48 protein-coding genes and 1 tRNA gene (1 of these 49 running past the window's edge) are annotated in these 57,671 nt (G+C 62.9%); 25 read left to right on the plus strand and 24 right to left on the minus strand.

What is annotated here, in order from left to right:
- A partial coding sequence (locus Q4G32_RS00005) for a hypothetical protein (RefSeq protein ID WP_303348340.1) occupies positions 1 to 189 on the plus strand: 189 nt, incomplete at its 5' end.
- Here Q4G32_RS00005 and Q4G32_RS00010 read toward each other — a convergent pair.
- From Q4G32_RS00010 to Q4G32_RS00020, 3 genes are all read right to left on the minus strand, one after another.
- Positions 168 to 244, minus strand: a tRNA-Met gene (locus tag Q4G32_RS00010). The genes Q4G32_RS00005 and Q4G32_RS00010 overlap by 22 nt on opposite strands.
- A 216-nt stretch (positions 245 to 460) precedes the next feature.
- Positions 461 to 3,544, minus strand: coding sequence for a UPF0182 family membrane protein (locus tag Q4G32_RS00015; protein WP_303348341.1), 3,084 nt, complete (start codon positions 3,542 to 3,544; stop codon positions 461 to 463).
- A gap of 72 nt (positions 3,545 to 3,616) precedes the next feature.
- Positions 3,617 to 4,678 carry a YlbL family protein gene (locus Q4G32_RS00020; protein ID WP_303348342.1) on the minus strand — a complete coding sequence of 354 codons (1,062 nt, stop codon included), beginning with the start codon at positions 4,676 to 4,678 and terminating at the stop codon, positions 3,617 to 3,619.
- Between the two features lie 141 nt (positions 4,679 to 4,819).
- Between Q4G32_RS00020 and Q4G32_RS00025 the strand changes: the two genes are divergently transcribed.
- Positions 4,820 to 6,286, plus strand: a complete 1,467-nt coding sequence (locus Q4G32_RS00025) for a zinc-dependent metalloprotease (protein WP_303348343.1) — start codon at positions 4,820 to 4,822, stop codon at positions 6,284 to 6,286.
- A gap of 2 nt (positions 6,287 to 6,288) precedes the next feature.
- Here the strand turns inward: Q4G32_RS00025 and Q4G32_RS00030 are convergent, their stop codons facing one another.
- Positions 6,289 to 6,855, minus strand: a complete 567-nt coding sequence (locus Q4G32_RS00030; RefSeq protein WP_303348344.1) for a M48 metallopeptidase family protein — start codon at positions 6,853 to 6,855, stop codon at positions 6,289 to 6,291.
- Between the two features lie 148 nt (positions 6,856 to 7,003).
- Between Q4G32_RS00030 and Q4G32_RS00035 the strand changes: the two genes are divergently transcribed.
- Positions 7,004 to 7,846: a hypothetical protein gene (locus tag Q4G32_RS00035; RefSeq protein WP_303348345.1), complete on the plus strand. Its 843-nt coding sequence runs from the start codon at positions 7,004 to 7,006 to the stop codon at positions 7,844 to 7,846.
- A 62-nt stretch (positions 7,847 to 7,908) separates the two neighbouring features.
- Here the strand turns inward: Q4G32_RS00035 and Q4G32_RS00040 are convergent, their stop codons facing one another.
- On the minus strand, positions 7,909 to 9,810 hold the full coding sequence (locus tag Q4G32_RS00040) for an ATP-dependent helicase (RefSeq protein WP_303348346.1): 1,902 nt from the start codon (positions 9,808 to 9,810) through the stop codon (positions 7,909 to 7,911).
- A gap of 3 nt (positions 9,811 to 9,813) precedes the next feature.
- A complete protein-coding gene (nudC, locus tag Q4G32_RS00045; protein ID WP_303348347.1) occupies positions 9,814 to 10,836 on the minus strand; it encodes an NAD(+) diphosphatase in 1,023 nt (340 codons plus the stop codon).
- Positions 10,837 to 10,952: 116 nt separating this feature from the next.
- Here nudC and Q4G32_RS00050 point away from each other — a divergent pair, with 116 nt between their 5' ends.
- Positions 10,953 to 12,038 (plus strand): macrolide 2'-phosphotransferase, encoded by a 1,086-nt coding sequence (locus tag Q4G32_RS00050; RefSeq protein ID WP_303348348.1) that lies wholly within the window; start codon positions 10,953 to 10,955, stop codon positions 12,036 to 12,038.
- Here the strand turns inward: Q4G32_RS00050 and Q4G32_RS00055 are convergent.
- Both Q4G32_RS00055 and Q4G32_RS00060 read right to left on the minus strand, forming a co-directional pair.
- Positions 12,022 to 15,546, minus strand: a complete 3,525-nt coding sequence (locus Q4G32_RS00055) for an ATP-dependent helicase (protein WP_303348349.1) — start codon at positions 15,544 to 15,546, stop codon at positions 12,022 to 12,024. The genes Q4G32_RS00050 and Q4G32_RS00055 overlap by 17 nt on opposite strands.
- A gap of 59 nt (positions 15,547 to 15,605) precedes the next feature.
- On the minus strand, positions 15,606 to 19,010 hold the full coding sequence (locus Q4G32_RS00060) for an ATP-dependent helicase (RefSeq protein WP_303348350.1): 3,405 nt from the start codon (positions 19,008 to 19,010) through the stop codon (positions 15,606 to 15,608).
- A 237-nt stretch (positions 19,011 to 19,247) separates the two neighbouring features.
- Between Q4G32_RS00060 and Q4G32_RS00065 the strand changes: the two genes are divergently transcribed.
- The 7 genes from Q4G32_RS00065 to Q4G32_RS00095 all read left to right on the plus strand — a co-directional run bounded on the left by Q4G32_RS00065 (position 19,248) and on the right by Q4G32_RS00095 (position 25,767).
- Entirely contained in the window at positions 19,248 to 19,532 is a 285-nt protein-coding gene (locus Q4G32_RS00065) for a DUF6507 family protein (RefSeq protein WP_303348351.1), read from the plus strand.
- A 204-nt stretch (positions 19,533 to 19,736) separates the two neighbouring features.
- Positions 19,737 to 21,056 carry a hypothetical protein gene (locus Q4G32_RS00070; RefSeq protein ID WP_303348352.1) on the plus strand — a complete coding sequence of 440 codons (1,320 nt, stop codon included), beginning with the start codon at positions 19,737 to 19,739 and terminating at the stop codon, positions 21,054 to 21,056.
- 12 nt (positions 21,057 to 21,068) lie between these two features.
- Positions 21,069 to 22,082, plus strand: coding sequence for a hypothetical protein (locus tag Q4G32_RS00075; protein WP_303348353.1), 1,014 nt, complete (start codon positions 21,069 to 21,071; stop codon positions 22,080 to 22,082).
- A 2-nt stretch (positions 22,083 to 22,084) separates the two neighbouring features.
- The gene (locus Q4G32_RS00080; protein ID WP_303348354.1) at positions 22,085 to 23,104 is read left to right on the plus strand and encodes a hypothetical protein; all 1,020 of its coding nucleotides are present in this window, start codon (positions 22,085 to 22,087) and stop codon (positions 23,102 to 23,104) included.
- Positions 23,101 to 24,465, plus strand: a complete 1,365-nt coding sequence (locus Q4G32_RS00085; protein ID WP_303348355.1) for a hypothetical protein — start codon at positions 23,101 to 23,103, stop codon at positions 24,463 to 24,465. The genes Q4G32_RS00080 and Q4G32_RS00085 overlap by 4 nt, the downstream gene beginning before the upstream one ends.
- Before the next feature lie 80 nt (positions 24,466 to 24,545).
- Entirely contained in the window at positions 24,546 to 25,457 is a 912-nt protein-coding gene (locus Q4G32_RS00090; protein WP_368660340.1) for an exonuclease domain-containing protein, read from the plus strand.
- A gap of 124 nt (positions 25,458 to 25,581) precedes the next feature.
- Positions 25,582 to 25,767: a CsbD family protein gene (locus Q4G32_RS00095; protein ID WP_303348356.1), complete on the plus strand. Its 186-nt coding sequence runs from the start codon at positions 25,582 to 25,584 to the stop codon at positions 25,765 to 25,767.
- A 135-nt stretch (positions 25,768 to 25,902) separates the two neighbouring features.
- Here Q4G32_RS00095 and hemL read toward each other — a convergent pair whose 3' ends face one another.
- The 8 genes from hemL to hemE form a co-directional block, all read right to left on the minus strand.
- Positions 25,903 to 27,219, minus strand: a complete 1,317-nt coding sequence (gene hemL / locus Q4G32_RS00100) for a glutamate-1-semialdehyde 2,1-aminomutase (RefSeq protein WP_303348357.1) — start codon at positions 27,217 to 27,219, stop codon at positions 25,903 to 25,905.
- 106 nt (positions 27,220 to 27,325) lie between these two features.
- Entirely contained in the window at positions 27,326 to 28,336 is a 1,011-nt protein-coding gene (gene hemB / locus Q4G32_RS00105) for a porphobilinogen synthase (protein ID WP_303348358.1), read from the minus strand.
- Positions 28,333 to 29,430 carry a uroporphyrinogen-III synthase gene (locus Q4G32_RS00110; protein WP_303348359.1) on the minus strand — a complete coding sequence of 366 codons (1,098 nt, stop codon included), beginning with the start codon at positions 29,428 to 29,430 and terminating at the stop codon, positions 28,333 to 28,335. Before Q4G32_RS00110 ends, hemB begins: the two co-directional genes overlap by 4 nt.
- A gap of 139 nt (positions 29,431 to 29,569) precedes the next feature.
- Positions 29,570 to 30,643 (minus strand): hydroxymethylbilane synthase, encoded by a 1,074-nt coding sequence (hemC, locus tag Q4G32_RS00115; RefSeq protein ID WP_303348360.1) that lies wholly within the window; start codon positions 30,641 to 30,643, stop codon positions 29,570 to 29,572.
- Positions 30,640 to 31,899 carry a ferrochelatase gene (locus Q4G32_RS00120; protein WP_441327443.1) on the minus strand — a complete coding sequence of 420 codons (1,260 nt, stop codon included), beginning with the start codon at positions 31,897 to 31,899 and terminating at the stop codon, positions 30,640 to 30,642. The genes hemC and Q4G32_RS00120 overlap by 4 nt, the downstream gene beginning before the upstream one ends.
- An 89-nt stretch (positions 31,900 to 31,988) precedes the next feature.
- Positions 31,989 to 32,717, minus strand: coding sequence for a hydrogen peroxide-dependent heme synthase (gene hemQ, locus Q4G32_RS00125; RefSeq protein WP_303348362.1), 729 nt, complete (start codon positions 32,715 to 32,717; stop codon positions 31,989 to 31,991).
- A gap of 115 nt (positions 32,718 to 32,832) precedes the next feature.
- Positions 32,833 to 34,332: a protoporphyrinogen oxidase gene (hemG, locus tag Q4G32_RS00130; RefSeq protein ID WP_303348363.1), complete on the minus strand. Its 1,500-nt coding sequence runs from the start codon at positions 34,330 to 34,332 to the stop codon at positions 32,833 to 32,835.
- 87 nt (positions 34,333 to 34,419) lie between these two features.
- Positions 34,420 to 35,574, minus strand: coding sequence for a uroporphyrinogen decarboxylase (hemE, locus tag Q4G32_RS00135; protein WP_303348364.1), 1,155 nt, complete (start codon positions 35,572 to 35,574; stop codon positions 34,420 to 34,422).
- A gap of 125 nt (positions 35,575 to 35,699) precedes the next feature.
- Here hemE and Q4G32_RS00140 point away from each other — a divergent pair, with 125 nt between their 5' ends.
- The 4 genes from Q4G32_RS00140 (at position 35,700) to Q4G32_RS00155 (ending at position 40,452) form a co-directional block, all read left to right on the plus strand.
- Positions 35,700 to 37,037, plus strand: a complete 1,338-nt coding sequence (locus Q4G32_RS00140; protein WP_303348365.1) for a glutamyl-tRNA reductase — start codon at positions 35,700 to 35,702, stop codon at positions 37,035 to 37,037.
- A gap of 19 nt (positions 37,038 to 37,056) precedes the next feature.
- Positions 37,057 to 37,728, plus strand: a complete 672-nt coding sequence (locus Q4G32_RS00145) for a TetR/AcrR family transcriptional regulator (protein ID WP_303348366.1) — start codon at positions 37,057 to 37,059, stop codon at positions 37,726 to 37,728.
- Positions 37,729 to 37,837: 109 nt separating this feature from the next.
- On the plus strand, positions 37,838 to 38,074 hold the full coding sequence (locus tag Q4G32_RS00150; RefSeq protein ID WP_303348367.1) for a DUF3107 domain-containing protein: 237 nt from the start codon (positions 37,838 to 37,840) through the stop codon (positions 38,072 to 38,074).
- Positions 38,075 to 38,607: 533 nt separating this feature from the next.
- Positions 38,608 to 40,452 carry a DEAD/DEAH box helicase gene (locus Q4G32_RS00155; protein ID WP_303348368.1) on the plus strand — a complete coding sequence of 615 codons (1,845 nt, stop codon included), beginning with the start codon at positions 38,608 to 38,610 and terminating at the stop codon, positions 40,450 to 40,452.
- Positions 40,453 to 40,586: 134 nt separating this feature from the next.
- On the opposite strand, the gene Q4G32_RS00160 is transcribed toward Q4G32_RS00155, so the two are convergent.
- Positions 40,587 to 41,444, minus strand: a complete 858-nt coding sequence (locus tag Q4G32_RS00160; protein WP_303348369.1) for a PHP domain-containing protein — start codon at positions 41,442 to 41,444, stop codon at positions 40,587 to 40,589.
- 106 nt (positions 41,445 to 41,550) lie between these two features.
- Here Q4G32_RS00160 and Q4G32_RS00165 point away from each other — a divergent pair, with 106 nt between their 5' ends.
- Positions 41,551 to 43,128, plus strand: coding sequence for an aminopeptidase P family protein (locus tag Q4G32_RS00165; RefSeq protein ID WP_303348370.1), 1,578 nt, complete (start codon positions 41,551 to 41,553; stop codon positions 43,126 to 43,128).
- Positions 43,129 to 43,893: 765 nt separating this feature from the next.
- On the opposite strand, the gene Q4G32_RS00175 is transcribed toward Q4G32_RS00165, so the two are convergent.
- Positions 43,894 to 44,748 (minus strand): general stress protein, encoded by an 855-nt coding sequence (locus Q4G32_RS00175; RefSeq protein ID WP_303348371.1) that lies wholly within the window; start codon positions 44,746 to 44,748, stop codon positions 43,894 to 43,896.
- A 97-nt stretch (positions 44,749 to 44,845) separates the two neighbouring features.
- Here Q4G32_RS00175 and Q4G32_RS00180 point away from each other — a divergent pair, with 97 nt between their 5' ends.
- The 3 genes from Q4G32_RS00180 to Q4G32_RS00190 are packed head-to-tail and all read left to right on the plus strand — an operon-like array spanning position 44,846 to position 48,085.
- Entirely contained in the window at positions 44,846 to 46,150 is a 1,305-nt protein-coding gene (locus Q4G32_RS00180) for a magnesium transporter MgtE N-terminal domain-containing protein (RefSeq protein WP_303348372.1), read from the plus strand.
- On the plus strand, positions 46,143 to 46,877 hold the full coding sequence (locus Q4G32_RS00185) for a DUF1003 domain-containing protein (RefSeq protein ID WP_303348373.1): 735 nt from the start codon (positions 46,143 to 46,145) through the stop codon (positions 46,875 to 46,877). The genes Q4G32_RS00180 and Q4G32_RS00185 overlap by 8 nt, the downstream gene beginning before the upstream one ends.
- Positions 46,878 to 46,927: 50 nt before the next feature.
- Positions 46,928 to 48,085 carry a P-loop NTPase gene (locus tag Q4G32_RS00190; RefSeq protein ID WP_303348929.1) on the plus strand — a complete coding sequence of 386 codons (1,158 nt, stop codon included), beginning with the start codon at positions 46,928 to 46,930 and terminating at the stop codon, positions 48,083 to 48,085.
- Positions 48,086 to 48,136: 51 nt separating this feature from the next.
- Here Q4G32_RS00190 and Q4G32_RS00195 read toward each other — a convergent pair whose 3' ends face one another.
- Complete coding sequence (locus Q4G32_RS00195; protein WP_303348374.1) at positions 48,137 to 48,562, minus strand: twin-arginine translocase TatA/TatE family subunit; 426 nt, start codon at positions 48,560 to 48,562, stop codon at positions 48,137 to 48,139.
- Positions 48,563 to 48,605: 43 nt separating this feature from the next.
- A complete protein-coding gene (locus Q4G32_RS00200) occupies positions 48,606 to 49,265 on the minus strand; it encodes a hypothetical protein (RefSeq protein WP_303348375.1) in 660 nt (219 codons plus the stop codon).
- Positions 49,266 to 49,551: 286 nt separating this feature from the next.
- On the opposite strand from Q4G32_RS00200, the gene Q4G32_RS00205 reads away from it, so the two are divergent.
- Positions 49,552 to 50,184 carry an O-methyltransferase gene (locus Q4G32_RS00205; protein ID WP_303348930.1) on the plus strand — a complete coding sequence of 211 codons (633 nt, stop codon included), beginning with the start codon at positions 49,552 to 49,554 and terminating at the stop codon, positions 50,182 to 50,184.
- Between the two features lie 184 nt (positions 50,185 to 50,368).
- Here Q4G32_RS00205 and Q4G32_RS00210 read toward each other — a convergent pair whose 3' ends face one another.
- The 3 genes from Q4G32_RS00210 to Q4G32_RS00220 all read right to left on the minus strand — a co-directional run bounded on the left by Q4G32_RS00210 (position 50,369) and on the right by Q4G32_RS00220 (position 52,775).
- A complete protein-coding gene (locus Q4G32_RS00210) occupies positions 50,369 to 50,536 on the minus strand; it encodes a DUF3117 domain-containing protein (RefSeq protein WP_303348376.1) in 168 nt (55 codons plus the stop codon).
- Positions 50,537 to 50,640: 104 nt separating this feature from the next.
- Positions 50,641 to 51,900: a hypothetical protein gene (locus tag Q4G32_RS00215; RefSeq protein ID WP_303348377.1), complete on the minus strand. Its 1,260-nt coding sequence runs from the start codon at positions 51,898 to 51,900 to the stop codon at positions 50,641 to 50,643.
- Positions 51,897 to 52,775 carry a TIGR00730 family Rossman fold protein gene (locus tag Q4G32_RS00220; protein ID WP_303348378.1) on the minus strand — a complete coding sequence of 293 codons (879 nt, stop codon included), beginning with the start codon at positions 52,773 to 52,775 and terminating at the stop codon, positions 51,897 to 51,899. The genes Q4G32_RS00215 and Q4G32_RS00220 overlap by 4 nt, the downstream gene beginning before the upstream one ends.
- Before the next feature lie 163 nt (positions 52,776 to 52,938).
- Here Q4G32_RS00220 and Q4G32_RS00225 point away from each other — a divergent pair, with 163 nt between their 5' ends.
- The 4 genes from Q4G32_RS00225 (at position 52,939) to Q4G32_RS00240 (ending at position 56,375) form a co-directional block, all read left to right on the plus strand.
- Complete coding sequence (locus Q4G32_RS00225; protein WP_303348379.1) at positions 52,939 to 53,727, plus strand: amino acid ABC transporter ATP-binding protein; 789 nt, start codon at positions 52,939 to 52,941, stop codon at positions 53,725 to 53,727.
- A gap of 51 nt (positions 53,728 to 53,778) precedes the next feature.
- A complete protein-coding gene (locus Q4G32_RS00230; RefSeq protein WP_303348380.1) occupies positions 53,779 to 54,615 on the plus strand; it encodes a glutamate ABC transporter substrate-binding protein in 837 nt (278 codons plus the stop codon).
- A 195-nt stretch (positions 54,616 to 54,810) separates the two neighbouring features.
- The gene (locus tag Q4G32_RS00235; protein WP_303348381.1) at positions 54,811 to 55,497 is read left to right on the plus strand and encodes an amino acid ABC transporter permease; all 687 of its coding nucleotides are present in this window, start codon (positions 54,811 to 54,813) and stop codon (positions 55,495 to 55,497) included.
- Entirely contained in the window at positions 55,497 to 56,375 is an 879-nt protein-coding gene (locus Q4G32_RS00240; RefSeq protein ID WP_303348382.1) for an amino acid ABC transporter permease, read from the plus strand. Before Q4G32_RS00235 ends, Q4G32_RS00240 begins: the two co-directional genes overlap by 1 nt.
- Positions 56,376 to 56,465: 90 nt before the next feature.
- On the opposite strand, the gene dapE is transcribed toward Q4G32_RS00240, so the two are convergent.
- Positions 56,466 to 57,599, minus strand: a complete 1,134-nt coding sequence (gene dapE, locus Q4G32_RS00245; RefSeq protein WP_303348383.1) for a succinyl-diaminopimelate desuccinylase — start codon at positions 57,597 to 57,599, stop codon at positions 56,466 to 56,468.
- Positions 57,600 to 57,638: 39 nt separating this feature from the next.
- Between dapE and dapD the strand changes: the two genes are divergently transcribed.
- Positions 57,639 to 57,671, plus strand: partial view of a 2,3,4,5-tetrahydropyridine-2,6-dicarboxylate N-succinyltransferase gene (dapD, locus tag Q4G32_RS00250; protein ID WP_303348384.1) — the 5' portion only. It continues 933 nt past the right edge of the window; only the first 33 of its 966 coding nucleotides appear in the window; the start codon lies at positions 57,639 to 57,641; the stop codon falls past the right edge of the window.

The raw sequence follows: 57,671 nt of genomic DNA on the forward strand, positions 1-57,671 counted from the left end.
CGAGAAGATCATCAGCTCAGAGGAGATCTGAGCCCACCTGATACAAGCCGTGCGCTGTTTGATACCTCATCAGCGCTGATGAGGTATCAAACTGCGCACGGCTTTCCAGGACTGGCACAAAGCAAGAACCCCTCACCCAGATCAAATCTTGGTGAGGGGTTCTTCTGTGGTTGCGGGGGCAAGATTTGAACTTGCGACCTCTGGGTTATGAGCCCAGCGAGCTACCGAACTGCTCCACCCCGCGGCGACAGATGAATACTCTACGCATCTGGACCCCACGGTGCAAATCGAGGGGCCCTCCCCCGCGGAAACCGCGATGGAGGGCCCCAAGATCATGCACTCACTGGCTCGGTGCCACCGAGCTCACCCCCGCCCGTGGGCCTTCCCATGAGGGAGGGGCTCACTGGCTCGGTGCCGCTGAGCTCACCCCCGCCCGTGGGCCTTCCCATGAGGGAGGGGCTCACTGGCTCGGTGCCACCGCACCCTCTCCAGCTGCGGGAGTTGCGGAGACCCCGTCAGCTTCCAGTGCGCGGTTGAGGGCGTCCTGCAGTCGATCCTGCGCCTCACCGTAGGCAGCCCAGTCCCCGTCCTCCATGGCGGTCTGGGAATCGCGCATGGCAGAGGAGGCATCGTTAAGGGCTTCATCCAGGGAGGTGCCCCCGGTGGCCGTGGGAGACGGCGACGGCGACGCCGTCTCACCCTCCGTGGGCACAGCATCCTGACCCGCGGCCTCCGCCGCCTGGGATTCGCTCACACCGGCACCCTGTACGGTCTGGGCCCCGGAGTCACCACCGAAGACCTGGTCCAGGGACTCCTCCAGCGTGGGAGCAAAGCCCACTTCCTCACCGTAACTGACCAGCACACGCCGCAGCGTGGGATAGCCGGATTCACCGGAGGAACGCACGTAGACCGGCTGGATGTAGAGCACACCGTCATTGACGGGCAGCGCCAACATGTTGCCGTTGATCACTTCCGAACCACCTTGGCGCAGCAAGTTCAACGCGGAGGACACTTCCGTGTCCGAGTTGAAATTGTTTTGCGCCTGGCCAGGCCCCGGAACCACCGAGCTACGGGGCAGTTCCAGAAGCGTCATTTGACCGTAGGTATCGGCCTTGACACCATCCTCACCCGTTCCCGCGTCACCGTTGGCGGAGAGGTAGCCGTACAGCACGTTACGGGTGTTCTCCCCCTGGTTTTGCTGCGGAATGAACGGCGTGGTCAGTGAGAAGCTGGCTTGCTCCTCCCCGGGCATCTGCAGGGACAAGTAGTACGGCGGGATGGCCGTGGAGTTGTCACTGGTGGGATCGTTCGGGATGGACCAGACATCGTCCCCGGCGTAGAAGCTGTTGGCCTGGGTCACGTGGTAGGTGTTCAACAGTTCACGCTGCACCTTGAAGATGTCCTCCGGGTAACGCACGTGATCCATGAGCTCAGCAGACATCTCCGAATACGGCTTGACGGTGTCCGGGAAGATGTTCTGCCACGCCTGCAGCACGGGATCCTGATCATCCCAGGCGTAGAGGTCCACGGAGCCGTCGTAAGCATCCACGGTGGCCTTCACGGAGTTGCGCATGTAATTCACGCGTTCGTTGGGCAACTGTGCGGTGGCACCTTCAGCCGTGGCCGTGTCAGCAGTCGCCTCCTGAAGCTGCATGGGCGTGGAATAGGGGTAGCTGTTGGAGGTGGTGTAGGCATCCACGATCCACTTGACCCGACCGTCAATGATCGCAGGGTACGGGTTGCCGTCCACTGTCAGGTAAGGAGCCACCTGAGACACACGGTCCCGCGGGTTGCGGTCATAGAGGATCTGGGATTCCGGACGCACGGCGTCCGAGAACAACAGATCCGATGACTGGAACCGAATGGCGTAGGAGAGCCGGTTCAGTGGGCTGCCCACGTTGGGACCGCCGTCGCCCTGGAAAGTGGTGTTGACGTCCTGACCTTCATCATCCGTGGTGGACGGACGGTCCAGCTCCAGGTCCTCGTCCCCTTCTGCTCCGCCGACCACCGAGTATTCGGGTGACTGCTGGCCAAAGTAGATCCTCGGCTCATAGTCCTCAGAGATTGCACCCTGGGCCAGAATCCCGCCCTGGATGAAGGAGGGCCGGCCATCCGACTGCACCCGGTCACCGTAAGCGGCAATCAACCCATAACCGTGGGTGTAGACCACGTGCTGGTTGTACCAGGAATCAGAGGTGTTGATATTGAGTTCACGGGCGGCCAGAACGGTGTCCTGCACCTCCCCGTCCAATTCATAGCGGTCCACGTTCAGGGTGGCCGGGAAGTCGTAGTACGGGCGGAACTGCTGCAACTGAGCAAATGCCGGGGAGACCACATTGGGGTCCAGCAAACGAATGTTGCTGGTGGTCTGGGCGTAGTCCGCCAGATCCCCTTCCCCGGCATCCACGGTGGCCGCGTAAGCCTCCGTGGTGATCTCATCCAGCCCAAAGGCTTGGCGGGTGCTGTCAATGTTGCGCTGAATGTAAGGGTTCTCCACGGACTGCTCCGTGGGCGTGACCTGGAACCGCTGCACCAGGGAGGGGTAGATTCCACCGGCGACGACGGCGACCACCACCAACATGGCGGTTCCGATCAGCGGCAACCGCCACCGTCCGATGATGGCGGAAACCACAAAGAGCACGGCCACCAGGACAGCGGCGATGGCCAGGATGGCCCGAACCGGGATCACGGCATTGACGTCCGTGTAGAGCGCACCGGTCCAGGACCCGGAGGTGGACTGGAGGGTGGCGTAGCGGTCCAGCCAGAAGTTCACACCCTGCAGGACCAGGAACAGAGCCGCAGTGACGGCCAGTTGAACCCGAGCCGCGGTGCTGAACTTCAGCCCCTTTTCCGTGATCCGGATGCCTCCGTAGATGTAATGCACCAGCACGGCGCCGATGGCGCACAGCAACATCACGGAGACCAGGAAACCCAACAGCAACCGCAGGAACGGCAGGGTGAAAACCCAGAAGCCAACGTCCATGCCGAACTGCGGATCATCTTGTCCAAAGGGCACCTGGTTGAAGAACAACAGCACGGTTTCCCACTGCCCCGCCATGGTGGAGGCGGTGAACAGGCCGAACAACACCGGGATGGCCAACATGGCCAGCTTGCGCACCGGCTCCAACGCCTGCTGGTACCGGCGCAGGTTGTCATCTGCTGCGGCGGCTGCCGTTACGGGACGATTGCGATGCGCCAGCCAGAGGGACAGCCACAGCAACACGGCAACCACCAGAGCGGCCACCACAAAAATCACCGCGCGGGCAATGTTCTGGGTGACGAACACATTGAGGAAGCCCACCTGACGGAACCAGAGGATCTCCGTGTAGAGCTGAGTGAACGCAACAAAAGCCGCGATCAAGGCCACCACAATGGCCACGGTGATGAACAGGGGGCTGCGGCCCCTGCCGAGTTTACGGTTCGCCGCCCCTGTAGGTCGTGGCGATTTGGGGGGTCGAGGCGGTTCTGCCGCTCCTGCTGTCACGTCGGTCCTGGGCCTTCCCTGGGATCGGTCACGGGCTCGCGCAGACTGCGCGACCTCCATTCTGACCGGCGAAGGGCCTTCTGGGCAAAGTCTCCACCCAGTTTCGCCCCAGGCTTGACCCAGGTTGTGGCGTTATATCCCGCAGGACGGCAGTGCGCTCGGGCTCTCTCCGGAGGCCACAGATTCCAGGGCGCTGACCGCATCATCCAAATTCTCCACGGCCACCACCGTCATGCCATCAGGCTGGTTACCTCTGACTTCCGCGCAGTTCTCCACGGGAGCCAGGAAAATCTCCGCACCGGCTTCCCGTGCCCCCACCATCTTCTGGCGGATGCCACCAATCGGTCCAACATCCCCTCCCACGTCTATGGTCCCCGTTCCCGCAACGTGGGTGTCACCCCCCAGTGAGCCCGGAGTGAGTTCATCAATGACGCCGAGCGACAACATAAGCCCGGCGCTGGGACCGCCCACGTTCTCCAGGGCAAAGTTCACCTCAAACGGGAAATCGAACCCCCGCTCCAGATACACCCCCAGTTGTTGGTTGCCATCCGATTCAACCGTGGCCACCGTCAGTTCTTCCCGCCCACCGTCGCGGTCAACATCCAGGGTGACGGAGGCGTCGTCGTCGTTGTTCAGGGCCTCACGTAAGCCATCCAGGGAGGTGATCGGCTCCCCGTTGACGCTTTTGAGCACATCCCCGGCGCGCAGAGTGCCATCTGCGGGAGACCCGGGGACGACGTCGTACACGGTCAAGGTGGTGTCATACGACTCATCCAGGTGCTCCAAGGCAGAGGCCACCGCCAAATCCTGGGAGGAGTCCATGGCGGCAGTCCCGGAATTGCTGATTTCCTCCCGGGTGGCTGTGGGCGGGTACATGACCTCCTGCGGCAAAACCGCCTGGGTGGGTGCAAACCAGGAGTACATGGTGTCCAGAATGCGTGGACTGGCTCCGGGCCCACCCACCACGTACACGGTGGTGAAATCCAGCTGGGTGTCCGTGGGGTAGGTCTCCACACCCTCCAGCGTCATGACTTGCTTGCCATCTATCTGTCCCGTGGTGTCAAAAGCCGGACCGGGGCGCTCCAACACGTACGGGGTGGGTGACCAGGCGGCCACAATCAGCAGCACACCGGTGGCAATCATGGAACCGGATTCCAACCCCAGCCATCTGGGACGGGTGAAACGAGCAGACACGAAGCGATCCTTAACACGCATGCTTCCAGCGAACTGACGGCCTCCACTGGTGCCCATGCGCGTGCGAGTGGTTAGCCTGGACGCCTCATAGTAGGTCACTAAATCCTCAAGGCGAGGATCTGAAGGCGGGAGCGAGAACCCATGACTTCGCAGCCACCCAATTCCGGTCATGACCCGGAGAAGGATCCGGAGGACTCCGGAGAGAACAACAACCAGGACCCGTTCCAGGCCATGTTCCAGCAGTTCCTGGGCAACTCCGGCATGTCCCAAGAGGATCTGCAGAAAATGGGTATCCCCACGGATCCCGCCGGCATGCAAGCCATGTTTGCCCAAGTCCAGTCCATGTTTTCGGCGGGCCCATCCGATGGCCCCGTGAACTGGACAGCGGCCAAGGATCACGCCCGGCGGGTGGTGGCTTCAGCCGGTGATCCCAGCGTGGATGATGCCCAACGCAAGATTGTGGCCGATGCCGTCCAGCTGGCCCAGCTGTGGGTCGAGGACCACACCGCCTTTGGCTCGCCCGGTGCTGAGCCCAGTGCTTGGTCCCGGGCGGAATGGGTTGAAGCCACGTTTGAAACCTGGCAGCAGATCACAGCCCCCGTGGCCGAGTCCATGAGCAAGGCATTGACAGACTCCATCCAGGGCCAGCTGCCGGAAGAGATGGCAGGCATGTTGGGTGGGGCCTCCGGGATGTTGGCCAATGCCGGTTCCATGATGTTCGCCATGCAGTTGGGCCAGGTTCTGGGTGGGTTGGCCGCAGAAGTGGTGTCTTCCACTGACATCGGCTTCCCCCTGGCCAAAGACCGTGCCGCCATGCTGCCCCGCAATGTTCAGGAGTTCGGCAAGGACCTTGGTCTCCCGCAACAAGAAGTGGTGATTTATCTGGCGGTGCGGGAAGTGGCCTTGGCCAGGCTCTTCCACGCTGCGCCGTGGCTGCGGCAGTACGTAATCGACTTGATCACCACGTTCTCCGAAGAAATCCACATTGACATGGACCGGATTGAAGGTTTGGCCAGCCAGATTGACCCATCCGATCCCGCAGCCGTTCAGGAGGCTCTGGGGTCCGGAATGTTCATGCCCGAACAGACCCCTACGCAGAAAGCCACGCTCAACCGCCTGGAAACCATCCTGGCGCTGATTGAAGGCTGGGTGGATGTGGTGACCGTGCGGGCCACCACCAACCTGCCGGGGTCTGCCGCGCTGGCGGAAACCATGCGACGTCGTCGTGCCTCCGGAGGTCCGGCCGAGCACGCCTTCGGCTCCTTTGTGGGCTTGGAATTGCGCCCCCGCCGCATGCGGGAAGCCGCGGAGTTCTGGCGTTTCGTGGAGCAGCGGCGGGGTCTGGAGGACCGGGACGGGCTGTGGGATGCCCCCGAATTGCTGCCCACAGACGAGGATCTGGATGATCCCGCCGGCTACGAATCACGGCGCGGTCTGCTCACGGCCTCCGATGCCGAGTTCGACGCCGCCCTGGAAGAACTGCTGGGCTCCACCGAAGAATCCGCCCATGATGCTGCCGATGATTCCGACACCGGTGACAGCACAGACAGCTCCGATGGCGACACTCCGCCGGAGGGCACCGACCGTCCGGAGGCCGGTCAGAACTGAGGTCAGTCGCTGGATTCCGGATCACCCAAGGCCCAGGCCGCTCCGTCCAGGAACGCCTGGGCCTTGGCCATTCCCGGAAACCGCTGCTCCAGCTTGCGGAACTGGGGCCCGTGGTTGGCCTCCAGCAAATGGCAGAGTTCGTGGAAAATCACGGCATCCAGCACCCAGGACGGTGCCGTTCTCAATCGGCTGCTGATCCGGATGGTCCCCGTGGCCGGTGTGGCCGATCCCCAGCGGGTGTTCTGCCGGGTGGACCACGTGATACTGGTGGGTTCCGCCTGACCCCCCAGGTGTTGGCGGGACAGTTCACGGGCGCGATCGTGCAGGTGATCGTCCTGGCTGCGCTGCGAGCGCGCTGCGCTGGCCCGGGCGCGTTTGGTCACCAACTTGGCCACCAGTTCCTTCTCCCAGCGGGCCACTTCCCGTGCGGACATCCGGGCTGGTACCTGCAGGACCACCGTCTCCCCTGACCAGTGTGCAGACACAGTTTTCTTACGACGCGCGGAACGCTGCACGTCCACGGGTGGGTAAGCCTCTGATTCCGGGGTTGCTGTGGGTGGGGTGATCACTGTGCTGATGCTAGCCAACACCTCCGACACCACCGAGGACCGGTACTGGATTCCCCCAGAAAGACCTGTGGATAACTCCTTTGGCGGAAGTTTCACGGGCCACACTGGAGAGGCCCGGCCCGGTGGGTGAGGATTCCACGGAGCACCGGTGCCATCAACCCAGGGGGATTTTGTGGCCACTTCCGCCATTCCGGCAGCGCCCACCGCTCGGCACCCGAATTTGCGCGCGCCGCATCTGAGCGGCCAGAGGCTGCAGGAACGCACCCCGGCAGCGCAACTGCATCTGTTGTTCTTGGGATTGAGCCCCGTGACCGCTGCGGCGGCGATCCTCCTGGCCGGTTGTGGGGTGCGCGGCTTCACGGTGATCGACCCGCGTCCTGCCACGTGGTCGGATGCCACGGCCGGGGCTTTTGATCTGCCGGACATCGGCAGGGCGCGGGAGAACGGGGTGCGGCGTCGAATTTTGGCGGCCAACCCGCAAGCCATCGCCAGCGCCAACCCGGCCCGGTTTCCCACCACCGCTGTTGCCGGGGCGCTGGTCATCCGAGCCCGCAGCACCCTGCACAACGACGACGATCCCCGCCTGACCCGGGTGTCCAACCGGCTGATGGATGACCACCGCGTACTGGACGTGGTGAGTTTGGACGGGCATCCACCTGGCAGCACCATCTTGTGGCCACCCCGGCCCTGGTTCGCGCGAGCCTGTGACGAGTGTCTGCGAACGGCAGCGGGGATCAGTCCGCCCGAACCACTGCGTGTGGCACGTCATGAAGCCTGGCCTGCGCATACCGCCCTCACGGCAGCCGTGACGGCCCAACACATTTTGGCAGTCGCCACGTCTGGCACCAGCGGGCCAGCTGATGGACGCTCCACGGGTCAAGAGTCAGCGGAGTCGCAGCAGGTGACGGTCCTGCGGCCCGGGGCTCCGTTGAGTCAGGTGGAGTCCGTGCCAAGCCCGCAGCAGACCTGTGCTCTGTGTGCCTTCCCGTGAAAGCCGTGCGCAGTTTTACCCCATCAGCGCTGATGGGGTAAAACTGCGCACGGCTTGTTGGTTCAGCGTGATCTCCCTGGGCTGGGCAGCAGATCTTTGACAAAACGGGAGGCGCTGCGATTGGGCCGCCCACCCGGTGTGCGGGACAGGGACCAGGACAGCATCAGATGTTCACGGGCGCGGGTGATCCCCACGTAGAGCAGGCGGCGTTCTTCATCCACCTCATCGGCGGTTTCGGCAAAAGCGATGGGCACCAGGCCCTCGGTCAGGCCCACCAAGAACACGGCATCCCATTCCAGGCCCTTGGCCGAATGCAGGGAAGCCAGTGTGACACCTTCCACCGCCGGGGCGTCTTGCTGGGCGGCGCGGCGGCCCAGTTCCTCGGCCACATGCCGCAGCGTGAATTCCCCGGGGTGGGGTTGCCCCGCCACACGTGCGGATTCAACCGCCTCAGCGTGAGCCACAGCCATGCGGTCGGTCATGTCCACCAAGGCCGCCAGGGACTCCCAGGTCTCCCGAATCGCCCCGGTCACCCGTGGCGCCTTGGCTGACCAGCCCAAAGAACTGACCATGTCCCGCACGGTTTGGCCCACGGCATGAGGGTCTGCCCCCTGCCCGTCCACGGAGTGGTCTGGGTCCACCGCATGGGCGGCACTGCGAATCTGCAGAAGTGCCTGCCTGATTTCAGGCCGCCGGAAGAACTGTTCGGTACCGCGCAATTTGAACCCGATGCCGGCATCTGCCAGTGCCGTCTCATAAGCCTGGGCTTGCCCGTTGGTTCTGAACAGGACCGCTATTTCTGAGGCCGCGACCCCGTCATCCAACAAGTCTTGGATTCTGACGGCGACAGCTTGAGCTTCCAGTTGGTCGTCGTCGTATTCATTCCACGACGGCGCCGGGCCCGGCGCCCGCTGGCCCACCAGCTCCAGGGGGGTTGCCCAGGACCCCGGAGTGGAGTCCGCACCCGGGCGGCGGGCAGCCAGCAGACGGTTTGCGGTGTCCACGATCTGCGGGGTGGAGCGGTAATCCCGGACCAACTTCACCACGACTGCCTGGGGGTGACGGGTGCGGAACTCCAGCAGGTGCCGGGAGGTGGCCCCCGTGAAGGAGTAGATGGTCTGAGAAGCATCCCCCACCACACACAAGTCATCGCGTGGGCCCAGCCAGGCATCCAGAAGACGCTGTTGCAAGGGTGAAACGTCCTGGTACTCATCCACCACAAAGTGGCGGTACTGTTCCCGGACTGTGGCGGCGATCCTCTGGTCCTCTTCCAGAATGCCCACGGTCAGCAGCAGGACATCCTCAAAGTCGATCCGGTTGAGGTCCGTTTTGAGGTCTTCGTAGGTTTGCCACAACCGCGCGATGGTGCGGGGATCATGACCGGCAGGTAGCTCCAGATGCGTACCGGGTCCACCGGCGGCAGTTTCCGTGAGGGTTTGCACGTAGGTCTCCGGGGTCAGCATGGAGACCTTGGCTTTTTCAATGGCTCCGGCCAGATCTCGCACGGCTGCACGATCATTGCTCAGCCGCATGAAGCCCGCCGCCTGGGCCACCAGTTTGGCTTTGTGCTCGACCAGATCCGGGATGCTCCCTCCCACGGCCTGCGGCCAGAAATACTGGAGCTGACGCAAGGCTGCGGAGTGGAACGTACGGGCTTGAACGCCCTCGGCACCCAGGACGCGCAGACGGTGGCGCATTTCGTGGGCGGCACGTGCCGTGAAGGTCAGGGCCAAAACCTTCTGCGGGGTGTAAACACCGGTTGCTATCCCGTAGGCAATGCGGTGTGTGATGGCGCGAGTCTTGCCGGTGCCGGCGCCGGCCAAGATGCACACGGGGCCGCGTAAGGCCGTGGCTGCTTGACGCTGTTCCGGGTCCAGCCCGTCCAGGATGCGTTCGGGCAGCGAGCGGTCATCCCCCGCGATGACCGGAAACAGTGCCTGAGCGGCGGGGTCAGAGCTGATCATGGATCACCAGCCGGATTCCGGTAGTTCCTGCCCCAGCCAGTGCTCGATCAGGGCGCGGGCAATCGAGATCCTGCCGGGCAGCGTGATGCTGGATTCTTCGGCGGCCGTTTGCAGTTGGGCCCGGGTGAACCATTGCAGGTCCACGATTTCGTGCCCGTCGGGTTGGGTGTTGCCTTCCTCCAGACGAGCCGTGCAGCCGATCATCAGGGACCGTGGGAAAGGCCACGGCTGGGAGCCCAGGTAACGGACCTGCCCCACCGTGATGCCTGCTTCCTCCTGGACCTCCCGGACCACGGCCTGCTCAATGGACTCCCCCGGCTCCACAAATCCCGCCAACGTGGAGTACCTGTTACCCGTCCATGCAGCGGAGCGTCCCAACAGCAGACGTTCCTCCGGTGACCCCGGTGGACCATCCGTCACGGCCACAATGATGGCGGGGTCCGTACGGGGAAAGTGCAGGGAACCATCCTCCGGGCAGCGCCGCATCCACCCGGACCGCTGCACGGTGGTCACCTGGCCGCACCGGGGGCAGCGGGGGTGATCTTCATGCCACGCCGTGACAGCTTGAGCCGTCACGGCCAGGGCTGCGTGCTCGGGATCGGTGGCACTCAACCTGGTGGCGGCCCCGCGCAGCGTGGAGAACTCCAGGGGTTCTTCACGGTCAGCTGATTCCCGGTGGATGCGCTGAATCAGCTCCACGGCCTGAGCGGATGCAGCATGGGGCGCGGCCGCGGCGTCGTCGTCCCGGTCCTGGGCGAAGGTGCGCACAGTCACACCGCCGCTGCGCACCTCACCCAGGTACACCTCCGGGTGGGCGGCATCACCGTGATACGCGGGCAGGTCAGCGCGCGGGACCAGGACCAGGCGCCCGGCAGCCACCGGCATCCGGCCGTTGAGTATGACCAGGGTGTGCGTTGCGTGGGGGCGTTGATCGGCTTGGTCACGTTCAGCGCTGTGGCGATGCAGCGCTGACGCGGACAGGGGCAAAGATGCGGGGTCAAGTCCGATGGAATCTGGCTGAGACACCGTCTCACTCTAACGGCGCCGGCTCAGCTGCGCTTGCCTGAATCCACAGGCCGCCGTGTGGGCAGCTCCCGGTGACACGACACGTGCCGCTCCACTTGAACTGTAGGGTTATTCGCATGCGCGCAACACTGGAACATCTGGCAGCGGTGGCGGTGGCTGGGGTTCCGGGGATCGTACCGGTGTCCGTGGGGCCCTCCCCGGACGACGACGCCGATTTCCGCTCCGCGGTGGTCACCGATCAGGCGAATAAACGTTGGCGCGTGCGCAGCCCCCTGACCGATGAAGCCGGCATTCGGTTGGCAGCCGAGCACTCTGTTCTGCGAGCCTTCACCCCTCAGCTGCGAGCCAAGCTGCCCTTCCTGATTCCCACGGTGGTGGGGTCTGTGGAGGACCATCAGCGGCGTACCTTCATCTATTCACATCTGCCCGGGCGGCCCGTGCCCATCAGCAAGTTGGACTCTCTGGCAGATGCCGCACCCACGCGTCCTCAACCACCCAGCACTGAACCGGTCCCACCGGTCACCACCCAGATCGGCGCCCTACTGGCGGCCATCCACGATCTCCCCCGGGCCATGGTGATGGATGCAGACCTTCCCGCCTACAGCGCGGATCAGTGCCGGACTCGCATGCTCAATGAGCTCGATCAAGCCGCCACCACGGGGCTCATCCCAGCAGGTTTGCTCCAACGGTGGGAAAACGCCTTGGAGGACCGGACGCTGTGGCGCTTTTCCACCCACGTTGTCCACGGGGACTTGCATGAAGACAATCTGGTGGTGGATGGAAATCGGATCACCGCTGTCACGGGGTGGTCAGATGTTCACGTGGGTGATCCCGCCCTGGATTTCGCATGGCTGATCGGTGCCAATGACCTCAGTCTTGCCGAAGCCGTGGTGGCGGCCTATGCACGCTCCAGCCGTCAAGCACCGGACCCTCACCTGCTACGGAGGGCCCATCTGGAGGCGGAGTTCGCTCTGGCACGGTGGCTGGTGCGCGGCGTTGCCCGTGAACGCCCGGACATGGTGGCGGATGCTCAGCGGATGTTGGCCGTTTTGGAGACGGACGTGGAGGATTACGAAGAAGAACTGGTGGCAGGTGCCCCTGCTCAACCGGAGGATTCGGTGGCTGCCCGGACCGAACACGCCCGTTCGGCCCGGACTCACGCCCAGGACGATTCCCCGGAAGCCGTTACAGAGAACCGGTGATGATCGCCTCCAGACGGGTTTCATCCGCCAGATCATGCGGGCGCACGGTGCGGTCCGAGCCCACAAAGTAAAACGCTGCAGAGATCTGTTTCAGGTCCACGCTCATCAGACGCGACCACGCCAAGCGGTAGACGGCCAGTTGCACGGCCCGTTCGGCCAGATCCTTGGGACCGGGTGCACGCCCGGACTTCCAATCCACCAGTTCCCAGGTTCCATCCGGTTGCTTGAACACGGCATCAATGCGTCCGCGAACCGTCACCCCGGCCAGAGGTGTTTCGATGGGGTATTCCACCGCCCACGGCTGACGGTTGCCCCATTCACTGTTGCGGAACGTCTGGGCCAAAGCAGGTAGGTCATAGCCTTGATCCACAAAATCATCGGCACCGCCGGGTAGTTCATCCAGGTCAAAGATGGCCTGCGAATCAAAGTACTGCTCCACCCAGGCGTGGAAGGTGGTGCCTGCCCGTGCGGAGACGGACGGCTTGCGCGGCATGGGGCGGCGTAATTGAGCGGCAACGGCTGCTGGGTCTTTACCGAGTTCCACAACCGTGGAGGCGGAAACGTGGGTGGGCATGGCCAGCTCCGGCTTGCGCCGCGGATTCTGATGGGCTGCCAGCAGCACGCGAGCTTCCTCAACCCATTGCCGTACTTCTTGTTGCTGCTGCGTGTCCGCCTGCTGCATCAGATCGGTATCCGTGAGGCCTCGGTGTTCGGCAAAGCCACCGCGCCGGACCGCTTGTGCCACCCGCTCCACGTGGATGCGGCGGCCGGCGTGAACAGGTGCATGGATCACGCGGTTTTCCTGCGGGGTTCCGGCCGCGGTGATTTCCGTGACGGTGGGGCCTTCCAATGGGTCATAGGGCCATGCGGCCTCCAGAATCCGTGACCCGGATGGATTCTTCTGGTTGTCCTCTGGTTCTGCCCACTCCTGCTTGTGGATGATGGGGGTGGAACCGGCACTCCCCTCCATGAGGGGGGCCAGATCATCGAAGAACGCTGATGGCTCTCTGCTGCCGTTGGCTGTGCCCGCAAACACCGTGCAGGACAGAGCCAGATGGCTACGAGCCCGGGTAAAGGCCACGTACATCAATCGGCGGTCTTCTCCACGATCATGATGGTCACCGTCCGCCAGAAAAATCTCCATGGATTCATTGAGCGTTTTGACGTTGGTGTTGTCCACCGCCCACTGCGGTAGATGGTGGCGGTCACCGCGTAACGGCCAGGGCACGCTGTCTGGATGCTTTGTCCAAGCCGATGCCTCCCTGCTCTGCTGTTTCTTGTCCTTCTGGTTCAGACCCGGCACATACACGTGGTCCCACTCCAACCCCTTGGAGGCGTGCATGGTCAGAATCTGCACCGCGTGGGGGTCAGGCTCTGACTGAGCCACATCCGGATTCTCCTGAGCCGCTGCCACGTTCAGCCACCCCAGGAACGCAGAAACATCCTGGGAGCCGGTGGCGCCCACATAGGTGACGGCAAGGTCCTGCAGGGCATCCAAGTTGCCCCGGCCCTCAACTCCGGACGATTCGGGGCGGGCGGCCACCTCAATGTCCAAGCCCAGAGTTCGTTCAACCGCAGCCAGCACGCCGGTCAAGTCCTCGGAAAGCCAAGACCGAAGACCGTGCAGCTCCTGAGCGAACTCCTCCATGCGCTGCCGAGCCACGGGGGTCAGACTCCGCCCGGCCTTGGAAATCCAGTCTTCTGGTGGCAAGAACTCCACAGCTTCCACCAAGGACGCCAGATCAACGCTGTCAGCCTCCACCACATTTTCGGCCTTGGCGCCGGCTAGCTCCGGCTCCTGTTCCTCTGACGCAACGTCCTCCAAGGCCACCCCGAGTTGAGCCGCCCGCGTGCGACGTCGTTCCAGGTGAGAAGCCCAATCACCCAAGGCCACCATGTCACGGGCGCCGATTCGCCAGCGGGCACCCGTCAACAAGCGAGCCAGGGCATCGGAGCGGCCCGGGTCCGTGAGCACCTGCAGAGTGGCAATCACATCCGCCACCTCCGGGACTTCCAGGAGACCTCCGACACCAACCACTTGGTAAGCAATGCCGGCCGCCGCCAGCTCCCGGCGAATGGGCTCAAACTGCGAGCGCGAGCGACACAGCACCGCCACGGTGGGGTACGACTGCTGAGGGTCCGCCTCAGCCCGAGTCTCCTGAATGGCGTGAGCGATGGCTTGGGCTTCGTCGTCGTCCGTCAGATACCGGTTGGCCGTGACCTTACCGGCCCCGGCCCCGGGGCGTGCGTCCAACTGCGGAACTTCCTGCAACCCGTCGCCGGTGGTCACAGCCCACGGCGGCGGAGTCCGCAATGGTTTGGCCACTGCATTGGCGGTGTCCAAGATACTGGTGTCATTACGCCATGCCGTGGTGAGGAATCCGGGAATGGATCGTTCGCCCGTGCCGGTGGGGAACCACCGGTCAAAGCTGAAGAGCTGCCCGGCGGAGGCTCCACGGAAGCCGTAGATGGACTGCTGTGGATCACCCACCGCCATGACGGAATGGCCGCCCCCGAAGAGGGAGGCAAAGAGCACCATCTGAGCGTGTGAGGTGTCCTGGAACTCATCCAACAGGACCACTTTGAACCGTTCACGTTCCAGGGCCCGGGCTGCGGGGTCTTCTCTGGCAATCCGAGCGGCGCGGCTGAGGAGGTCCCCAAAGTCCATGGTTTCGTTGTGACGCTTGATGCTGTCAAAACGCTCCACCATCCGCGCCAGGATTCGCAGGCGTTCCAACGTCGCTACGGCCTTCTTCACCCCGTCTCCGAATGAGGTTTGGTCTCGCCCGCCAGGTTCGTCGCTCGTGTACCGGGGAACATCACGCAGCTGGGGCAGGATGTCATCTGCAAATTCCTCCAGCTGGGAGGCCGTCAACAGGTGTTCCGCAGCGCCGGAACTGAGGGTGAGGATTTGTTCGGTCAATGTTGTGGCGTTGAAATTGTCCTTGACCTCCCCGTCCCAGCTTTCCACCAGGCTTCGTACCATCTGCCAAGCCTGGGCCTGGCCAAGTTGAACGGTCTCCGCCTCCACACCAATGCGCAGCCCGTAGGTGCGCACCAGCGTGTTGGCGTAGGAGTGATAAGTCAGCACGGTGGGCTCCGCGGAGGTGGGGTCGTGTGCAGTGGAACCCCCGGTCAAACGGTCACCAGGTGACTCAGCGGCCTCTTGGGCCTGGTCCGCCAAGGGCTCCACCACCAGCCCCTTGGACCGCAGAACACTCAATCGACCGCGCACACGGTCGCGCAGTTCACCGGCAGCTTTTCGGGTGAAGGTCACACCCAGCACTTGGTCCGGGCGGACAATTCCGTTGGCCACCAACCACACCACCCGGTCCACCATGGTGGCGGTCTTGCCCGAACCTGCGCCCGCTACCACCAACTTGGGCGTGAGTGGAGCCGCAATGACCTCCGCCTGTTGTTCAGTGGGTTGATTGCCGCCCAGCGCTTGGGCCAATTCCTGCGGGGAGAAACGCGGTTCAATCCCGCCGTACGGGTGCTGTGAGGGCATGGGCTGTTGCCTTTCCGGCGACGAATGAGAACGTTGGGTTGAGTCATCCCGCTGATGATTCATGACGTCACCTGCCTGCCTGCGCTGCACAACGGGCAGACACCGGGCAGTCGGCACTTGCGGCCGAAGGCACCGGAGTTCTCAGCGGTGTGCCGAGCCACGAATTCATGTCCCGCCACCAACTGTGCAGCGGATGAAATCAGTTCCTGGGCCCAGGTTTCATCCTCTGACATGGGCTGTTGAGTGCGAACGCTCACGCTGACGGATGTGGTGCCCAACTGCACCAGAACGGCACCGCCGGGTACCGCGCTACCGGGCTGGGCGACGTCGATCTCCAAGGGTGCTTGTACCTGGGCCTCACTCTCAGCCTCAGACTCGGCGTTGGCCTGGGCTGCCATCGCTTCCCCGGCGCCGGCTGCCAAAGCCACCTGATACGTGCCCAGCTGCGGATGCTCATTCACCGTGCGGGCAGAGATGTCTGCCGCGCCGGTTTTGAGATCCACCACCACATAACGGCCCTGCTCATCGACTTCCAGGCGATCCACCCGGCCCCGTAACAAAGCATCCCGCGCTCCACCGGTGATCAGGACACTGAAGGAGCCCTCCACCGCCACCAGCTCTCGTTTGTGTTTTGAGCGGGCTTCTATGGCGTACTGGGCAAATTTGCGCAGCATGAGCTCGGCCCGTTGTTTGAGGTGCTCCGACTCCCAGTTCTGGGGCAGTCCCAGTTCAGGCCAGCGCCGGTCCAGTTCACGGACGAGTTCAGAGCTGGGTGCATTCGGCGCCGCCTCCGCAATGGCGTGCACCAAGGTGCCCAAACTCCTGGCGGTGTCCGTGGCAGCTTCGGCACGGGCCACCGAAACCCACCAGTCCAGCGGGGACCGTGTGATGGTCTCCACACGGGACGGTGACACCGGGACTGGTTCCCCAGGGTCCAGGACCGGTTCTTGGGTGGACAGTTCCAGCAGCCCCCACCAATCCTTGGGGTCGGCCCCGGGCACGGGGGTTTGCGAGCGAGCAAAGTGATGCAAAATCCGCGCGGCGGCCTCCGCACGGAGCTCATCGGGGCTCTGCGCCGCTGCCCGCAGCTGAGCGGTCAATGCCGGCAGAGTCAACGGCCTGGGAGCAGTCAGCACCGGCCGGGCCTGGTCACCAGCCTCCGGGTGGAAGGTGAGCTCCCAGGGGTCAATGAGCCCCAGGAACTCGGAAGGTTCGTTGTCCTGGTCGGCCACAGCCGTGACCACCAAGCAGTCCGATGCTCGGGAGACGGCAGTGGAAAAGCTGCGCAGTTCGTCGTATCTCACCACGTTGAGCCGAGTCACGGGTGAGGTGGCAGCTGCCACCTCCGTGCCCAATTCAGCCGCATCCGCCAGCAGATCGGTGCCCAGCAGCTGCCCGCGCAGTGTCGTGTTGGGCCACTGCCCCTCCTGCACTCCTGCCACGTACACCACGGGCCACTGGCGACCGGCAGCGGTGGCCGGGGTCATGATTTCCACGGAGGCCAACGACGGCGCCCTGGCCGCCAAGGTGTCCATGGGCAGTTCTTGCAGTTCCAGAAAGTCCAGGAACTCGGCAGCACCAGCCCCGGGCAGATGGTCCACAAACCGCTCGGCCATTTCAAACAGCCCCACCACCGCGTCCAGATCCCGGTCTGCTCGCCGTCCTGCTTCACCACCCGCCAATGCGGTCTTTTGCCAGGTGGAGGCTACCCCGGCGGCCTCCCACAGAGCCCACAGCACGGTCTCCGCGGTGGCGTTGGGTTGTGTCAGTGCGTGCCGTCCGGCCTGCAGCATCCGAGCCACGCGCGTGGCTGGTGTGGAGCGCACCCCAGCTGTCTCCAAGGCACCGGGTCTGATCAAGGCCTCCACCAGCAGCCGGTCTGAATTGCGTCCCCCGCCATCACGGATCTCGGCGTAGCGCAACCGTTGCCGGAGTCTACGAATGTCCATGGCGGTGGCAGCCCCGATGCGCGAAGTCAGCAATTCCACGGCCTGGGCAGCTTCCAAGACGTCATGTGCACGTTGGGAGGACGGCTCGTCTTGCTCCACGGACTGGCCCGGGTGGTCGGTGGTCTCCGGGAGTTCTCCGCGCGCACCGGCCTCCCCCACCTCTGGGTGCTGTGCTGCGACCCTTTCAGCCAGTTCCGCGGCTACAACCAGACGCAATGCTGCCAGGATGGGCCGTACCGCTGGTTCATCCCTGATGGGAGTCTCTGCAGCCGCGGTTGTCACGGGGATACCCAGACTTTCCAACTGACGCTGAAGTCCACGCAACATGGCACTGTTGCGCACAATCACCGCAACACCTTCCAGGCTTTGCCCCTCCAGCAAATGACGGCGGAGAATATCGGCACCGATCCAGCGCGCCTCATGGGTGGTGGATGCCAACACAGTTGCTTGCACTTGGCACCCGTCCTCCGTCCCATCTGTTGGTGCCACGCGGAGGTTGTGTGCCGTCACGGCGGGGATCCGCTGCGCCACCCGCTGCCAGGCCCGGTGCACGGGGGCACCCATCCGGTGGTTGTGCCTCAGCACCACAGATGCCATGGGCTGCTGATCCCGCCCCAGCGAATGCACTGCGTCACGCAGTGCCTCCGGCCGTGCACCACGGAAGCCTTGGACGACTGTGTCGGGGCAGGCAGTGGCCACCAGGTCTTGACCTGCACACAACACCCGCAACAGCCGATGGATGGATCGTGTGGCCTCCTGAAGGTCATCCACGATCACCAGTTCCAGCCGTTGCTGTTCCTCCGCCAGGAATTCGGGGTGATTCTCCAGCACCCGCGCGGCCTCAGTCACCAGAGCGGCGGGGTCAAAGGTTTCCGGCATGCGCAGCCTTCGGACCGCCTGGTACTCCTCCCGGAATCGCGCGGCCACAGCCCATTCAGGTCGGCCCAACTCCTTACCCAGTTGGCGTAGCTGATCCGGGGAAATGTCGTGTTCAGACATACGGTCAAACAATTCGCGTATTTCTGCCCGGAATCCACGAGTTGCCACGGCCTCACCCAAACTCGGTGGCCAGACGACGGCGGCTCCCAACCCCCGCGCCTGACCATCCATGAGTTCACGAATCAGAACGTCTTGTTCGGGGCCCGACAACAATTTGGGCGGATTCTCCACACCGGGCAGCAAGCCACGCAGGTGCGCCCTGCGGAGGAGGTCAAACGCATACGCCTGCCAGGCCCTCACCGGTGGGGTTGAGATGGTGGCACCGGCAGTTGCCGCCAACTGATCCCTGAAACGAGCGGCGGAGGCACGGCTGGGCGTCAGGACCAGCAGGTTCTCCGACGACATTCCAGCTGCCAGCCGCCGGGCTGCCAGTGCCAACACTGCGGTGGTTCGTCCAGTACCGGGAGCCCCCCAGACCATGACCGGGCCACAGCCGGATTTCAGATCAGCAATGGTGCGCTGTTCGGCGTCAAGGTGGTTCACCATTCCACCTTCTTGGAGCCCTTGTTCGGTCATGGCACCATCCCACCACGGACCCCAGACAACACAAGCGGGGGTTGTTCGGCTCTCACCGGCCAGCTGACGCCGTGCGGTGGTGGTGAATACCGCTACTCAACCGACACAATCCCGACGCGACTAGCCATGTTGTTCAGGAGAAGCTACGTTGAGCCCCACACGGACAAGGAGTTTGAACATGGCATCGTGGGACGTCAGACCCGAACAATGCGAAGATCTTTTCAGAACGGTAGATGTGTGGCGGGGAATCGTGGCCGGCACGTGGACAAAGCCTCTGATGTCATTGACGACATCCGCGCAGCGTGCCAGCACCAGGACCTCAAAACGGCACTTGATGCTTTGAGAGATGACTCCCTGCTCCCCGGTATGACATCCGTGGTCAATCGAATCGCCAGCGCCGCCTACTTTGGTAGCCAAGCAATAACGGCCATTTCCGAAGGAGACCAGGACATGGCTGGACAAGCACAAATGTACGCAGGACACATTGTGGTTCCGGACATGCCGGGTGTGGTGAACAACTGAATGCCTCGCATAGACCTCAGCTCCCTGACCACGTGGGAAGACCCTTTCATCTGGGAGGATCACGGACGCACTCTCAAGGACAAAGCTCAAGAGGCCTATGAGGGCACAGAATCCGCCCACACAACTTGGCAACGTCTCCCCAGCATCTACTCCGGGCCATCGGAGGAGAATCTGTACACCGGTCTGGACCGTGCCTTCGAGGACATGGACATACTCAACGACTTTGCAAAAGACGTAGTCAAAGCCATCCAGGTCTTCAGCGACACACTCCAACCGCTGAAGGCCAGACGAGATGAGGTGGAGACCAACAGTTTACTCTTCAACCAGTATCACGGGGACACCACGTACGACGATCTGGATTTTCAGTTTCAGAATCAGTACGACACCTGGAGTGCTGAAATACCATCTTTGCAGCGCCGCTACGAGGACGCCGTAGAAATTCTTGCGACCGATCTCAGACCAGCCATGTCCTTCTACGACTGGTCAGCTGCCAGCGCAGCCATGGTTTTCGCAGATTCCGCTGTGACAACAGGCGGGAAGTTCCGCCTAGACCTGCAGACCACCCAGTCACGAACCACAACACGCGACCCGTTGTACAACCCACATCACCAGGCTCAAGGTCTACAAAATGGAAAAGGGCCATTCCTACCCTGGGAAACGGCCCTACTTGATCCAGAGGACGCAACCTACCCGGTGCGCGCTGGCGAGCGAGCCGTAATATCAACAGGGACCTCACACGCGCTGATTCTCAGCTACGGCAACAACACCCTTAACACCAAGGAATTTCCCGTTTCCATGAATGATCGCTTGGCGCGTTTTTTGAATCCAGGCGCGGATAAAATGAAACCAGATTTGCAGTCGACCGACAAAACTCCTCCTAGGGTGCGCAGCAAAGCGGGAGATATAGCAGGGCACGCGAACCGGGCACCTGGGGCAGGGAACCCACTGACCGAAACCCACACCACACAGGCTCGCACTTACGTGACTGACGAGTGGTTCTCCACGACCGCCGTGGGTGGTCACATTTTATACAACAGTCGACGCACAAAATCGTCAACGGGGGAAGCGCCAATATCTCGCAAGACTCGCGCGGGATCTAAAATTGGCGGCACGGCTTTAACAGCCCTCAACACAGGTATGACATACCGCGACGAAAAACGGAAAAATGTATATTTGCTCGCACAATCCAGACCAAACTATTCCCCTAAACAAATTCAAGATGAAGCTCATAATCGAGCCGTAACCAACACAACCGCTCAGACCGCCGCAGGGCTGACGATTGGCCTCGCTGCCACAGCTGCCACAGTCACAGCCGGGCCCTATGTTGGTCTAGCGACATCCTTTGGCGCAGGAATAGCAACCGAGACAGTTGAAGTTATTCCAGATGTCGATGGGGATGACAAAAGAGAGAGTATTGTAGGACTAGGAGGAGACCTACTGGAACAGGCGGCATACGACAAGGGAGCTGACGAATTTTCTCTGGAAGTCCCATCTTCTCGTAATACCGGGGAAACAGGGGACTGACCGGTGACAGATATGCAAATTTTCATCCTGGTTGCAGCATTCTTCGGGCTCCTGTCTGCCGCAGGTCTCATAATTTTCACCGCCGCATGGAGAGGTCATGGCCGCGACTGGTGGGATACCCACGGAGACGGGTGGATTCCCTATATTTTTGCCGCTAGCTTTACCATATTCACTCCTCTTTGCACCCTAGCGACTATCTACCTAGTTTTAAATACCGATCTCCCAAGCAGAGAATCACCTCTATTCTACCCTATTCGAATCATTCTTCTTGGGTCCGCACTTTTCGTTACCCCAATATTCCTATGGTTTTCATTTAATAAACCGCCTAAGGTGCTTTTACCAAAGCGCATCTACGAAAGTCGCAAGCAGGGCGATCCGGAAATAGCTCGCCGCACTTTATGGCCCAAAGGCAAAGACCCCACTTGGGGACTACAAGGTCTTACGCCAGCCAATCTCCCGTACACGGCGAACGTAAAATACATTCGGTCCACCTTTGAAGCACTTCTAGCTTTTGCGGGCACTCCTTTGTTTATGTGGCTATTCACCGTCGGACTTCGCGGCGATCTGGGCCGTGGACTGTACTCACGCATGTGGCCGCTGTTCCCTCTGCTCAGCATTGCACTGTTTCTAACGTTCCTCTACTTAGCGCGATGCCTCCTCAACCCCTCACCTGTGACACTCAATGAAGTTGGAGTGCGCACCCGCGAGTGGGGCGTGGATTGGCCTGACGTACGTGGAATTCGCTACCGCAACGGACGCCTGTCCTTCCTGGTGAGCCCAGACCTGGCCTATCATTACCGCGAAAACAATAAATGGTATTCCGGCAGACCCTTTGGCTACGGTGGATGGCACGCAAAAGACGACTACCTCCACTGCAATCCCCGTATCAAAAACGGCCGAAAAACTAGAGACCTAGCTATTTCTCTCATGAACACATACGGGACAACCACACAGGAAGAGTCAGTATCGCACGTCGCACCAACACCTCCTTGGAAAAACAACGCGGATACCAAGAGTCTTGAATAATCATGCTATTAAACGAATCCCAATCCAGCATTTTCTTATTAATATTCCCTGGCATCTTTGCGATGATGGGGGGCTGCATATTTATTGTTGCCTGGAAAGGCAGAGGTCCGGACGTTTGGCACCGACATGGGAGCGGATGGATTCCACTAGGCGCCCTAGGTGCGTGCACATTTTTCTCAAGCTGCTTCCTGCTGATTGCTGCCAATGAATTTCTCAATTACGACTACTTTGAACGCGGAACTTTCCTTCACACGATAGAGTTGGTCGCATTTATCGGGGTAGCGTTTATTATTTCACCCACTCTTGCGTGGTTCGCGTTTCACCAGCCACCCCGGTTCATTGTACCCAGAAATATATACAGAAGTCGCAAACTTCGCGATCCAGAAATTGCTCGCCGTACGCTCTGGCCCAAGGGCAAGGACCCAGTCTGGGGCCAAGATATTCTCAATTCTACCCAGTTACCCTATAGGGCAAACGTTAATTACATTCGTTTCGTCCTTGAAGCGGTCATACACCTGGCAGGCGCCCCCATTTTCATCTGGCTATTCACCCTTGGGCTGCGCGGCTATCTTGGCCGTGGACTGTACTCACGCATGTGGCCGCTGTTCCCTCTGCTCAGCATTGCACTGTTCCTAACGTTCCTCTATCTAACGCGATGCCTCCTCAACCCCTCACCCGTGAGACTCAACAAAGTTGGAGTGCGCACCCGCGAGTGGGGCGTGGATTGGCCTGACGTACGTGAAATCCGCTACCTGAACGGCCAACTATCTTTCCTGGTGAGCCCAGACCTGGCCTACCACTACCGCGAAAACAACAAATGGTATTCCGGCAGACCTCTGAGTTACGGCGGATGGCACGCAAAAGACGACTACCTCCACTGCAACCCGCGCATCAGAAATGGCAAACGAACAAGAGACCTGGCCATCGCCCTTATGAACACCCACGGAATGGGCACCCCACCCAAACATCGACAGCACACGGATTCCTCCACGGTCGGACAAAACGGAAGAGAAACGCTATGACAGAAACTCTCAGGTCGATTTCTGGGGAGTCGCACAGGTACCTAATACCGAAAGGGTGGCGGGTTAGTTCAAGCCCAAATCAGCCACAACAGGTCTTGACACCCAAACCAACAAAGGGATTATTTAAGCGCCGACAGAGGGCCATAGCATCAACCATCGTGCTCAACCCCATTGAGCTTGCTGACTACATCGGCTCAGAGCGGCGCCACATTGATGTCCTGAACACCCAGTCGGTCTTGGGTATGCGCCCCGTTTTGGTGGATGCAAGTCTTACTCACCAACAAGTGCCCACCCGGCGTGTGGTGTTCAGCGGTTTCCACAACGATCATGCATTTGAACAATGGATGTGGCACCTCGATTTCGGATCCGTTGCACTGGAAATTGTGACAACCGCCAGCCCAGGCCACATTGACAGTGCGGTAGAAGCTGCAAAGCAAATTGTCGACTCTATTCAGGTCGACTGGACGACCAGTGCTGGGAACAACGGACCGTCCGTCCACTCTGGGCCGCGCGCACCGCAGTTGAGTGACTCCTTACGGAAGATTGTTGACGCTGATCCATCCATCCAGGTGCTCGAACAACCGCCAGTAATCCCACTCGGTGAATCCAGTGACATGGCGAACAACGATTGGACGTGTGGTTCCGGAATCTCCATGTCCTATGCAGCCTTCAAGCTCGCGCAGGACATGGCGCGCGACATTCAATTCGAAGGACTACCCACGCGATTCGCGGCTGATGCCCTGAAGGAACTCCAGGCAATTGGTCTTGCCGAGGGAAGGGCTTTGACGCATCTCGGCCGGAAGTTGTTGCTGGCCGTGGACGGTGACCCACACGGTGTCGGCTCCTATGAGTCCGCAACGTTCCGCAGCATCCTCAGTGTCTATATCCACGGTCAGGAAGCCACGCTGTGTGACATGAGGGAAGTGCACGCCACGGCTCCAGATGAACAACCCATTCGAACGGCAACCTTGGCAAGCATGCCATCCGCGGCTGTCTGCGTGGCACTGTTGCGGTGGTTCGATCTCACACCCGCGTGGCTGATGGAGCCGGCGTTCGAGGTGGAGTTGCGCGAATTGGACGCCATGGTGAGCGGTCTCCCGGAGCGCATGGCAGAAGTTCGACCACAGATGACTGCCAAAGGGATTCCTGCTGAAATGCTGGCCGGTCCATGGTACGCCCATTCGATGGAGTTTCCAGGGCATGGAGCATCAGCCAAATGGATCAACACTGATCAGCCAGGAGGCTTCTGGGTAGCCGTAGCTGATACACCACATGGGATGACCGTGCTGGCAGGGTCCATATTCGACTTCTACCGTCAATGGGCCGGTGTCATCGAATCCATGGCACGGGAGTCACGCTGAATCGAGACCGTCGGCCGGTGACATCACGGCGCTGTTGATCTTGTAGTTGGGGTGTCAGAGCCGCGACGTACGGTTGGGGCATGCCGCATCAACAACCTGCCGCACCGTCCAGTCATCAGCACACTGAGCCGCATCAGCCCGCGCTGTTCGACTCACCCGGTGACGGAGAGCAGGCAGAACTTCCACTGGAGATACCGGCCCCGCAGGCCATCGCACAGCCGGTGATGACCGCCGCAGACTCGGCTACGGTCACCGGGCCACAGCCAGCTCGCATCGACTGGGCCCAGGTCCCCGCTGACCCCACCGTTTCTTGGACCGAACAGCCCGTGGCCACCTTTGACTTGGAAACCACAGGACGGGACGCTACGAGTTGCCGCATTGTGACCGCCTCCGTCCTGTTGGTGGCAGCGGATGGCACCGTGTTCGGAGAATGGGAATGGTTGGTCAACCCCGGAGTGGAGATACCGGACGGCGCTGCTGCCATTCACGGCATCACCACGGAGCATGCACAAGAGAACGGGGTGGCGGCCACTACCGCCGTAGCTCAGATTCTTGATCTGATGGGCGAACTCTTCAGCCACGGGATACCGGTCTTGGCCTTCAATGCCGCGTACGACTTCACGGTCCTGGAGGCAGAAGCCAGGCGGCACGGACTGCGCTCACCCCAGCCGCGCCCGGTGTTGGACCCGTATGTTCTGCACAAACATGTCCGGGAACGCTGGCGCGGTAAGCGCACCTTGGTGGCGCTCTCAGAGGCTTATGGCATCAGCCTGCTGTCTGCCCACACCTCTGCTGCGGACGCCCTGGCAGCAGTCCAGCTGGCCCAGTTGTTGGCGCGTGAGCACCCCGATTTGGAGGTGCCTGCAGAAAGCCTCCACCAGAGCCAGATCGGTTGGTCGCAGGAACAGGCAGCCAGCTTCCAGGAGCACCTGCGAGGCAAGAAGAACGACCCCACGCTGGTGATCAACGGTGACTGGCCGTTAAGACAGTGACGCACCCATAAAACAGGGACTCACGGTGCCCTTCACGTCTCCTCCCGGCGAACACCCAGGTGGCGCAGCCCTCAATCAGGGTACTGTTAGCCAGGTCACTGTTGATCACACTCAGGAGGTACTCATGGGACTCGGCGACAAGATCAAGAACAAGGCAGAAGAAGTCACCGGCAAGGGCAAGGAAGCAGTCGGGGACGCCACCAACAACGAGCAGCTTCAGGCTGAGGGCGTTGGCGACCAAGCCTCTGCCAAGACCAAGCAGGCTGGCGAAAACATCAAGGATGCGGCCAAGAACATCACCGGCCAGTGATCCAATGATGCACTGAGGTGATGACTCAAGCGCCCGCCGCAGTTCTGGGTGCCACCATCACAAGGAGAGGGCCGCACCGTCACGGTGCGGCCCTCTCCTGCATGAGCCTGCCTCAGCTCTCCCGGAGGCCTGGGCTCAGGCCTCCGGGGTGGCTGCCGCAGCAGCCTGTGCGGCAGCAGGTAGTGCCTGGATGATTCGCTCCATGGCTGAATCATCGTGAGCAGCTGATACAAACCAAGCCTCAAACACCGACGGCGGCAGGTGGACCCCCTGATCCAGCATGGAGTGGAAGAACGGGGCCCAACGGAAGACTTCCTGAGCTTTGGCGTCTGCGTAATTGCGCACCGGATGCTCAGCTGTCCCAAAAGTCACGGAGAACAGAGAACCTGCGTTTTGCACGGAGTGGTTCACTCCGGCCGTGTTCAGGGCCGCCGAGACCTCTCCGCGCAGTTGTTCGGAGCGACGATTGACCGTGCGGTAGCAGTCATCATCGGCCAGCTTCAATGTGGCCAGGCCCGCAGCCATGGCCACGGGATTACCGGAGAGTGTCCCTGCCTGGTACACAGGGCCAGTAGGAGCCAGGTATTCCATGAGTTCACGCCGACCAGCCACAGCGGCAGCCGGCAGGCCACCGCCGATCACCTTGCCAAAGGTGAACAGATCAGGTGCCCAGTCCCCTTCCTCCGGTGCGGACAGCCCCCAATACCCGGCCGCGTGAACACGGAAACCCGTCATCACCTCATCAAAAATCATGAGGGCGCCGTGCTCCCGGGTGATGTCACGCAGTCCGGCGTTGAAGCCTGCATCCGGTGGCACCACACCCATGTTCGCAGGAACGGCCTCCGTGATGACCGCGGCAATCTGGTCCGGGTGAGCCTGGAAGGCGGCGCGAACGGCGTCGAGGTCGTTGTAGGGCAGCACCAGCGTCTGCGCGGCGGTGGCCTCCGTGACTCCCGCGGAACCCGGCAGGGACAGAGTGGCCACCCCGGAGCCGGCTTCGGAGAGCAGAGCGTCCACGTGCCCGTGGTAACACCCTGCAAACTTGATCACCAGATCGCGGCCAGTGGCACCCCGGGCCAAACGGATGGCGGTCATGGTGGCTTCCGTACCGGTGGAAACCATCCGGATTTCGTCAATGGCGCCAATGCGCTCCACCACCAGTTCGGCCAGTTCGGTCTCCGCGCGGGTGGAGGTGCCAAAGCCCAGACCTTTTTCCACCGCGGAGTGAACGGCCTCCAGCACCACGGGGTGAGCGTGGCCCACCAGCGCGGGCCCCCAGGAGCCCAGCAGGTCCACGTACTCACGGCCGTCAACGTCTTGCAGGTAGGGACCGCGAGCTGCGGTGATGTAGGCGGGGGTACCGCCCACGGAGTTGAAGGCACGCACCGGGGAGTTCACACCTCCGGGCATGACACGGCGGGCGCGGTCGAACAGTTCTTCTGAGACGCTCACGTGATCGTCCTCTTTCGTCGTCGTGGTCCCGGTGTGGCTGCCGGGGACTGCGGTTTGGATGCTCCGAACGCGGAGGGCTCGGGGTAAGTCAGCAAAGCCACCACGGTCAGTGGGACTCCTGCCACCATCGGGCAAAGTCGGCGGCAAAGTAGGTCAGTACGGTGTCTGCACCTGCGCGGCGAATGGAGAGAATGGACTCCTCAATGGCCGCACGGCGATCAATCCAGCCGTTGGCCGCGGCGGCTTGGATCATGGAGTACTCCCCGGAGACCTGGTAAGCGGAGACGGGAACGGGCGAGTGATCGGCAACCTCTCGCACCATGTCCAAATAGGACATGGCTGGTTTGACCATGACCATGTCCGCACCTTCATCCAGGTCCAGCTGCAATTCCCGCAACGCTTCCCGTCGGTTGGCGGGGTCCATCTGGTAGGTCTTGCGGTCCCCGGTCAGGGTGGAGTCCACGGCTTCCCGAAACGGTCCGTAAAAAGCCGAGGCGTACTTGACGGAGTAGGCCAGCACGGCGGTGTCTGTGTAGCCGACCTGGTCCAAGGCTTGACGAATCACACCCACCTGACCGTCCATCATCCCGGAGGGCCCCAGCACGTGAGCACCGGCCTGCGCTTGGGCCACGGCGGCCTGCGCGTAGAGCTGCAATGTGGCGTCGTTGTCCACCCGGCCGTGGGCATCCAGGACACCGCAGTGACCGTGATCTGTGAACTCGTCCAGGCACAGGTCTGCCATCACCAAGATCTGATCTCCCACCTCAGCACGCACTTCAGCAAGCGCGCGATTCAGGATCCCGTCCGGGCTTTGAATCCCGGAGCCCGTGGCATCCAGTGTGGTGGGGACGCCAAAGATCATGAAGCCGCCAAGCCCCAGCTCCACGGCCTCCCGGGCGGCAGCTTTCAGCGAATCCATGGAGTGCTGAACCACCCCCGGCATGGCGGTGATGGGCCGCGCTTCCGTAGCCCCCTCCCGCACAAAAACGGGCAGGATCAGTTGGCTGGGGTCAACACGCGTCTCCTGCACGTGGGAGCGCATGATGGGCGATGCCCGCAGGCGCCGCGGGCGGTACGGCAAGTCCTGTGCGTGGACGGGTGCTTCACCGGGATTCACGATCCATGCTCCTTCACATCTGCTCGGGTCTGGGCTGAGGGTTGGCTTTGCTCCGCAGCGGATTGGGCTGGAGCCGCGGCAGACTGGCTCTGTGCCGCAACGGGTTGACTGTGCACCGCTGCGCAGAGAGCCGCGATCAAGCCATCGGTGTCCGGGGTTGTTGCGCCGTGGGCCGCGATCCCTGCGGACTGCGCTGCCACACGAGTTGGTTCTCCGATGGCCACCCACCGTACCGAGGTCACCGTAGCGCTCCCAGCTGAAGATTTGCTCGGCGCGGTGCCCCGGTCCGTCCCCACCAACCCTTGTACCAACGACGGCGCCGTGGCCACCACCGCATCCACCTCTCCGTGGGCAATGCCTTCCCGGGCACGTTCGGCGTCCCACACCTCAATTCCAGCAGGCCCAGGGTCTCCAGGAGGTCCAAGTGCGGGAACCAGGGGCCATTGAGCGGGCCATTCCACCATCCGGTACGCCACGGCGGTGCGGACATCCCATTGTTGATCTCGCAACCCTTGGGTGAGGGTGGGCCGAGCTGCAGCTGACTGGGGCACATACACCACCGGCTGAGTTTCACCCGCTGTGGGTGCCTGCGGCCAGTGGGCCAACAAGCCGTTGGCGGAGGATTGTTCGGGCGGTGGGCACAGCTCCACCGGCACCCCCGCAACTTGCAGGGCCCGACTGGTGGCAGCCCCCACCGCAGCTACCCGCAGGCCGCGAGCCAGGGCTGGCGCCAAGAACTGTCCGAGTAGCGGATTGGAGTTCTTGCTGTCAGATGCGCCGTGGGAGTCATCCACTGATCCGGTCTGCGGCAAGCCGGATTCATCCGGCGCAGCATCTTCATCCTGCACAGCGCCCTCCAGGCGGTCTGCCGTCAGGACGGCGGTCAGCGCATGCACCGTGTTGACTGAGGTCACCGCCACCCAGTCGGAGGCTCCCGCCTGTGCCATCTGAGCCAGGAGTTCCCGCAGTGCCTGAGCATCCGCGCCTGAAGGTGCCGCGGCCTGGCGCACCGGCACCAGAATCGGCACGGCCCCAGCTTCCTGCAAGGCAGCCACCAGGGGGTGGGCTCGATCCGGGGTTCGGGTGATCAGCACTCGCAGGCCGCGCAGAACGCCGCTGGAGATGTGGTCCTCACATGACTCAGCTCCACCAACTGACCCGGCTCGATCATCTGGCTCAACTCCACCAACTGACCCAGTTCCATCACCGGACCTGGCTCCATCAACACGCACGTCAGCGCAATCCTGCCAAGTGGGCTGCGCCGTCGGCCAGCAGACCGTCCCCCATGCGCCTGCCCAATTCCCGGGCGGCATCCGTGGAGAGCTCGTCAGAGGCCGCCGTCCTCCGCATGACTCGCGTTCCATCCGGTGAGGCCACGGCAACGGTGAGGACCAACAAGCCGTCCTCCACCGTTGCCAAGGTGCCCACGGGGGCCGCGCACCCTGCTTCCAACCGAGCCAGCAGCGCCCGTTCAGCGGTCACGGCCCATCGTGTTTCCGCGTGATTGATGGCAGCCAAGGCGTGCAGCAGCACAGCATCCATCTGAGCCTGACCAGCACGGTCAGGAGTTTTGACGTGCTCTGGAACATCGCCGTAGGCGCCCAGGGCCTGGGAGGCCAGTTCCGGGTCGGCGTGCAAGAGCTCCGCCCTGACCTCCAGGGCAAGAGCCCCCTGTCCGGGTGCAGGCAACATCACGGCAGGGTCCAGATACTCGGTGACATAGGCTTCCAGCCCCAGGCGGCGCAGGCCGGAACTGGCCAGCACCACGGCGTCCAAGTCACCGGGGCCGGAGTCATCCACACCGGCCACCCGCGCCAACCGCGTGGGTACGTTGCCCCGAATGTCCACCACGGTCAGGTCCGGCCGAGCCGCCAACAATTGGGCAGCGCGGCGCGGTGAGCCGGTGCCGATGTTGGCACCCTCCGGCAATTGATCCAAGCTCAACCCGTCCCGTGCGCACAGGGCATCCCGTGGATCTTCACGCACCGGAACTGCACCGATGGCCAAACCCGGATGCGGTGCGGTGGGCAGGTCTTTGAGGGAATGCACTGCCAGGTCCACGCGCCCATCCGTCAGAGCATGGCGCAGTGCCGCAGCGAACACGCCCGTACCACCCAATGTGGCCAGTGATCCGGTGACAACATCACCCTCCGTGCGGATGATCTCCAACTCGTAGGCCGGGCCACCGGCAACCACCAGCGCCTCCGCCGCATGACCGGTCTGAGTGGTGGCCAGCGCCGAGCCCCTGGTGCCAATACGCAGGACGGCGGTGGTGCCAGCCTCACCTGCCGGTTGCGGGAGGCTCACGCGTAAACCACCGCGGCGTCGTCGTCCACGCTCACCGGCAAGGGTGCACCCGGCTCGCGCTGCGCAATGGTGGGACGTGGCTGGCTGGCCCCGCGCAGGACTTTCACGCAGCATTCGGCGGCGCAGGTGTCAAACCAGGTACCTGGGGCGCAGGCGGACACCCGGGCGGGGGCATCACGACCCACCATGCGCTGTTCCAGCAGGTCCACCAGGGCGGAGACAAACGCAGGGTGGGTTCCCGGGGTTGGCGTGCGCACAAAGGCCAAGCCCTGTTCAGCTGCGGTTTCGGCAGCCTCCGTGTCCAGGTCCCACATGACCTCCATGTGGTCGGAGACAAAGCCCAGCGGCACCACAATCACACCGGCCGCACCCGTTGCGGCGGCCTGTTCGATGGAGTCGTTGACATCCGGCTCCAGCCACGGAACCTTGGGCGAACCGGACCGGGATTGAAAGACCAGCTCCCACTGCGCAGCCGGTGCCACCGAATCCGCAGACACCCTCCGCATGATTTCCCGGGCCGCGGAAAGCAGCTGGTGCACATAAGCCGAACCACCCACAAAATCCTGACGCATCTGCTCCGGACCGGAGGCCAGTCCGTCCACGTCCGGAACCGAGTGAGCGGCAAACAAGATCTTGACGGGCCCTCCCGCAGCAGACTCCTGCGCCGTGATGGACTCCAAGGCCTCCTGCACCCCCTCCACAAAGGGGATCAGGAAGCCTTCGGAATCGTAGTACTGCCGGATCTTGGCCACCGTCATGACCTCACCCAGGCCGGTTTCGGCCAGCGCCACACCGTAGTCCTCACGGTACTGGCGGCAGGAGGAATACCCGGAGAATGCTGAGGTGGCCAGGACCAACACCCGGTCCTTACCCTGTTGGTGCAGTTCCTTCAGCACATCCGCCACATAGGGGTCCCAGTTGCGGTTGGCCCACACAATGGGGGTGTGGATGCCGCGCGCCTGCATTTCAGCCTCCAGGGCTTGGCGCAGCGCCCGGTTTTGCGCGTTGATCGGGGACACTCCCCCGTTCGCGCGGTAGTGCGTGGCCACCTCTTCCAACCGCTCATCCGGGATGCCGCGGCCGCGGGTCACATTACGCAGGAACGGAATAACATCGTCCTGGCCTTCGGGGCCACCAAAGCTGGAGAGCACCACGGCATCCCATTCCTGCGGTTCCTCCGCCCGCGCCTGGCTGAGCGACGACGACGATTCCTGGGCCTGACCCGCAGCTGCCCCCGCTCCACCGCGTTGTGCCATCTCGTCCAATTCCGCTCCTGTGGGAACGGTCACAACCGATGGAGCAAGCACCTCCGGGGCGGCTCCGTCTTGGTGAGATTCGTGCTGGGTCACTGCAAAACCTCCAGAAGTTCGGTGGTGTTCACGCGGCGCCCTGTGTAGAAGGGGATTTCCTCACGGACGTGCAGACGGGCCTCCGTGTTGCGGAAGTGCCGCATGATGTCCACAAGGTCCACCAGCTCGGGAGCTTCCAGCCCCAGCAGCCACTCGTAGTCATTCAGGCCAAAGCAGGCGATGGTGTTCGGCTGAACCTGCGGATAATCGCGTCCTTTCATGCCGTGGTTCTTCAGCATTTCGGAACGCCGCTGATCGTTCATGTAGTACCACTCGTAGGAGCGCACAAAGGGGTAAACACACAACCACGCACCGGGCTCGGTACCGCGGGCAAAGGACGGCAGATGGTTGGTGGTGAACTCCGCCTCCCGGTGCACCCCCATGGAGGACCACACCTGGTGGGTGCCGCTGAGCATGGCCGTTCTGCGAGCCTTGCGCAGCGCAGCCTGTAGCGCCTGCGGGTCATCTCCGTGCAGCCACAGCATCACATCTGCATCGTTGCGCTGCCCAGAGACATCGTAGGTTCCGCGAACAGTCACCCCCTGGGCTGCCAGTTGTTCCACCAGGGCATCAAACTCCTGGACAGCAGCTTGTTCTGCGCCGACTTCCAGCGCCGTACGGTCCGCGTCACGCGCGTACACCGACCACACCGCCCAATACAGCTTCTCCTCTGCGGGCTGTTCAGCCGGTGCCTGGGTGCGGCTTCCCGTGCCATGTTCACTCATGCTCTGCTCTTCCTCTTCTTGTCATCTCTGAAACGTCTTGTGTGCCTGTGCCACTCAGCTCAGCTCAGCTCAGCTCATGGCAGGTCATCGCCGCCCACCACCCGATGGACACGGGTCAACGGCCGTTTCGCGGTGCAGGGTGAATCCCCTTGCTGGCCAGCAACGCAGCCACTTGCGCGCGAGTGTCCTCCACGACGGCGGCCAGGCCGGTACCAGCCAGCCACGCACCAACCGCCACGGCACTGGGCAGTTGAGCAACGCCGTCGCGCACCCTGTGCACCCGCTCCGGATGTCCCGCGGAGGGACGGCTCAGGGCTTGTTCCCAGCGCACCACGTCCGCGTCCACCAGGTCTTGAGGCTTCAACTCAACACCCAGAAGGTGGGAGGCATCCCGCAGGGCCAGAGTGACCAATTGGTCATCCGTGAGCTCCAGTTCCGGCGCCGCTTGCCCGTGGTCCGCACCACCACGGCCATAGGACAAGCGCAACACATGCCGCCCGGTCGGCAAGAGCTCCCGAATCCACTCCCACTTGGCGCTGGCATGCGTCATGGCTTTGGCCCGAACCTCCGTGACCTCCGGGGCCACCAAGACTCCGGTACCCCGCGGGGCAGCATCAAGAGCGGGGTTGTCCACCACCAGGGTGGCCAGAGCAACCCTGGGACTGGGGTCCGGTTGAAGCTGCGCAAATCCGGGGTCCGCGCCGGAGAGCAACCGAACAGCGCTGGTGCCATCAGCTGCCATGACCAGCAGTTCACCGCGGCCAATCGTGGTCTTGTCCCCCACCTCCGGCTGACGCTGCACCACCATCCACCCATCTCTGCGGGGGTCGCGGTCCAAGGCAAGAACGTCGTAACCAGCCATCAGTTTGACGCCGCGGCGGGTCAAGTCCTGCACCAAGGCCTCCGCCAACACGTTCATCCCACCGCGCAAGCTGGCCACGTTCTGGCCCGCGGGAGTGGCCTTCCGCAAAGAGGCTGCGGCCGCCATGAGGGAACCTTCACGGCTCAATGCCTGCCGCAAGCCCGGGGCCACCGCCTCAACGTCCAATTCATCAGGGTGTAGGGAATGCACCCCTAACGTGAACGGAGCCACCAGCTTGTCCACCACAGCCGAACCCATGCGGGCACGCACCAGTTCCCCCACGGTCTCAGCCCGCACACCGATTCTGGCAGGACGTTTGAGATCTTGTTTGGCCCGCCACCACCCGTACCGCCCCAGCGTCTTGCGCAAGCCAGTGCTGTCCAAGTCCCCCGGAATCCCCAGGACACCGGAGCGCTCGCCTGGACGGGCGCCGTCGGGAAGATAAACCCAGGACCCTGCCTGGCTGGGTGAGCACACGCGTTCGCTCAAACCGAGTTCGGCAATGAGATCAGCCACGTCTTGGGTGCGGGTGGCAAAGGATTCAGCCCCGGAGTCCAGAACGGTGTGGTTGACCATGTGGGAACCAACGGCTCCGCCAAATTGCGGGCGGGACTCCACCAGGCTGACCTTCAAGCCCGCGATGGCCAAGTCCCGGGCGGCCACCAGACCAGCCATGCCGCCACCCACCACCAGCGCGCTGCGTGGTTTGCGCGGAATGGATGCGCCGGGGCTCCGATCCGAGCTGGTGGTCACCGTGGGACTCCTTTCGCGTTTGTCTCGCGTTACTGCTGGGGGCTCATGCGTACTCACGGCCTCCGTGTTGTGCGCACGCTCTACATCTCAGGCGCTGGCAACGGCCGCCGGATTGCCGTGGATGTAGTTCACCAGATCCGTGAGCACCTGCGGATCTGTGTGCGGCGGAACACCGTGGCCCAGGTTCACCACGTGGCCCGGCGCCATGGCGCCGCCACGCAAGACTTCATCCACGTGCCGGTGCAGCACTTCCGTGGGCGCCGGCAGCAATGCTGGGTCAATGTTGCCCTGTACCACCGTACGCCCACCCAGCCGCCGGTTGGCTTCCTCCAGCGGAATCCGGTGGTCAACACCCACTGCCTCCGCCCCGGCATCCCGCATGGCGCCCAACAATTCACCCGTACCGGTACCAAAGTGAATGCGCGGCACCGGGGTGTCGGCCACGGAGGCCAAGGCGGTGGCGGAATGGCCCACCACGTGGTCCAGGTAATCAGCCACGGACAGAGACCCCGCCCAGGAGTCAAACAGCTGCACCGCGGAAGCACCTGCCATGACCTGGGCGCGCAAGAAGGCACCGGAAGCTCGCGCGGCCCAGTCGGCCAGGGCCTCCCAGGTCTGGGGATCAGCGTGCATCATGGTGCGCGGCAGCAAATGGTCCCGGGACGGGCCGCCTTCCACCATGTAGGCGGCCACGGTGAACGGCGCCCCCGCAAAGCCGATCAGCGGAGTGGACCCCAACTCGGCCACGGTCAAGGCCACGGCTTCCCGGATCGGTTCCAGTGCGGCGTCGTCGAGTTCGGGCAGCGCGGCAACATCGGCCGGGGTGCGTACCGGTGAGTCCAGGACGGGGCCCTTGCCGGGGACGATCTCCACACCCACACCGGCCAAACGCAGCGGAACCACAATGTCGGAGAAGAAAATCCCCGCATCCACGTTGTGACGCCGCACCGGCTGAAGGGTGATTTCCGCGGCCAGGTCAGGGGTCAAGCAGGCATCCAGCATGGCGTTGCCCTGGCGCGCTGCCCGGTACTCGGGCAGCGAGCGCCCGGCCTGACGCATGAACCACACGGGCCGGTGATCGGGTGTCCGTGCCGTCAACGCCTGGAGCAGAGGGGCATTTACGGTACTTCCGGAGCGCAGCGGGTGTGATTCTGGAAGATTCTGGAACCCACGGCGAAATCCCGCGGGTGCATCGGCATCGGACACGGCTTTGGGTCCGGCGGAATGGGGTGCAGTAGTCATCACTGCCATTGTGCCAACTGGCGTTGACCAGTTTGGTGACGCCTCGTCAACACGGCCCCTGGACCGTGTGCCCCCACCCACAGGTGATCGGCACCCAAGGCTGTCCACGTTACGATGCATACACTGTGGTGCTCTTTTCCTTGGTGGCCTCACACCGTGACGTTGATCTGAGAACCGTTGCCCGTTTGGCAGACGGTGCCAGAGGGCTGCCATCGCAGCTTGTCAGCTCGGGGGCGCTGAACGGTGTGGTGGCGCTGTCCACGTGCAACCGACTGGAGCTCTACGGTGAACTCCCCGTGACCTCCGGACCCACACCTGAATTGACGCAGACTCGCGCGGAACTGGTGGAGGCACTGGCTCAACGCGCCGGTTTTGATCCGCAGGACGTGGCCCACGGCGTCCGCTTGCTCACGGAGGACGACGCCGCACGGCACCTTTTCACCGTGGTCTCCGGCTTGGAATCAGCTGTGGTCGGCGAACGCGAGATCACGGGCCAGGTGCGGCGCGCTCTGACGGAAGCGCAACGGGACGGCACCGCCAGCGGTGAGTTGGTGCGCCTCTTTGAAGCTGCCGCCCACACCGCCCGTGAGGTGGGAACGCACACCAGCCTGGGCGAGCGCGGCCGCTCGATTGTCTCCGTGGCCCTGGACCTGGCCGACGACGTCACCGCGGGCCAGTGGCCGCAACGCCGCGCCTTGGTTTTTGGGACGGGCGCTTACGCCGGTGCCACCATGGCCGCTCTGCGGGATCGGGGGTGCGCGGACATTGAGGTCTATTCGGCCTCCGGGCGCGCCGATCAATTCACCGCCAACCGCGGTGGCACCCCGGTCGGTGAGGAGCAGTTGGCCGCGGCACTGGCCCGGTGCGACGTCGTGGTGGGGTGTTCTGGTGGCTCCGAACCCATGCCGGCCAATGCCATGCCGGATCGCCCCTTGACCGTGGTGGATTTGGCGCTCTCCAGAGACTTTGATCCGAGCGTGGCCGATCTGGCCCACGTTGAACTCATCACCTTGGAGTCGGTCAAACTGGCGGCACCGGAGGAGACCGGGGAATCCGTGGCGGCTGCTCAGCGGATTGTGGACCAGGCTGCTGATCGCTTCAAGCATCAGCGCACGGGACGGGACATGAGTGCCGCCATCGTGGCGCTACGTCAACACACCATGGGCATCCTGGAACAGGAACTGGGCAAGATCCGGGCGCACCACGGCTGCACGGGAGCCCATCAGGAAATGGAGTTCGCCATGCGCCGCATGGTGAAGTCCCTGCTGCATGAACCCACCGTGAGGGCTCGTCAGCTGGCCAAAGAAGGCCGCGCTGACGACTATCTGACCGGCCTGGAAGCCCTGTTCGGAATCACGATTGAGGAATCCGAACCGTCCGTGCTGGACACCCCACCACCCGCTCACGATTCCGCTTCCCCCTCCGAGCCGCGCCTGTCCTCCGCGCCGCGCGCTGCGGGATGATCCGGTAACAGGAGTCCTCATGTCCCAAGGCCTGGACCGTCACTCGTCCCGCTCACACCGGGCAGCTCCCGGCGGCCGCGGCGTGCGCCCCGCGAGGTCAACGCGGCTACCCCGTGAACAGCGCCGCAGCCAACTCCTGGGGGTGGCGCTGGAGGTTTTTTCCACGCACGGTTACCACAAGGCCTCCATGGACGAGATCGCGGAGGCGGCGGGAGTGTCCAAGCCCGTGCTGTACCAGCACTTCCCGGGCAAGCGGGAACTGTATCTGGCGCTGGTGGATGACCACTTGGAGCAGTTGGCGGCCCGGTTGTTGACGGCATTGCGTTCCAGCGCGGTCAATCGCACCCGAGTGGAATCCATGCTCAATGTCTACTTCGACTTTGTGGCCGACTCCCCCAATGCCTACCGCTTGATCTTTGAAACCGACCAGATGGCGGATGCTGAAATCCGCTCCCGGTTTGAGAACTTCCATCTGGGAGTGGCTGAAGCCATCGGCTCCGTGCTGGGGCCCAACGCGGGGATCAGTCAGGCCCACGCCGTGATGCTGGCCCGGTCCCTGACCGCCATGGCGGAGGCAGGTGCCTACTACTGGGCGCACAATCCCAGCGTGGGTGACCGCGCGGAGGCCCAACGCCAAGTCTTCCGTTTAGCCTGGGGCGGAATCAGCATCATCGACGAAGACTGGCAGTAGCACCTTCTTAGGATTGCGTGAGGAACTTTCATTGCAGTGCGGGTGAACTGCCAAGGTAAAGCCTTGGACATCAGGTTTCCCGCCCACCATCAGAGCCGCAGGAGGCAGCGTGGACATCAAAATCGGTATCCAGCACGTGGGTCGTGAAGTTGTGGTCGATTCTCCGTTGAGTGCACAGGAGGCCCAGGAGTTGGTGAGCGCAGCCTTGGCCGATGGCTCCGTTCTGAGCCTGACCGACACCAAGGACCACACCACCCTGGTGCCAGCCTCCGGTATTGCCTACGTGGAGATCGGCAGCGAGTCCCGCCGCAAGGTGGGTTTCATGCCCGGGGTGAGCAACAACTGATCCCCACGCTGTGCGGTGGCCCGTGAGTTCGTCATGACAACCATGACCTCACGGGCCACCTGGGTTCTAGGTGGAAGTGCAAGGTGTGGTTGTGGGGTCTGGTTCTGGGAGCGTGGCTGATGGACTCCGACGCGGCTGGCCTGAGTTGGTACGCAAATAGCCACTGATCGATGTGATTCTTGGTGTTTTGCGTACCGAATTTGGTCTTTTGCGTACCACTTGAGGGCAAATGCGGACCGCAGGTGGAAGCACGACGACGGGGCGGGTGCTCCGCCACTCACGGGCCACCGGTCTTTGTGCGGGTAGAGTGGCTGTGCACCACAGATGACCGGTCGTAGACAACAGCACGTCACGCATCCTGTGACCCAACCGGGTCACTACCTTCACACCGCGATCGGCTTCTTCCCACAAGCGCGCCCGCCTCACCGTCACGGTGAGCGCCCGGCAGCGGCCAGCCGTGCGGGGTTGTGATCAGCAACTCTGCCGCTCCCGCCCATTGCGTGCCCGATCAGCGTAGAAAGTTCAGAAACTCCATGACCGAAAACCCCACCCGTGAACAGTCCACCGAGACTGAACCTTCGGTGACCAGCACCAACAGCCAGAACACCGACAGCATCGAGGCAGTTGCGGAGGCTTCCCTGGAAGCCACCCCGCAGGCCGTTGCTGAGGCCCCCACATCTTTCGCCGATTTCGGCGTGCGCCAGGACATTGTTGAAGCACTCGCCGCAGAGGGCATCACCTCCCCGTTCCCCATTCAGGCCATGACCCTGCCGGTGGCATTGACCGGACAGGACATCATCGGGCAGGCCAAAACCGGCACGGGCAAGACCTTGGGCTTTGGCATCCCGGTGATCCAGCGCGTGGTGGGCCGCGACGACGACGGTTGGGGCAGCCTCAAACACGCCGGTGCACCGCAGGCGTTGATCATTGTGCCCACCCGTGAACTGGCCGTTCAGGTGGGTTCAGATCTGGCCACCGCTGCCAAGACCCGCAACGCACGGGTGTTGACCATCTACGGTGGCCGCGCTTACGAACCGCAGATCGAGGCGCTGGAAAGGGGCGCCGAGATTGTGGTGGGCACCCCGGGCCGCCTGATTGACCTCAACCGCCAGCACCACCTGGATCTCTCCCAGGTCAAGGCCGTGGTGCTGGATGAAGCTGACGAAATGCTGGACCTGGGCTTCCTCCCGGATGTGGAGAAGATCCTCTCCACCGTCCCCAAGGTCCGCCACACCATGCTGTTCTCCGCCACCATGCCCGGCCCCGTGGTGGCCATGGCGCGCCGGTACATGTCCAAGCCCATGCACATCCGGGCCGCCGCACCGGATGAAGGGACCACCAAGGCAGACATCCGCCAGGTGATCTACCGTGCACACGCCTTGGACAAGGATGAGGTGGTCTCTCGCATCCTGCAGGCCGAAGGCCGTGGCAAAACCATCATCTTCACCCGGACCAAGCGCACCGCCGCCAAGGTGGCGGATGAACTGTCCAAGCGCGGTTTTGCGGCTGCACCCCTGCACGGTGACTTGGGCCAGGGGGCACGCGAGCAGGCGTTGCGGGCCTTCCGCAACAACAAGGTGGACGTGCTGGTGGCAACGGATGTGGCTGCCCGCGGCATTGACGTGGATGATGTCACCCACGTGATCAACTACCAGTGCCCGGAGGACGAAAAGACCTTCCTGCACCGCACGGGGCGCACCGGCCGCGCCGGCAACAAGGGCACCGCCATCACGTTTGTGGACTGGGATGACGTACCGCGCTGGCGCCTGATCGACAAAGCCTTGGAGCTTGGTGTTCAGGAGCCGCAGGAAACCTATTCCTCCTCAGCACATCTCTACACGGACCTCAACATTCCAGAGGGCACCAAGGGACGGCTGCCCAAGAACAAGCGCACTCACGCGGGGCTGGGTGCCGAAACACTCGAAGACCTGGGTGGGCCGGACAGCTCCAGCCGGAAATCTTCCGGACGAGGGTCTACGGGCCAGGGTCGCGGGGCTTCTGGCCGGAACAAGCAGGGCGCTTCCGGGGGCGGCGAGTCCCGCACTGATTCGGACCGGGAATCCACCCGTGGCACGGGCCGTAACCGTCGCCGCTCCAACGGCCGGGCAGGCCAGGGTCGCCGAGGTGGACAGGGCAACACGGGTGGACCCGGCAACGGTGCAGAGACCAGCCAACGCGATGGTCGCCCCCACGATCACGAGCGCAAACAGGACTCCGGTGCTGCCGGGGAGGGAACTCGTCAGGCCGGTGAGCGCCACACCACGCAGACCCGCGATCGGTCAGCGGAAGGTGCGGCACGGCGTCGTCGGCGGCGACGACGCACCACGAACGGTGAAGTGAGCGGCAACGGCAACACGGGTGAGTCCCCGCAGGGCTGAGCCTTCCGCGTAAAGTCCCGGGGTGTTGTGGCCTCTCCGCTGAGCATCGACTTGTGCCGCCCACCAGGCTTGGTGGGCGGCACAAGTCACTGATGAAGCCACGGCCGGGTGATGTAGGCGGTGCAAGTCGCTGTTCAGTCGCCGGCCCACAGGATCGGGGTGACGCCGCTGGACTCCGCCTGAATCCTGCGCAAGGACTGCACGGAGGTCAGGTTCTCCCCCAGCCGGTTGGGTTTGCCTGCTCCGTGGTAATCCGATGACCCCGTGACAATCAGATTGTGTTGCTCTGCCATGCGGGACAGTTGTGCCCGTGCTGCCTCCGGATTGTCCCGGTGGGCGATTTCCAGACCCGCCAAACCAGCCTGGATCATGGCGTCAAAGACCTCCTGACCAACCACCCGCCCCCGGGTGGAAGCCATGGGGTGGGCCATGACTGGCACGCCACCGGCGGCGCGGACCAGTTCCACCGCGGTCACCGGATCGGGTGCGTAATGGCCAACGTAGTAGCCAGAGCGCGGGTGCAGCACCGTGTCAAAGGCCTCTGTCCGGTCCGCCACCACCCCGGCAGCCACCAGCGCATCTGCCAGGTGTGGGCGTCCCACGGTGGCGCCAGCGGCTACCTGGCGTTGCACCATCTCCCAGGTGATCGGGTAATCCCGTCCCATGAGTTCCGTCATGCGTTGCGCCCGCGTGAGCCGAGAGTTCCGGGCTCGCTCCATCACTGCATGCAGTCCCTCGTGCTGCGGATCCTGCAGATAGGAAAGCAGGTGAACGGAGATGCCGTGCTCGGTCTGGCAGGAGACCTCCGTGCCTCTGACCAGTGACACGCCCACGCCCTGAGCAGCTTCAGCAGCTTGCTCCCAGCCCGCGGTGGTGTCGTGATCCGTCAGAGCCACCACGTCCAAGCCTGCGTAAGCCGCAGCCTCCATCACCTCAGCCGGGGATTGTGTTCCGTCCGAAACGGTGGAGTGGGTGTGGAGGTCAATCTTCATGTCACCATCCTGGCATGCCGCCATCACCGCGGGGCCTGGGCTTGCCTTCCCGTGACACCATGGGAGCATCCGCCTAGCACCTGAATCTGAACGGAGCCCCCAGCACATGAGCAACCACCCGGAGTCTGCCTCCACCCGGGCAGCCAACGAACATCCGGCCTCTCCCGCAGATCAGTCCATGGCTGATCGCGGAGACAACCGGACACGTTCACCGGAGTCAACGGCTTTCAAGCAGTTCATGGCCGCGCAGTGGGCGGAAGTTGAGGACCGTGACCTCCCGCAGGAGGCGGTGGCGCCGTTTGCGGCGCGTCGTCGTACCCGGGTCTCTGAAGCCTTCCGGGGCGAACGTCTGGTGATTCCGGCCGGCGCCCCCAAGGTGCGTTCCAATGACACCGATTATCGCTTCCGCCCGCACTCCGCTTTTGCCCATCTCACAGGGTTGGGCGTGGACCACGAACCTCACGCAGTTCTGGTCTTGGAGCCCGTAGAGGACGGTTCCGGGGACCACGGCGCCCATCACACCGCCACGTTGTACTTCCATCCCATGGCAGGGCGGGAAACTCAGGAGTTTTACGCGGACACCCGCAACGGCCAGTTCTGGGTGGGTGATCGTCCCACGCTGCGCGAAATTGGTAGCGCCTACGGTATCCGCACCGCGGATTTGTCCGCGATGGAGGCTGCCGTCTCCAAAAACGTGGGCGATCCCGGTGCCGGTGGGATTCGAGTTCGGGTGCTCAAAGGGCAGGACGCAGCGGTGGACCAGGTGGTCGAGGCCGCCCGTATGGCTGCCGCTGTGAATCTCGATGCCGAGGATCGCGCAGATGCCACCTTGTTGGAAGCTCTCTCCGAACTGCGCCTGGTGAAGGATTCTCACGAGGTGGATCAGCTGCGTGAAGCCGTGAACATGACCATTCGGGGATTCGAGGATGTAGCCCGCACCTTGCCCGCAGCCACCGGTCGGAACCGCGGGGAACGCGTGGTGGAAGGGGCGTTTTTTGCCCGGGCCCGCGCCGAGGGCAACGATCTTGGTTACGACACCATTGCCGCTGCAGGCAACAATGCCACCGTTCTGCACTGGACCCGGAACACGGGAGTGGTTCGGGAAGGTGATCTGATCCTGGTGGACGCTGGCGTGGAGGCTGAGTCGCTCTACACGGCGGATGTGACCAGAACTCTGCCGGTCAACGGCCGCTACTCCCCTGTGCAGCGCAAGGTGTACCAAGCCGTGCTGGATGCCGCCGACGCGGCCTTCACCGCTGCGGTTCCCGGCAACCGTTTTCGGGACGTCCACGACGCCGCCATGAAAGTCCTGGCTGATCGCTTGGCCGAGTGGGGGCTGCTTCCGGTCTCCCCGGAGGTGTCCCTGTCCGCGGAAGGCCAGCATCACCGCCGGTGGATGCCCCACGGGACCAGCCACCACTTGGGCCTGGATGTGCATGACTGTGCTCAGGCGCGGCGGGAGATGTATCAAGATGCCGTGATCGAGCCTGGCATGGTGTTCACCATTGAACCGGGACTCTATTTCAAGGAAGAGGACTTGTCCGTTCCCCCCGAATACCGCGGCATTGGCGTGCGCATTGAGGACGACGTCCTGGTCACCGCCGACGGCAATGAAAACCTCTCCGCGGCGCTGCCCCGCGATCCGGGTGAGGTTGAAGCGTGGATGGCTCAACAGCACGGCTGATGAACGGGGACGGCAGCCGGGGTCACGTTGTGACCCCGGCTGCCGTTGTCTTGCCTCTTGATGGCTGGAACCGCAAGTTGCGGTTCCAGCTGTGATTTGTGGCTCGGGGCCTAAATCTGAGTACCAGGGCTACCAGATCACCAGACTGTCAGGGGTTATACGCCAGAAAGTGTGTAGCGCAGGCCCCTGGATCCCAACCAGTAGTAGGGCAACACCAGCCTTGACATGTTTTGAGAGCATGTCAGGTGTCCCTTCCACGAAACAGACCCACGTGTGGTGTATGCGCCCGCCCCCTGGTCAAAAGCGGCACCACCATCGCTGGTTCCACCGGCTACCGGTGCATACCCTGTGGCTAACCCGCAAGCCGTGCGCAGTTTGATACCTCATCAGGGCTGATGGGGTATCAAACTGCGCACGGCTTGCGAGGGTTAGGTGTCTATGGAAGCTGGGAAGGCACGGTGGGATCAGTTCTTCCGCTACCGCACCTACCCCGGGTCTCACCGGGCCCCATCGGCTCAGATCACCCCGAACGCAGCCTCACTGAACACCCCCACGACCCCTGGGACCTTGTCAGAGAAGAACACTGGACCCCACTACGACCACAGCACACGCAACGAGAGGAACAGATCGGGCCAGTGCTCTACAACACCGGGTTCAGTCCCGAAGACGGCAACCGCTTCCAACACGACTGGGCAGGACGCTGGCGCCCATAACACACCCGGGATTTACACACATTTTGGCGTATAACCCACTGTCAGCACCTGCTCAGTGAGTGGACCCCGGTTGCTGTTCTGCGGGTCCGGACTCTTGACCAGCGGAGCTCTCCGCCGGCTGCTCGGGTTCAATGCGGACCCCGTACCGCGGACGCCCATCCGGGAGGTCTTCCTCCCCCGGAGCGGTGACAGGCCGGGACTCGGGCTGGGGAGGCTGTTGGCCGACGGCCCCATTGGCTGGTGCAGCAGCCCCATTGGATGAAGCACCAGTGGGTGCCCGACCCGGTTGACCGGCTTGGCCGTACTGGCCGTACGGACCCGGTTGACGCTGCCCCTGGGCGGCACCTGGCACCGGACCTTGCTGCCCGTTCCACCCTTGCTGCTGGTTCCAGCCTTGCTGCACCGCGCCGTGCTGCAATCCGGGGAGGTTGAGTCCCTGGACGGCCTGCCGGGCGGCGGGCGCAACGTCACCGCGCACCACGACGTCGTAGCGAGAGGCCACGAATGTGGACACGGAGGTGAAGTCGCGGCGGCCACGCTGAGCGGCAAAGCTCACAACCCCCAGGATCACCCAGAAGGCTGCCCCCAACAACACGGTGAGCAGAACGGACATGCCCCATCCGCCACCGCCGAACATGGCCAAGATCACGCCGAAGAACAGGCCGAACATGGCACCTTGCGTGGCGGAGGCCAGTGCCACCCGGGGATAGCTCAGGCGGCCGGTCACTCGCTCCACGGAGCGCAGATCATGCCCCACAATGGAGACAGTTTGCACATCAAACTGCTGATCAGAGAGGTGGTCCACCACTTTCTGAGCATCGGCGTACTGACTGAAACTGCCGATGGCCTGGCCCTCCGGCAGACCGGTGGGAGCCAAGGTGGATGCGCGCTGACCAAAAAAACTCATGCGGCTATCATGACCGCCCTGGCTGGGTACTGCATGGAGATCGGGGCATACATCGCGGTGGGCTGAACCAAACCGTGCTGCCCAGTAGGCTGGTGCGGTGAGCAGCTCCCTGGACAAGATTTTCATCGGCCGGTTGATCGGTCTGGACGTCTTCGACCCCCTCGGGGACCGTGTGGGGCGATTGCGTGACGTGGTGGTGCTTCGCCGAGCGCCGGGCGGCAAACGCGGCGGGCAGGTTCGGCGCCCCATTGTGGTGGGGCTGGTGGTGGAGGTTCCCGGCAAGCGCCGAGTGTTTGTCCCCATGACGCGTGTGACCAGCATGGATTCCAAGCGCATTGTGTGCACGGGCCTGGTGAACCTGCGCCGCTTCCAGCAGCGTGGCCAAGAAACTCTGGTGATCGGCGAAATGTTCGATCAGCACATGGCTCTGCTGGATGGCTCCGGCACCGCCACCATCGTGGACGTGGCCATGGAGCAGGCACGGTCCGGGGACTGGCAGCTCACGGAAATGTTTGTCCGCCGCGCCAACACCACGGGTGGGTTGATGCGGCGTCGTCCCGGAGAAACCCTGGTGGTGGATTGGGAGGATGCCCGCGACCTGGCCAGTGTGGGCCCCCAGGCGGCAACACAGTGGGTCCAGGCGCACGAAGAGGATCAGCCCGCTGACATGGCAGAAGAGCTCCATGAGCTCTCCCACAAGCGCAAAATGGAGATCGCCGGAGAACTGCAGGACGAAAGACTGGCTGATGTGCTCCAGGAGCTACCGGAAGATGACCAGGTCTACATCCTGACCAACTTGGACGTGGAGCGCGCCGCGGACGTTTTGGAAGCCATGGAACCGGATGACGCCGCAGACCTGCTCAACGAGCTACCGGAGGCCCAGGCGGAAGATCTCCTGCAGTTGATGCAGCCGGAGGAAGCGGAGGACGTTCGTCGTCTGTTGGAGTACGACGAAGGCACTGCGGGTTCCATGATGACCCCGGTTCCCATCATCCTCTCCCCGGAGACCACGGTGGCGGATGCTCTGGCCGCCATCCGGCAGGAGGAGGTCTCCCCCGCCGTGGCCGCCGCTGTTTTTGTGTGCCGCCCGCCGCTGGAAACGCCCACGGGCCGTTACCTGGGCATGGTGCACATGCAGCAGCTCTTACGGGTGCCCCCTCCCGAACCCTTGGGCACCATGCTGGACACCTCCATTGAACCGGTGCGGGACATGGCCCCCATCTCCGATGTGGCCAAAGAGCTGGCCACCTATGACTTGACCATCATTCCTGTGATCAACGAGAACCGGCGCCTGGTGGGCGCTGTCACCATTGATGACGTGCTGGATGACCTACTGCCGGATGACTGGCGGACCTGGGACGATGGAACTCCCGTACGAAAGGTGGGACGACGCTATGAGTGAGAGCCGATTGAACACCGAACGCCGTTCCCCCGGACTGGACACCCCATCCGGCCTGCGCAACGGAGTGTGGGACCGCCTACGGCCCAACCCGGATTCCTTTGGCCAGATGACCGAAGGCTTTGCCCGCTTCATGGGTACCCCCCAGTTCCTGCTCTACATGACGTTGTTCTGTGCGGTGTGGCTGGGGTGGAACACGTTTATGCCTGAGAACCTTCAGTTCGACCCCCGCGCGTTGAACTACACCCTGCTGACTTTGATGCTCTCCCTCCAGGCCTCCTACGCCGCGCCGCTGTTGCTGCTGGCCCAGAACCGGCAGGATGATCGTGACCGCGTGATCGCCGAACAGGACCGCAAGCGGGATGAGGAAAACCTTGCGGACACCGAATACCTGATCCGCGAAATTGCCTCCCTGCGCATGGCAGTGCGCGATGTTGCCACCCGCGACTTTGTCCGCGCCGAAATGCGCGACCTCCTCCAGGAACTACTGGAAGACCGGCAAGATCACGACGACGACGCCCCCGCCGGTAAAAAATCTCCCGCAGCCAACACCGCCGCTGCGATGAAGAAGAAGAAAAAGAAGAAGGTGGGAGCTGGCGAGTCCCGTGATTCCAAGGCCACGACAACGGGGCTGATTCCGGTGGTGTCGCCCCTGGAATCCCCTGCGGAATCCACGTCCCAGCCCCAAGACCCACACCGTGAACTGCCCGGGAGCAATGACCCTGCGTGAGCCCAGACATTCCGCAAGAACCAGATAATGGCGTACCGGAACCGGCCGGCCTGCCGGAGCCGGAGGTTGACCCGCGTCTGCACGATGCCCTGAACACGGTCCAGGATCCCGAACTCAAACGCCCACTCTTGGAGCTGGGCATGGTCCACAGCGCCACCTTGCAGCCGGATGGCACCGCTGTGATCGAGGTACTGCTGACCATCTCCGGCTGCCCCCTGCGCTCAACGATTGAGCAGGATCTTCACCGTGCCCTGATGCCCGTGGACGGGGTGCACCGCGTGGTGGTGGAGCTAGGGGTGATGACCCCGGAACAGCGGCAGGAGCTCAAAGAGCGGTTGGGCCACACCCGCAGCATTCCGTTTGCTGATCCCAACTCGTTGACAAGGGTGCATGCCGTAGCCTCCGGTAAAGGTGGCGTGGGGAAATCCTCCGTCACCGCCAATGTGGCCGCTGCCCTGGCCGCACGTGGGCGCCACGTGGGCGTGGTGGATGCAGATATTCACGGGTTCTCCATCCCTGGGCTTTTTGGCATCCAGCGCGGCCCCACCAAGGTGGATGACATGATCCTGCCTGCCGTGGTGGAAGTCCCGGAGGCCGCCCGGGCCGATCAGGGGGTGCCCGGCAGCGTCAAGGTCATTTCCATCGGCATGTTCACCGATCCCGCAACTCCCGTGGTGTGGCGCGGTCCCCTCTTGGACCGAGCCATTGAACAGTTCTTGGCGGATGTCCACTTCGGGGACCTGGATCATTTACTACTGGACTTGCCCCCGGGTACCGGTGACGTGGCCATCTCCGTGGCCCAGAAGTTGCCCCAGTCCAGGGTGCTGGTGGTCTCCACCCCCCAGCAGGCTGCCACAGGCATTGCCGAACGTGCCGGCACGCTGGCCGCCATGACGGAACAGACCGTGGCCGGCGTGGTGGAGAACATGACTGCCATGGTGCTGCCGGATGGCTCCCGCCTGGAGCTTTTCGGCTCCGGCGGTGGGGAACAGATTGCCCAGTCTTTGACCGAACGCATGGGTTGTCCCGTGAGCGTGCTGGGTTCCGTTCCGTTGGATGTGGCACTGCGCGAATCCGCGGATCAGGGTTTGCCCGTGGTCTGGTCCAACCCGCACAGTCCTGCGGCCACGGCTCTCACGGAGATTGCAGCTCAGATTGATGGACCCCGGGGTCTGTCCGGGAAATCTTTGGGCGTCACCCCACGCTGAGCGTCGTCCGGGGCATGCCAGGCGGGGCAACCGAGGTAACCGAAAACAGTCTCAGGTGGCTTCCGAGTCAAAAGGTGCCCGCTGTCCGGGAGCCAAACGGACCAGCGATTGCGTCTGCGTGGAGACTGAGGAACCGCCGACGGCGCGTTCCGCTTTGCGGGCTTCCCGCGCGGCCTCACGCTCGTCGCGTTCCCGGCGGCGCTTTTCATCCGCGTCTTCCTGGTCAACTTCTGCCAGGGCTTCACGCACGATGGTGCGGGGATCGTATTGCCGCGGGTCCAGCTTTCGCCAGTCCACGTCCGTGACCTCCGGGCCCAGGGTCTCACGCAGATCATCTTTGGCGCCGCTTGCGTAGCGGCGAGCTGCCTTGACCAGGTCCTTGAGCTTCTGCGCATATTCGGGCAGGCGTTCCGGACCGATCACAAGCAGCGCCACCACAATCAGGACGATCGCTTCTGCACCACTGATACCGAACACGGCTAAGAGATTAGCAGTCGGACGTGGAGGTAGCTGTGAGATCTCACTGCAATCCCAGGATGCGCCGCCACCCCAGCGCTATGGTCTCCAGGGTTCCGTGGTCCGCTTGCTTGGGTTGGTCCAAAATGGCGCTATGTCCCGCTTCCACCTGTTGGAGCAGATTGACCATCCGAGGAGGTGCCGTATCCGAAACCAGGGTGTAGACAACGTCGTCGTGCACGATCATGGCCCGCCACGGGGTACCGTCACTGGTCCACACCGTGGCCCCGGCAATGGTGGTGGGCTCCAGCCCCACGGCACTGGCGGGCAAATTGGTGTCCCCGACCACCGGATGATCGGAGTCGATTTCCCCCCGCTGTTCCACCACGGTGATCTGCCGGGAACGGTTGTACTCCACCACCACGACGACGGCGGGCTGCCCCGCCACCGTTGTCTGGCGAAGGGACTGGGTGCTGTACCCGCTGAGACCAACAAGTGGCAACGTCCAGCCTTCAGCGCGCAACGTGTCCACATCCGAACTTTGGGTATGCACCAATCCTTGCGATCCCATCCAGCTGGCACCGGAGACAGTGGGCGACCCACTTGTGGTGGTGGCTCCGCGTGAGCCCACATACCAACCGGACAAGGCCACACCCACCACCAGGAATATGGAGACCGCAAGGGAGGTCACCACAATCCGTTGGGGCCAGAAAACCTTGTGCACGTTCCTTCAATCCAGAGGCGGTGTCTGCGGTCAATGGCAGACGGAACAACAGGGACCTTTTCATGGTCACCGCAGAACCTGAACGACGCCTGATGATCCCCCAGCAGTCCGCCCAAAAGTGCCCGGTGCCGGCTGGCAACTGCCTCGGAGGCGCGTGGCAGTTGCCCATCCCCAGCCTGTTACCGCCCGGTGGAGAGCGTTCGGAGGCGTTCGGCCCTGCCGCGCAGTAGGATGCTCAGGGCACACCATGAAGAGCAGCAAGAATCCGTCAACCGAGAGGTGTTTTATGGGCCGGGGCAAGACCACCAGCTGGTCCTATGCCGAGGCTTATCCTCGGGAGGATGAAGTTCTCTTGCGCGCCCGCGAGCGCTCCACCACCTTGGGCCTACGCCCCGTCACTCCGGGAGTGGCTGCCGCTCTGACTGTCCTCACCGCCGCTGCACGTCCGCGTTCCGTGGTTGAGGTGGGAACGGGAACCGGGGTGTCCGGAACCGCCATTTTACGGGGGCTGCCCCAGGGTTCCGTGCTGACCACCATTGACACGGATGTTCGAGCTTTGCGCGCCGCCAGGGACACCTTCCGGGAGGCCGGAATGCTCGGTAGCCGAATCCGCACCATCTCCGGCCGAGCTTCCCTGGTCCTTCCGCGATTGACCACGGGCGCTTATGACATGGTGTTCCTGGATGCCGACGCCGCAAACACCTTGCTCTACGTTGATGAAGCCTGCCGGATGTTGCGCCCCGGCGGGAGCCTGGTGGTGCAAGACACCTTGGACCAGGACAAGGTCCCTGATCCGGTGATCCGTGAGGACGCCACCCGAATCCACCGCGAAATCCACCGGCTGTTCCGGGAGGATGAACGGTTCTTCTCCGCCATTCTGACCGCTGGCTCCGGCTTGCTGGTGGCCGTCAAAAAGTAGTTCCACCCGGTGGCCCAACGCCCCCGGCAACCTGGGCGCCGTCGTCGTCTGTTCCCGTCCTGATGCCCCCGCTGAGGTGTCGGGCATGAATTGAGCCCTCCACCCGGGAAGGTGGAGGGCTCAACGGTGTCAGCAGCGTGGCGACGGCGCCGTGCTGCTCACGGTCCTACGCAGTGAAAGGTACTCAGGAGGTGACGCCTTCCAGGCACTCCTTGAGTTCAGCAGCTTCATTGGCCTTCAGTTCAACAACCAGGCGACCGCCGCCTTCCAGGGGCACGCGCATGATCAGGCTGCGGCCTTCCTTGGTGACCTCCATGGGACCGTCGCCAGTCCTGGGCTTCATAGCCGCCATTGCTTGTTCTCCTGTCATCGACGTGCGGTTCAGGCCCATCTTACCGGACGGCATGACCGCCTTTGCGTCCGTGACTGATGGCAGTTGCCGTTGACAGGCACGGATCACGGGGGCCAGTCGCCCCCACCCGGTAGCGGCGACCACTGCCACAGGTATCCGATCCACACAATTTGAAACAGCGCGCCCACCACAACCAAAGTGATTCGGTAGGAACGTGACGGACTGGCCGCCACCAGCGGTGCAGCCAGAACAAACAGTGGAATGAGCATGCGGAAAGTGGATGACTGCGGGTGCAGGAAAGCCAGCAAGTAGACGGCATAACAGGCCACCCACATCCACACCACCAAGGGCAGTGTCTGGCGCACCACCCGCGTGGTGATCAGCAGAAAGAACACGACGATCACCACCAGCACGGCCAACCAGCCCAAGGCCGGTCCAAAAAACCTGTTGCCAAGGGCCAACCAAGGTTCAAAAACCAGCAGGGAAGATCCCCGCCACGCGGTTTCGGTGTCTGTGTACGCTCCTATTTCCCCGGTCACGGCCCAGGCAAAAGCTGGCCAGAGCATGGCGCACACGCACGCCCACACGGCCAGCCAGAACCACTTGTTGAAAACCGCCGGAACCGTACCCACCTGCAAAGTGCCTGCCGCGCGAGCCCTGCCGAGGTGGCCCACGGCGTGGATCAGCCAGGTCAGTCCCAGCGCCGCAGCAAACGGAACCCCTGCCGGGCGGGTCAAACACATCAGCAAAATCAAACCGACCGACCACAACACCTGCCCACGCAGGACAAGCAGCAGCACACCGGCCAACATGGCAAGGTGCAAGGACTCCGCGTAGGCAGTCTGGAAAACAGGCGATGCCGGGCCAAAAGCCACAACGGCCAAAGCCCACAACGCAGCACCGTTCGGCAGAATGTCGCGGAACAATTTGAGGATCAGTACAGCCGCACCAAAACCGGCCAACAAGGCCACCGTGGAAGCTGTCACCGCCCACGGCAAACCGGTGAAGGCCGTGATGCCACGCACCAGCAGGGGAAACACCGGGAAAAACGCCCAGGCGTTGGGCTGCACCGTTCCCGCGGCATCGCGCGGCAACTCGGCAGGGTATCCGGCGTCGTGAACGCTCTGGTACCACTGCCCGTCCCAGATGGTCATGAAGTTGAAGTACCCCAGGGGCGTTGGCCCCCACGGGCCCGTGGGCGCCTGGCGATCGACGACGGCAAAGATCACCCCGGCCCACAATCTTGAAGCCAACCACACCAGCAGAGCCTGGACCCACCAAGGAGCCCGGCTCAGGGCATCACCTGCCCGGATGGTGTGTTGCGCCAACCCACGGTGCACCCGCGTGGGTGCCACCAAGTTCACCGAGCCGAACCTTCCCGATCTTCCGCGGATGCAGTGTGGTCGTTGGGGTTGCCGAACTCGCCAAGATCGCCGTGGCCGGCGGCATCACGCTGCTGTTCGGAGCGGCGTTCATGCGCTTCACTCATCACGGCCACCGCCTCCTGGGCGGAGTCCGTGACGCACAGCAGGTCCGTGTCAGCCGGGGAGATCATGCCTTCACGGACCAAAGTCTCCTCAATCCATTCCAGCAACGGAGCCCAAAAGGCTTTCCCCATGAGCACCACGGGGAACCGGGTCATCTTGCTGGTCTGCACCAACGTCAGAGATTCAAACAACTCGTCCAGCGTGCCAAAACCACCGGGCAGCACAATGAAGCCTTGGGAGTACTTGGCGAACATGGTCTTGCGGACAAAGAAGTATCGGAAGTTGATGCCCAGGTCTATGTACTGGTTCAGACCTTGTTCGTGCGGGAGCTCAATGCCCAGGCCCACGGAGGTTGCCCCCACCTCATGAGCACCCCGGTTGGCCGCTTCCATGATGCCCGGGCCACCACCGGTGATCACCGCGTACCCAGCTTCTCCAAGCGCCTGACCCACTTCACGGCCCAAGGCGTACTCGGGTGAATCCGGCGCTGTGCGAGCTGACCCGAACACGGAAATGGCGGGGCCCAGCCTGGCCAGGGTGTCAAAACCGTCCACGAATTCGCTCTGGATGCGCAGCACCCGCCAGGGGTCGGTCCGGGTGAAGTCACCGGGTTCGCGCCCCGCCACCACCTCTGGCTCCAGGAATCGTTGATCGGAGGTACTGCGCTGCAACTCACGCCCGCGCAGCAGGATGGGGCCTTTGTGGCGGAATGGTTTGCCGTCTGCAGCACTGTGGGAGGAAGGTGACGTCATGGTCCCACGGTAGCGGGCTACAGGATGGGTACCCCTCATGCGCGCGTACGTGAAGTACATGTGGCGGCCGCGATTGGAAGCCTGATGACCAAATCCGCAGCTTTTTTACCCCAAAGTAACGTGTTGGTCCTCACAATGTGACTTTCTCCACTATGTTCTTCACATGCCCAACCAGTCTGTCAGTCCGCCAACCAGCCCCATCGCCACCCAGACGGGCGAAGTCCTGGTGCACATTGCCAACGTCAACAAGCATTACGGCAGCTTGCACGTGCTGCGTGACATCAATTTGGACGTCAAGCGCGGTGAGGTGGTGGTGGTCATCGGCCCCTCCGGTTCCGGAAAATCCACGCTGTGCCGCACCATCAATCGCCTGGAAACCATTGACGAAGGCGTCATCACCATTGACGGCAAACCACTGCCCCAGGAGGGCAAGGAACTGGCCAAGTTGCGTGCAGATGTGGGAATGGTCTTCCAGTCCTTCAACTTGTTCGCACACAAGTCCGTGCTGCAGAACGTGACGCTTGGCCCCATGAAGGTCCGGGGCAAATCCTCAGCCCAGGCCAAGGAACGCGCCATGGAACTTCTCAAGCGCGTGGGGGTGGACAACCAAGCCGAAAAGCTCCCCGCTCAGCTCTCCGGCGGTCAGCAGCAGCGCGTGGCCATCGCCCGAGCGTTGGCCATGAGTCCCAAGGTCATGCTCTTTGACGAACCCACCTCCGCACTGGACCCGGAGATGATCAACGAGGTGCTGGACACCATGGCTGACCTGGCAAAACAAGGCATGACCATGATTGTGGTCACCCATGAGATGGGCTTTGCCCGCCGCGCCGCAGACCGTGTGGTGTTCATGGCAGATGGCCAGATCGTGGAGCAGAACACCCCGGAAGAGTTCTTCTCCAGCCCGGAGTCGGATCGCGCCAAAGACTTCCTCAGCAAGATCCTCAATCACTGAGACCACTGACCCCTTTCCGCAACGCACCCTCTAATACAACGGGAGAAATCAATGCACCGCAGCAAGAAGATCTACAGCGCCGTGGCTCTCAGCGCAGCAGCCGCCCTGACCCTGTCCGCCTGTGGCGGGAGTTCCAGTGACAGCAGTGGCGACGGCGACACCGTGCGCATCGGCATCAAGTACGACCAGCCCGGTCTGGGCTACGCCGACGGCGGCGACTACACAGGCTTCGACGTCGATGTGGCCAAGTACGTGGCCAATGAACTGGGCTACTCGGAAGACCAGATCGAGTGGGTTGAAGCACCATCGGCCAACCGCGAAAACATGCTGCAGAACAACCAGGTGGACATGATTTTTGCCACCTACTCCATCACGGATGCCCGTAAAGAGACCGTGGACTTTGCCGGACCGTATTTTGTGGCCGGTCAGGACCTGTTGGTCCGCGCCGACGACGACTCCATCCAAGGCCCCGAGGACCTTGACGGCAAGAACCTGTGCTCGGTGACCGGCTCCACCTCCGCGGAGAACGTGCGTGAAGAGGTGCCCGGCGTGAACCTGGTGGAGCAAAGCGGCTACGCGGACTGCGTGACCATGCTGGGCTCCGGCGGTGTGGATGCTGTGACCACGGATGACATCATCCTGGCCGGCTTGGCTTCCACACCCGCCAACCAGGGCCAGTTCCGCGTGGTCGGCAACACCTTCTCCGAGGAGAAGTACGGCGTGGGCCTACCCAAGGGCTCGGACCAGTGTGGAGACATCAACACCGCCATTGAGAAGATGATTGACGATGGCGCCTGGGAAGAGGCCGTGACCAGCAACACCGAAGGTGCGGACTATCACTACAACACCGACTGGAACCCGCCCACTCCGGATGAGACCTGCTCCTGACCTGTGGCTCCGGCTGGTGTCATCCGCATACGTACCCACCGCGGATGACACCGGTCGAGTACAGAGCGCTGCTCACTGACGCGGTGCCGGGTTGCAATGCATTGCAGTCGGCACCGCGTCACTGAATCCATGTAGTCGCTGAATCCCAGTCACCCCCGTCCATGAGTCAACCCTTCCACTTCGCTAAGAGGCACAGTGAATAGCTATTTCGCCGACTTTGCGAGTCTGTTCGAGCAGTTCGACGTCGCCGCCGCCTTCTGGGTCAATATCCAACTGACCTTTTTTGCAGCCATCGGCTCCATGCTGCTGGGCACCGTGCTCGCCCTGATGCGCGTATCCCCCATCGCGTCCATGCGGTGGCTCGGTGCCGCCTACGTCAACGTCATTCGGAATACTCCGTTGACCATCATTCTGGTGTTTCTGGTGTTGGGCGTGTGGTCGCAGCTGCAGTTCAACCTCAGCTCAGATTTCAACGTCAACTTCTTCCGCTACGCGGTGGTCGGTCTGGCTGTTTATCACGCGGCGTTCGTGTGTGAAGCCATCCGCTCCGGGGTGAACACCGTCCCGGTGGGTCAAGCTGAAGCCGCGCGCGCCATTGGCCTGGGCTTTCTGCCCGCGGCCCGCTTGATCATTTTCCCGCAAGCCCTGCGCGGAGCCATCACGCCGTTGGGCAACACGCTGATCGCTTTGACCAAGAACACCACGGTGGCGGCAGCGGCTTCCGTGACTGAGATATCCGCCCTGATGAAGTCCATGATCGAGTTCCGCCCGGACGTGATCATTGCCATCTTCTTGACCGTGGCCGTTGGTTTCGTTCTGATCGTGGTCCCGGTGGGTCTGCTGACCACCTGGGCCTCCCGAAAGTTTGCGGTGGTGCGCTGATGTCCTCCAAGGCACAAAACGTTCTCTTTGACGTCCAAGGTCCCCGCGGGCGTGCCATCACGCTGGGGCTCAACATTGTTGGTGCCCTGATCGTGGTGGCTGTTGCCTGGTATGTGCTGGCGCAGCTGGGTGAGCGTGGTCAGTTGGAACCCTCCAAGTGGACACAGCTCTTCACAGCCCGGTCCTGGAACAACTTTTTCATTCCAGGCATTGTGGCCACTCTGCGTGCTGCAGGGCTGGCCGTGGTCCTCTCCATTGTGTTCGGCGTGATCTTTGGGTTGGGTCGCCTCTCCCAAGTGGCTGTCATCCGGGCCGTGTCCACCGTGGTGGTGGAGTTTTTCCGCGCCGTGCCGGTGCTGGTCATGATGATCTTTTTCTACCTGGGCATCGGACGCACCGGGTTGATCCAGCCGTCGGAAACTCCGTTTTGGGCCGTGGTGCTGGCCCTGATGCTCTACAACGGTTCGGTGATCGCCGAGTTGATCCGCTCGGGTGTGCACAGCTTGCCGCGCGGACAACGTGAAGCCGGCCTGGTGGTGGGTCTGACCGAGTCCCAGACCTTGCGGGCCATTTTGCTGCCGCAGGCGTTGACTGCCATGCTGCCGTCCCTGGTGAGCCAGTTCGTGGTGATTTTGAAGGACACCGCGTTGGGCTACATCATCACCTATCCAGAGTTGCTGGCTTCCGCCCGCCGCCTGGGCTCGGGTGACGGCAACATCTTGCAGACCCTTCTCATGGCAGCCGTGATCTTTGTGGTCATCAACTTTGCCCTGACCTCACTGGCACAGTGGCTCTCCGGATTCCTGAGCTATCGGACCTCCGGGAAGACCAAGCCCACGGCAGCCCCCGCGCCGGCAGCTCCCGCACCGGCCAAGTAGTTCCGTCCGACTCCAAGCCGTGCGCAGTTTGATACCCCATCAGCTCTGATGGGGTATCAAACTGCGCACGGCTTTCTCCGCTCCAAGTTCTCAGGCGCTCAACCACGTCTCCAGCGCTGCGTAGCACGCACGAATTTCCCCAGCGGTGACGTGTTCGTCGTCGGTATGGGCCAGTAGTGGGTCGCCCGGCCCAAAGTTCACGGCCGGGACACCCCGTTCGGAAAACCGCGCCACATCTGTCCACCCGTACTTGGGCTTTGGCTCCTGACCTACTGCAGCCACGAATGCCGCTGCTGCCGGGCGGTCCAGCCCAGGGCGAGCGGCCGGGGACAGATCCACGAACTCAAGATCATGCCCCGGGAACAAGTCACGGCAGTGCTGTAGAGCATCCTCCAGCGACTTGTCCGGGGCAAAGCGATAGTTGACCTCCACACATGCGGCATCCGGAATCACATTGCCCGCCACTCCCCCGCTGATCCGAATGGCGTTGAGTCCTTCCCGGTACACCAGCCCCTCCACCTCCACTGCGGCGGGCTCATAAGCGGCCAGGGTGCTGAGCACATCAGCCAGTTTGTGGATGGCGTTCTCCCCCCGCCAAGCCCTCCCGGAATGCGCAGCCAACCCCCTGGGGCTGATGGTGAAACGCAAGGTCCCGTTGCAGCCACCCTCCACCGTGCCGTTGGTGGGCTCCAGCAGGACCGCAAAATCTGCCTCCAGGAGATCGGGGCAGTTGCGGTACAGGCGCCCCAGCCCGGATTTTTCGGAAGCCACTTCCTCGTGGTCGTAAAACACGTAGGTGATGTCCCTGTTCGGTTGGGTCAGCGCCGCCGCGAGCGTCAATTGAACGGCCACCCCACCCTTCATGTCGGTTGCCCCACGCCCGTAGAGCACACTGGCGTCGTCGCTGGCATCACCGGACCACGACGACGGCACGGTCCCCCTTGATCCCGCCACGCTGGGTAACGGGACGGTGTCCAGGTGACCGGCCAGCACCACCCGCTCGGATCGGCCGAGCTCCGTGCGGGCGACCACGGCGTCGCCGTCGCGGTGAACGCTCAGGTGAGAATACTCACGCAGGGCGGTCTCAACAGCGTCTGCCAAGGCAGTTTCGTGGCCGGAGACGGACTCCATGTCAATCACGGTGGCCGTGAGTTCCGCCGGGTCAGCCGTCAAGTCCAGGTGGCGCGGTGTGGGCGCTTGTGGGTCCGCGTGAGGGTTCGTCATCCAACCACCCTAGCGGCGCGCGATCCGTAGGATGGACCCATGACTTCCATTCACTCTGACACCCCCCGTTAC

Origin of the sequence: Kocuria sp. (assembly GCF_030538595.1) — a bacterium.
Taxonomy (GTDB): Bacteria; Actinomycetota; Actinomycetes; order Actinomycetales; family Micrococcaceae; genus Kocuria.

Excerpts from the sequence above, each read along its gene's own strand:
- Q4G32_RS00015 (WP_303348341.1), bottom strand. The coding sequence starts at position 3,544 with ATGGAGGTCGCGCAGTCTGCGCGAGCCCGTGACCGATCCCAGGGAAGG.
- Q4G32_RS00025 (WP_303348343.1), top strand. The coding sequence starts at position 4,820 with ATGACTTCGCAGCCACCCAATTCCGGTCATGACCCGGAGAAGGATCCG.
- Q4G32_RS00040 (WP_303348346.1), bottom strand. The coding sequence starts at position 9,810 with ATGATCAGCTCTGACCCCGCCGCTCAGGCACTGTTTCCGGTCATCGCG.
- Q4G32_RS00050 (WP_303348348.1), top strand. The coding sequence starts at position 10,953 with ATGCGCGCAACACTGGAACATCTGGCAGCGGTGGCGGTGGCTGGGGTT.
- Q4G32_RS00055 (WP_303348349.1), bottom strand. The coding sequence starts at position 15,546 with ATGCCCTCACAGCACCCGTACGGCGGGATTGAACCGCGTTTCTCCCCG.
- Q4G32_RS00060 (WP_303348350.1), bottom strand. The coding sequence starts at position 19,010 with ATGACCGAACAAGGGCTCCAAGAAGGTGGAATGGTGAACCACCTTGAC.
- Q4G32_RS00070 (WP_303348352.1), top strand. The coding sequence starts at position 19,737 with ATGGACATACTCAACGACTTTGCAAAAGACGTAGTCAAAGCCATCCAG.
- Q4G32_RS00075 (WP_303348353.1), top strand. The coding sequence starts at position 21,069 with ATGCAAATTTTCATCCTGGTTGCAGCATTCTTCGGGCTCCTGTCTGCC.
- Q4G32_RS00080 (WP_303348354.1), top strand. The coding sequence starts at position 22,085 with ATGCTATTAAACGAATCCCAATCCAGCATTTTCTTATTAATATTCCCT.
- Q4G32_RS00085 (WP_303348355.1), top strand. The coding sequence starts at position 23,101 with ATGACAGAAACTCTCAGGTCGATTTCTGGGGAGTCGCACAGGTACCTA.
- Q4G32_RS00090 (WP_368660340.1), top strand. The coding sequence starts at position 24,546 with ATGCCGCATCAACAACCTGCCGCACCGTCCAGTCATCAGCACACTGAG.
- Q4G32_RS00095 (WP_303348356.1), top strand. The coding sequence starts at position 25,582 with ATGGGACTCGGCGACAAGATCAAGAACAAGGCAGAAGAAGTCACCGGC.
- Q4G32_RS00120 (WP_441327443.1), bottom strand. The coding sequence starts at position 31,899 with ATGGCACAACGCGGTGGAGCGGGGGCAGCTGCGGGTCAGGCCCAGGAA.
- hemQ (WP_303348362.1), bottom strand. The coding sequence starts at position 32,717 with ATGAGTGAACATGGCACGGGAAGCCGCACCCAGGCACCGGCTGAACAG.
- hemE (WP_303348364.1), bottom strand. The coding sequence starts at position 35,574 with ATGACTACTGCACCCCATTCCGCCGGACCCAAAGCCGTGTCCGATGCC.
- Q4G32_RS00145 (WP_303348366.1), top strand. The coding sequence starts at position 37,057 with ATGTCCCAAGGCCTGGACCGTCACTCGTCCCGCTCACACCGGGCAGCT.
- Q4G32_RS00155 (WP_303348368.1), top strand. The coding sequence starts at position 38,608 with ATGACCGAAAACCCCACCCGTGAACAGTCCACCGAGACTGAACCTTCG.
- Q4G32_RS00160 (WP_303348369.1), bottom strand. The coding sequence starts at position 41,444 with ATGAAGATTGACCTCCACACCCACTCCACCGTTTCGGACGGAACACAA.
- Q4G32_RS00165 (WP_303348370.1), top strand. The coding sequence starts at position 41,551 with ATGAGCAACCACCCGGAGTCTGCCTCCACCCGGGCAGCCAACGAACAT.
- Q4G32_RS00175 (WP_303348371.1), bottom strand. The coding sequence starts at position 44,748 with ATGAGTTTTTTTGGTCAGCGCGCATCCACCTTGGCTCCCACCGGTCTG.
- Q4G32_RS00185 (WP_303348373.1), top strand. The coding sequence starts at position 46,143 with ATGAGTGAGAGCCGATTGAACACCGAACGCCGTTCCCCCGGACTGGAC.
- Q4G32_RS00205 (WP_303348930.1), top strand. The coding sequence starts at position 49,552 with ATGGGCCGGGGCAAGACCACCAGCTGGTCCTATGCCGAGGCTTATCCT.
- Q4G32_RS00210 (WP_303348376.1), bottom strand. The coding sequence starts at position 50,536 with ATGGCGGCTATGAAGCCCAGGACTGGCGACGGTCCCATGGAGGTCACC.
- Q4G32_RS00220 (WP_303348378.1), bottom strand. The coding sequence starts at position 52,775 with ATGACGTCACCTTCCTCCCACAGTGCTGCAGACGGCAAACCATTCCGC.
- Q4G32_RS00225 (WP_303348379.1), top strand. The coding sequence starts at position 52,939 with ATGCCCAACCAGTCTGTCAGTCCGCCAACCAGCCCCATCGCCACCCAG.
- Q4G32_RS00230 (WP_303348380.1), top strand. The coding sequence starts at position 53,779 with ATGCACCGCAGCAAGAAGATCTACAGCGCCGTGGCTCTCAGCGCAGCA.
- Q4G32_RS00240 (WP_303348382.1), top strand. The coding sequence starts at position 55,497 with ATGTCCTCCAAGGCACAAAACGTTCTCTTTGACGTCCAAGGTCCCCGC.
- dapE (WP_303348383.1), bottom strand. The coding sequence starts at position 57,599 with ATGACGAACCCTCACGCGGACCCACAAGCGCCCACACCGCGCCACCTG.